The organism is Photobacterium makurazakiensis, from assembly GCF_050336715.1.
Lineage (GTDB): Bacteria > Pseudomonadota > Gammaproteobacteria > Enterobacterales > Vibrionaceae > Photobacterium > Photobacterium makurazakiensis.
Map to the genome: position 1 here is coordinate 1 of NZ_JAKJSJ010000038.1, position 57671 is coordinate 57671.

Annotated in this window: 52 protein-coding genes (1 of these 52 running past the window's edge); 18 read left to right on the forward strand and 34 right to left on the reverse strand. The window is 43.7% G+C overall.

Annotation, left to right across the window (positions count from 1 at the left end; translation table 11 throughout):
• The first annotated feature begins 235 nt into the window (after positions 1-235).
• Together L4D09_RS17180 and L4D09_RS17185 are read left to right on the forward strand one after the other, a co-directional pair.
• Entirely contained in the window at positions 236-679 is a 444-nt protein-coding gene (locus tag L4D09_RS17180) for a GrdX family protein (RefSeq protein WP_428458740.1), read from the forward strand.
• Between the two features lie 349 nt (positions 680-1028).
• Complete coding sequence (locus L4D09_RS17185; RefSeq protein ID WP_428458741.1) at positions 1029-1325, forward strand: hypothetical protein; 297 nt, start codon at positions 1029-1031, stop codon at positions 1323-1325.
• Between the two features lie 168 nt (positions 1326-1493).
• Here L4D09_RS17185 and L4D09_RS17190 read toward each other — a convergent pair whose 3' ends face one another.
• From L4D09_RS17190 to trxB, 10 genes are all read right to left on the reverse strand, one after another.
• Positions 1494-2210, reverse strand: coding sequence for a hypothetical protein (locus tag L4D09_RS17190; protein WP_428458742.1), 717 nt, complete (start codon positions 2208-2210; stop codon positions 1494-1496).
• A gap of 389 nt (positions 2211-2599) precedes the next feature.
• On the reverse strand, positions 2600-3898 hold the full coding sequence (gene grdB / locus L4D09_RS17195; RefSeq protein WP_428458743.1) for a glycine reductase complex selenoprotein B: 1299 nt from the start codon (positions 3896-3898) through the stop codon (positions 2600-2602).
• A 14-nt stretch (positions 3899-3912) separates the two neighbouring features.
• Complete coding sequence (locus tag L4D09_RS17200) at positions 3913-5205, reverse strand: glycine/sarcosine/betaine reductase component B subunit (protein ID WP_428458744.1); 1293 nt, start codon at positions 5203-5205, stop codon at positions 3913-3915.
• 50 nt (positions 5206-5255) lie between these two features.
• Positions 5256-6302: a selenide, water dikinase SelD gene (gene selD / locus L4D09_RS17205; protein WP_428458745.1), complete on the reverse strand. Its 1047-nt coding sequence runs from the start codon at positions 6300-6302 to the stop codon at positions 5256-5258.
• 115 nt (positions 6303-6417) lie between these two features.
• Positions 6418-7581, reverse strand: a complete 1164-nt coding sequence (gene grdD, locus L4D09_RS17210; protein ID WP_428458746.1) for a glycine/sarcosine/betaine reductase complex component C subunit alpha — start codon at positions 7579-7581, stop codon at positions 6418-6420.
• Positions 7582-7596: 15 nt separating this feature from the next.
• Entirely contained in the window at positions 7597-9138 is a 1542-nt protein-coding gene (gene grdC / locus L4D09_RS17215) for a glycine/sarcosine/betaine reductase complex component C subunit beta (protein WP_428458747.1), read from the reverse strand.
• Between the two features lie 80 nt (positions 9139-9218).
• Complete coding sequence (gene grdA / locus L4D09_RS17220; RefSeq protein ID WP_428458748.1) at positions 9219-9683, reverse strand: glycine/sarcosine/betaine reductase complex selenoprotein A; 465 nt, start codon at positions 9681-9683, stop codon at positions 9219-9221.
• 14 nt (positions 9684-9697) lie between these two features.
• Complete coding sequence (gene grdA, locus L4D09_RS17225; RefSeq protein ID WP_428458749.1) at positions 9698-10165, reverse strand: glycine/sarcosine/betaine reductase complex selenoprotein A; 468 nt, start codon at positions 10163-10165, stop codon at positions 9698-9700.
• Between the two features lie 214 nt (positions 10166-10379).
• Positions 10380-10706, reverse strand: a complete 327-nt coding sequence (gene trxA / locus L4D09_RS17230; RefSeq protein WP_428458750.1) for a thioredoxin TrxA — start codon at positions 10704-10706, stop codon at positions 10380-10382.
• Between the two features lie 10 nt (positions 10707-10716).
• A complete protein-coding gene (gene trxB, locus L4D09_RS17235) occupies positions 10717-11928 on the reverse strand; it encodes a thioredoxin-disulfide reductase (protein ID WP_428458751.1) in 1212 nt (403 codons plus the stop codon).
• A gap of 933 nt (positions 11929-12861) precedes the next feature.
• On the opposite strand from trxB, the gene L4D09_RS17240 reads away from it, so the two are divergent.
• From L4D09_RS17240 to L4D09_RS17255, 4 genes are all read left to right on the forward strand, one after another.
• Entirely contained in the window at positions 12862-14259 is a 1398-nt protein-coding gene (locus tag L4D09_RS17240; protein ID WP_428458752.1) for an aminopeptidase, read from the forward strand.
• Between the two features lie 25 nt (positions 14260-14284).
• A complete protein-coding gene (locus L4D09_RS17245; protein ID WP_428458753.1) occupies positions 14285-15763 on the forward strand; it encodes an oligopeptide:H+ symporter in 1479 nt (492 codons plus the stop codon).
• Between the two features lie 319 nt (positions 15764-16082).
• Positions 16083-16847: an efflux RND transporter periplasmic adaptor subunit gene (locus L4D09_RS17250; RefSeq protein WP_428458754.1), complete on the forward strand. Its 765-nt coding sequence runs from the start codon at positions 16083-16085 to the stop codon at positions 16845-16847.
• An 11-nt stretch (positions 16848-16858) separates the two neighbouring features.
• A complete protein-coding gene (locus L4D09_RS17255; RefSeq protein WP_428458755.1) occupies positions 16859-19909 on the forward strand; it encodes an efflux RND transporter permease subunit in 3051 nt (1016 codons plus the stop codon).
• 54 nt (positions 19910-19963) lie between these two features.
• Here the strand turns inward: L4D09_RS17255 and L4D09_RS17260 are convergent, their stop codons facing one another.
• Entirely contained in the window at positions 19964-20905 is a 942-nt protein-coding gene (locus L4D09_RS17260; RefSeq protein WP_428458756.1) for a DMT family transporter, read from the reverse strand.
• 277 nt (positions 20906-21182) lie between these two features.
• Positions 21183-21548 (reverse strand): DsrE/DsrF/TusD sulfur relay family protein, encoded by a 366-nt coding sequence (locus L4D09_RS17265; RefSeq protein ID WP_428458757.1) that lies wholly within the window; start codon positions 21546-21548, stop codon positions 21183-21185.
• A gap of 143 nt (positions 21549-21691) precedes the next feature.
• Here L4D09_RS17265 and L4D09_RS17270 point away from each other — a divergent pair, with 143 nt between their 5' ends.
• Positions 21692-22480, forward strand: a complete 789-nt coding sequence (locus tag L4D09_RS17270) for a TOBE domain-containing protein (protein ID WP_428458758.1) — start codon at positions 21692-21694, stop codon at positions 22478-22480.
• An 8-nt stretch (positions 22481-22488) separates the two neighbouring features.
• Here L4D09_RS17270 and L4D09_RS17275 read toward each other — a convergent pair whose 3' ends face one another.
• Positions 22489-22737, reverse strand: coding sequence for a hypothetical protein (locus tag L4D09_RS17275; protein WP_428458759.1), 249 nt, complete (start codon positions 22735-22737; stop codon positions 22489-22491).
• A 392-nt stretch (positions 22738-23129) separates the two neighbouring features.
• On the opposite strand from L4D09_RS17275, the gene rbsD reads away from it, so the two are divergent.
• The 6 genes from rbsD (at position 23130) to L4D09_RS17305 (ending at position 29160) form a co-directional block, all read left to right on the forward strand.
• A complete protein-coding gene (rbsD, locus tag L4D09_RS17280; protein WP_428458760.1) occupies positions 23130-23549 on the forward strand; it encodes a D-ribose pyranase in 420 nt (139 codons plus the stop codon).
• Positions 23550-23583: 34 nt separating this feature from the next.
• On the forward strand, positions 23584-25089 hold the full coding sequence (gene rbsA / locus L4D09_RS17285; RefSeq protein ID WP_428458761.1) for a ribose ABC transporter ATP-binding protein RbsA: 1506 nt from the start codon (positions 23584-23586) through the stop codon (positions 25087-25089).
• Entirely contained in the window at positions 25086-26066 is a 981-nt protein-coding gene (rbsC, locus tag L4D09_RS17290; RefSeq protein ID WP_428458762.1) for a ribose ABC transporter permease, read from the forward strand. The genes rbsA and rbsC overlap by 4 nt, the downstream gene beginning before the upstream one ends.
• A gap of 87 nt (positions 26067-26153) precedes the next feature.
• Complete coding sequence (gene rbsB / locus L4D09_RS17295) at positions 26154-27032, forward strand: ribose ABC transporter substrate-binding protein RbsB (RefSeq protein WP_428458763.1); 879 nt, start codon at positions 26154-26156, stop codon at positions 27030-27032.
• A 155-nt stretch (positions 27033-27187) separates the two neighbouring features.
• The gene (rbsK, locus tag L4D09_RS17300) at positions 27188-28108 is read left to right on the forward strand and encodes a ribokinase (protein WP_428458764.1); all 921 of its coding nucleotides are present in this window, start codon (positions 27188-27190) and stop codon (positions 28106-28108) included.
• A 47-nt stretch (positions 28109-28155) separates the two neighbouring features.
• A complete protein-coding gene (locus tag L4D09_RS17305) occupies positions 28156-29160 on the forward strand; it encodes a substrate-binding domain-containing protein (protein WP_428458765.1) in 1005 nt (334 codons plus the stop codon).
• A gap of 576 nt (positions 29161-29736) precedes the next feature.
• Here the strand turns inward: L4D09_RS17305 and L4D09_RS17310 are convergent.
• Positions 29737-31233, reverse strand: a complete 1497-nt coding sequence (locus L4D09_RS17310; protein ID WP_428458766.1) for an oligopeptide:H+ symporter — start codon at positions 31231-31233, stop codon at positions 29737-29739.
• 617 nt (positions 31234-31850) lie between these two features.
• Positions 31851-32585 carry a 3-oxoacyl-ACP reductase FabG gene (gene fabG, locus L4D09_RS17315; protein WP_428458800.1) on the reverse strand — a complete coding sequence of 245 codons (735 nt, stop codon included), beginning with the start codon at positions 32583-32585 and terminating at the stop codon, positions 31851-31853.
• A 270-nt stretch (positions 32586-32855) separates the two neighbouring features.
• On the opposite strand from fabG, the gene L4D09_RS17320 reads away from it, so the two are divergent.
• Positions 32856-33827 (forward strand): LysR family transcriptional regulator, encoded by a 972-nt coding sequence (locus L4D09_RS17320; protein WP_428458767.1) that lies wholly within the window; start codon positions 32856-32858, stop codon positions 33825-33827.
• Positions 33828-33871: 44 nt separating this feature from the next.
• Here the strand turns inward: L4D09_RS17320 and L4D09_RS17325 are convergent, their stop codons facing one another.
• The 5 genes from L4D09_RS17325 to L4D09_RS17345 all read right to left on the reverse strand — a co-directional run bounded on the left by L4D09_RS17325 (position 33872) and on the right by L4D09_RS17345 (position 38478).
• Positions 33872-34393: a DUF2058 domain-containing protein gene (locus L4D09_RS17325; RefSeq protein ID WP_428458768.1), complete on the reverse strand. Its 522-nt coding sequence runs from the start codon at positions 34391-34393 to the stop codon at positions 33872-33874.
• 127 nt (positions 34394-34520) lie between these two features.
• Positions 34521-35858 carry an N-succinylarginine dihydrolase gene (gene astB / locus L4D09_RS17330; protein WP_428458769.1) on the reverse strand — a complete coding sequence of 446 codons (1338 nt, stop codon included), beginning with the start codon at positions 35856-35858 and terminating at the stop codon, positions 34521-34523.
• A gap of 253 nt (positions 35859-36111) precedes the next feature.
• On the reverse strand, positions 36112-36498 hold the full coding sequence (locus L4D09_RS17335; RefSeq protein ID WP_428458770.1) for a hypothetical protein: 387 nt from the start codon (positions 36496-36498) through the stop codon (positions 36112-36114).
• A 240-nt stretch (positions 36499-36738) separates the two neighbouring features.
• Positions 36739-37662, reverse strand: coding sequence for a cation diffusion facilitator family transporter (locus tag L4D09_RS17340; RefSeq protein WP_428458771.1), 924 nt, complete (start codon positions 37660-37662; stop codon positions 36739-36741).
• A gap of 231 nt (positions 37663-37893) precedes the next feature.
• Positions 37894-38478 (reverse strand): DNA-3-methyladenine glycosylase I, encoded by a 585-nt coding sequence (locus tag L4D09_RS17345; RefSeq protein WP_428458772.1) that lies wholly within the window; start codon positions 38476-38478, stop codon positions 37894-37896.
• A gap of 419 nt (positions 38479-38897) precedes the next feature.
• On the opposite strand from L4D09_RS17345, the gene L4D09_RS17350 reads away from it, so the two are divergent.
• Entirely contained in the window at positions 38898-39179 is a 282-nt protein-coding gene (locus tag L4D09_RS17350) for a hypothetical protein (RefSeq protein WP_428458773.1), read from the forward strand.
• A 145-nt stretch (positions 39180-39324) separates the two neighbouring features.
• On the opposite strand, the gene L4D09_RS17355 is transcribed toward L4D09_RS17350, so the two are convergent.
• A complete protein-coding gene (locus tag L4D09_RS17355) occupies positions 39325-39654 on the reverse strand; it encodes a hypothetical protein (protein WP_428458774.1) in 330 nt (109 codons plus the stop codon).
• 65 nt (positions 39655-39719) lie between these two features.
• Between L4D09_RS17355 and L4D09_RS17360 the strand changes: the two genes are divergently transcribed.
• Complete coding sequence (locus L4D09_RS17360; RefSeq protein WP_428458775.1) at positions 39720-40370, forward strand: HD domain-containing protein; 651 nt, start codon at positions 39720-39722, stop codon at positions 40368-40370.
• A 57-nt stretch (positions 40371-40427) separates the two neighbouring features.
• Here the strand turns inward: L4D09_RS17360 and L4D09_RS17365 are convergent, their stop codons facing one another.
• From L4D09_RS17365 to L4D09_RS17385, 5 genes are all read right to left on the reverse strand, one after another.
• Positions 40428-41618: a cystathionine beta-lyase gene (locus L4D09_RS17365; RefSeq protein ID WP_428458776.1), complete on the reverse strand. Its 1191-nt coding sequence runs from the start codon at positions 41616-41618 to the stop codon at positions 40428-40430.
• Positions 41619-41738: 120 nt separating this feature from the next.
• Positions 41739-42467 carry a hypothetical protein gene (locus L4D09_RS17370; protein WP_428458777.1) on the reverse strand — a complete coding sequence of 243 codons (729 nt, stop codon included), beginning with the start codon at positions 42465-42467 and terminating at the stop codon, positions 41739-41741.
• Positions 42468-42774: 307 nt separating this feature from the next.
• On the reverse strand, positions 42775-43671 hold the full coding sequence (gene secF / locus L4D09_RS17375; protein WP_428458778.1) for a protein translocase subunit SecF: 897 nt from the start codon (positions 43669-43671) through the stop codon (positions 42775-42777).
• A gap of 2 nt (positions 43672-43673) precedes the next feature.
• Positions 43674-45497, reverse strand: coding sequence for a protein translocase subunit SecD (gene secD / locus L4D09_RS17380; protein WP_428458779.1), 1824 nt, complete (start codon positions 45495-45497; stop codon positions 43674-43676).
• Positions 45498-45710: 213 nt separating this feature from the next.
• Complete coding sequence (locus tag L4D09_RS17385) at positions 45711-46310, reverse strand: hypothetical protein (protein WP_428458780.1); 600 nt, start codon at positions 46308-46310, stop codon at positions 45711-45713.
• Between the two features lie 190 nt (positions 46311-46500).
• Between L4D09_RS17385 and L4D09_RS17390 the strand changes: the two genes are divergently transcribed.
• Complete coding sequence (locus L4D09_RS17390) at positions 46501-47403, forward strand: NAD(P)-dependent oxidoreductase (RefSeq protein WP_428458781.1); 903 nt, start codon at positions 46501-46503, stop codon at positions 47401-47403.
• Between the two features lie 72 nt (positions 47404-47475).
• Here the strand turns inward: L4D09_RS17390 and L4D09_RS17395 are convergent, their stop codons facing one another.
• Positions 47476-47958: a hypothetical protein gene (locus L4D09_RS17395; protein ID WP_428458782.1), complete on the reverse strand. Its 483-nt coding sequence runs from the start codon at positions 47956-47958 to the stop codon at positions 47476-47478.
• A gap of 180 nt (positions 47959-48138) precedes the next feature.
• On the opposite strand from L4D09_RS17395, the gene L4D09_RS17400 reads away from it, so the two are divergent.
• Positions 48139-49143: a LacI family DNA-binding transcriptional regulator gene (locus tag L4D09_RS17400; RefSeq protein ID WP_428458783.1), complete on the forward strand. Its 1005-nt coding sequence runs from the start codon at positions 48139-48141 to the stop codon at positions 49141-49143.
• A 115-nt stretch (positions 49144-49258) separates the two neighbouring features.
• Here the strand turns inward: L4D09_RS17400 and L4D09_RS17405 are convergent, their stop codons facing one another.
• From L4D09_RS17405 to L4D09_RS17435, 7 genes are all read right to left on the reverse strand, one after another.
• Positions 49259-49867 (reverse strand): dual specificity protein phosphatase family protein, encoded by a 609-nt coding sequence (locus tag L4D09_RS17405; protein ID WP_428458784.1) that lies wholly within the window; start codon positions 49865-49867, stop codon positions 49259-49261.
• Between the two features lie 26 nt (positions 49868-49893).
• Positions 49894-50700, reverse strand: coding sequence for an inositol monophosphatase family protein (locus L4D09_RS17410; RefSeq protein ID WP_428458785.1), 807 nt, complete (start codon positions 50698-50700; stop codon positions 49894-49896).
• A gap of 76 nt (positions 50701-50776) precedes the next feature.
• Positions 50777-51901, reverse strand: coding sequence for an ABC transporter substrate-binding protein (locus L4D09_RS17415; protein ID WP_428458786.1), 1125 nt, complete (start codon positions 51899-51901; stop codon positions 50777-50779).
• 23 nt (positions 51902-51924) lie between these two features.
• Positions 51925-53061 (reverse strand): ABC transporter ATP-binding protein, encoded by a 1137-nt coding sequence (locus tag L4D09_RS17420; RefSeq protein WP_428458787.1) that lies wholly within the window; start codon positions 53059-53061, stop codon positions 51925-51927.
• Positions 53061-54893 carry an ABC transporter permease gene (locus L4D09_RS17425; RefSeq protein ID WP_428458788.1) on the reverse strand — a complete coding sequence of 611 codons (1833 nt, stop codon included), beginning with the start codon at positions 54891-54893 and terminating at the stop codon, positions 53061-53063. Before L4D09_RS17425 ends, L4D09_RS17420 begins: the two co-directional genes overlap by 1 nt.
• A gap of 208 nt (positions 54894-55101) precedes the next feature.
• Positions 55102-56310, reverse strand: a complete 1209-nt coding sequence (locus L4D09_RS17430; protein WP_428458789.1) for a NupC/NupG family nucleoside CNT transporter — start codon at positions 56308-56310, stop codon at positions 55102-55104.
• 505 nt (positions 56311-56815) lie between these two features.
• A protein-coding gene (locus L4D09_RS17435; RefSeq protein WP_428458790.1) for a monovalent cation:proton antiporter-2 (CPA2) family protein crosses the window boundary here: on the reverse strand, positions 56816-57671 show its end. It continues 1067 nt past the right edge of the window; only the last 856 of its 1923 coding nucleotides appear in the window; its start codon lies beyond the right edge, outside the window; its stop codon occupies positions 56816-56818.

Sequence of the window (57671 nt, forward strand, 5' to 3'; positions counted from 1 at the left end):
ATATAACATTAATAAAGCATCATAAAGGCTAATAGCTAGATAAAAAACCATATTTAAAAACACTTATGGCACATTTATTTCACATTTAATTTAATTTATATAAAATGGAATATAAGATTTAATAACTTACACATAAGTAATGAATTATTAATTAATAAAACAAGAGCCAAAGCGCATTTATCATCTCGTAATAAAAATATAATTATGTTTTATACAAGGATAGACAGGCACAACTGTGAGATACGACAAATTAGAGATAATTAGCAATAACTTAAGTTTAGCGAATTTATCAACGCACATAAAAATCACTCACCGCGATCATATCGATGATGTGCTAAATTTTACTCGTGATAAAGTGCACCTTGGGGCAAAGCTTGTGTCTCATCCTCTTGCGGGCAGTGTAAAGCCCCACGAGACTCCTTATCGCAGCATTGTGATTTTCAATCAACAACAAGGGTTAGATCTGGAGTCGCTAAATACCATCGAGCAGGCGATCGAACGTTACCAAATCCTCTGTGCACCTAATCCAGAACACCTAACGCTGACAGCATCAAAAATACACCGTCAGTTTCCAGATAAGCAAAATAGCGATTTTCAATTTATTGACCTACAACTCATCAAATCAAGTCTTAGTGCGCTGGGAATTCGATTTGCGGAATATCAAGCAGCTGTCGTTTAATTTATTACTCTAATAAGAGGTTGTCACCCTTAAGCAAACAACCTCTTACTGCACCTACAGTTCCCAACTCCTGCTAATTTAGTAAATCATCTACTTATGCAACATAGCAATGCCTACCTTAATACAGAAAATCAATATTTTTCGACACCTGTATACCTTTTCGAGATGCTACTTGGATAGTCGCCAGCTGAAGATGGTAAGAGATCGTTCAAAAGACGCTCACTAAAGAGCAGTGAAGCGCTTTGAAATTAATTAATGCTCTTAACATCAAATGACAGAACTCTAACTTTAACTTATTAAAAAGACAGTAGAATAATTATACCCAAGTACACGATTTTTAAGGGATGGCATGTCTAATATTCAGCCTCAACATTCAATGCATAATGATACTTGCAAGGCAGAGCAGGTAGGCCGAGTGACAGTTGTTTGTTCAGAACATCAGCTGAATTKGATGCATGATATTGATATCGCCAGTGTAGAGGTCGTCATCACAACTGCTGCTGATTGTTACAAGTATAATTTGAAGCGTATCCCTTCAATACTGTTCCATGAGTATGGATTAATCACCAGCGGTATTAAGCTTTCAACAGCCATTCAAGATCTAGAAAAAATCTTGCTACGAAGAGCGAAGTACAAGAAAAAGTAGTGGTACATGAATTAATATCAGGAGTATGATTTGCAAACTGCGGGGCACACTCAACTATAAAAAAGCAGCCTAGTCGGCTGCTCTTAGCATCATGACAATCGAAACGTAAGTTATGGTTTTATAAGAAGAAAACACATTGACTTCGGCGATTATTTAAACCACTGCAAACTACTTAGCGAGTGCCTCTTCAATTTTCAACGTTCGCTCATTTGCAGCTCGGTTACTGATTTCGTGCATAACAAATGTCTTCGCATCACGAGTCCAAGCTTGGCCTGACTGTTCGTCGTACTGGTGCGGTAGCTCAATACCTGCAGGAGCATAAGCGTCAATACCCATACGCTGAGATGTCGTGATAGTACGCAGGCTGTGCTCGTAGAAACCAACTACAACTGTTTTACCTAAATCACCACCTGACATTTTTACCGCCTCAATGGCAACACCGTTAGTACTTAGGTAAGTCAATGAGCCATCTGCAGCAATATGAGGGTTAATTGAAGTCAGATGCTCTGCTGGAATACGGTCACCGATAGATTGCGCAATTTCCCATTGCGCGTACACAGGCTTACCCGTTTGTTCGTAAATTTCAACGACTGTATCTGCTAGCGCTTCGTTCATTGGTCCTGGGATTTGATTACCATTTTCTAGAACACGGTTACCAAATGCATAAGCTAAAATACTGTCTGCTTCATTCAATGGAAGCTCTTCGCCCTTCCAAGTCAAAATATTATCCATCAAGAATTCAGCGGCATAAGCAGCAACGGCTTTATCTTCTAACTGAACTTCTAACTTCTTGGTCATAGCATCTTGTAATTCAGCATCTGTTAATGCGAATGCTGGAGCGGCAACAACTGTTGATAATAAAACGGATAGCAGTAACTTTTTCATATTTATGGCTTCATCTTGATTAATAACTATTGAGCACCTTATCAAGATAGGTTGAGTCACACCTTTTCACAAGTCGCACAATTACACACACTAACAAGTTATTACCCAAGCGTAACGTGAAGTAACTTTACGTTACCTCGCCACAATGACGAGCTCTCATAATCTATATACATTCGAGAATCAAAATACATTCCCCGCAAAAATAACAGCCGTCAAAAAAAGCACATGTTTATAAAAATCTTATTCTTTTTCACTGTCCTCCAATAGAGGAAAGAGCTCATGGCACTAGTTAGTGATAGGGATATTGATATAATTTTATGCAATTAAAAAAGCCAGCCGTTTCCGGCTGGCTTGAACTTATGTAATGGTTAAACTACATAAGGCTCGACTTAGAATACCGTTTGCTCATCAATCTTGGTTTGAAGTGCTGCTAGCGCTTTTTCTACAAGCTGACGACGAGCGTACTTCTCTTCTTTCGGCTGCATCTTAGGATCACCCAGTGGATGAGGGATCGCAATTGCAGGGACGATACGGTTTGCACCAACGGTTTTAGAGATAGGCACGACAGTTAAAACGTGGACTACAGGCATTACTTTTTCGATTTCTTTTAGCATCGTTGCGCCGCAACGAGTACAAGTGCCTCAAGTGGAGGTGAATATAGCTGCTGTCACCCCTGCCTTCTGTAGTTTCATCGCAATTTCTGCACCATACGCTTTGGAGTTCGCTACCGAAGTACCGTTACCAACCGTGGTGTAGAACATGTCATGCAAGCTTCCAATAACACCTTCTCGTTCCATGTCACGCAGTACATCAACTGGAAGAACTCGGTTCGGGTTTTGGTTACAGGCTACAGGATCATAACCACCGTGGGCTGTTTCATGAGTCTCTTCAGTCAACGTTTCTAAACCTTGAATGCTGTACTCACCGTACTTTGACGCGCTTGATGATTCAATATGGTCAGGGTTACCCTTTGGCACCACACCACCAGAAGTAACCAATGCAATCTTCGCCGTGCTTAGCATTTCAATCGGTGGTTGAGGTTCAACACGGTCAAACGAAGGCATTGGGTATTCAGTGATGAACTCAGGGCCTGCCAATTTGGCAATCAACAAGTCAACTGCGCGCTCTGAACCACGCTTTTCTGCGAAGAAGTTAACGCGGATACCACGTGGCATATAGCCCGCTTCTTCTGGTGAGCCCATTTCCCCTTCGGTATCAATGAAGCGGTTCACCATATTCACCATCGCTGGAATGGCTTTGCGCATACTTGCTGCGCTATTACCCGTTTCAACCATGTAAGCATATTGGCGGAATAACTCGTAGCCTGGGTTTTCAGGGTACATACCCGAGATAGTCGTGATACCCATCTCATGCGCCACTTTCGCCACCGTACCACAAGCCATGCCATAACGGCCGGCGTTGAAGGCTGGGCCTGCAACCACTAAATCAGGTTTTAGCTGCGCTAAAATTTCCTGAAGGCCATGGCAACATAAGCTTTCGTTCTCGTTGAAGTACGAGTCACCACAAATAATAGTATGCGTGATCTCAGCCTTATCCTGTAGCATCGTATTCACTTGCGTGCCAACGCCAACTGTACCTTCTACCACTTCCATCGGAATGTGGGCCATCTCTTCGCCACCTTTTTGGGCGAAAAATTGGTTCAAGTAATAAACTACTTTCAATGTCATGTGAGTATCCTCGCTTAGCTTGCTTTCGTGGTGAGGTGATGGAAACCAAGTTCACTGGTTGCGCTAAGAATAGCTTGTAGTTCAACCGTGATAGAGCCATCTTCATGCAAGCTGCCTTGGAAACCACCGGCAACCATATCAGCGTAACGGTCATGACCGATCACTTTATCCATCGCTGGTAATGTCACAAGTTGGTTAGCATTACCGTTAGTGACAACCGCATCAGCGCTCTTATGAGAATCCGCTAAAGACTGGCTTTCACCATTCTGGCCAGCATACTCATCGGTTAGCAATACCGTTTGAATGCCTGCTGCTTCCAATTTTGCACAGTTCATCATCAAGTCGGCATCTGGGTTACCAAAGCCTTCTTCACTTACAATCGCCGCATCCCAGCCCATTTGCTTCGCAAGCTTCACTACAAAGTTTGAAGAACGTTCTTTGTCACGCAACGTAACGTTTTCGTTGGTCACGATAACGCCCATGAAGTTGTACTTCGAACCATGGTGACGGTAAAGATCGTATATAACCGGACTGTTCTGGTGAACAAAGCTGGTGTTCTTATCACACGCCGACACACAGTTACCGCTGATGATTGCACCGTCCATCACTTCTGTTGGGTACATCAGTGTAGGAAGAATACCTTTTACATCAACACCGTAATAGTAGCTATCGTGTAGTAGGCCTTGGCTTTGTAGCATGTAAACATAACCAACTTTTGGCAGGTTAGGATACTCAGCCGCCTGCTCTAGCAGCGGTTTTGTTTCGTAAGTCTGAATCTCGTCTGGCTCAATATCAGCCGCCAACTGACCAATCCAACGCCCAGCTTCAAGCCCAACGACACGAAGCACACCTTCGTGATCATACTGGTTACACGACTCATCCACTTCACACTGAATCACGAGGTTCATGGTTGAAGAGAATGGGGTGTAATCCGCACCAGGGCCGCTCATATCCAGGATACCTTCCTGGAAGCCAACAACCTCACCTGTAGTGATAACCGCCATGCCTTTTAAGACATGAGTACGGCCTTCACCCACCATCTCTTCTTCACCAAGGTGACGACCAGGGAAAATGCTCCCGCCACCGTTGACTTTCACACGAGGCTCAATTGCATCTTTAACAGGCATAATACGGATACTATCGCCAGGTTTTGCAATTGAGAGTTCAATTGAGGTGATACGGTGATCAAGTTCTGACAAGAAGCCGGTTAGGGCTTGCTGATCGATAATCACAGTGTTTTCTTTAACTTCGCTTACTGGCCCGAACGCCAGATCACGAACGTGAATATTGCCTAGTTCGAGTTTCATTTATTTCTCCAAACAAGCGTCAATTGGGTTTCTTTTCCGTTGAGCTAGGCTCAAGACACCTTAATGCCTTGGCCAGCTTCAGCGAATCCAACGACCCAACAGGGTTCTTTGCTATTACTAAATTCAGTTAATAAAGCGTCCAGACAATCTTGCGGGACAGCAGCGAGCAACCCTCCGGAGGTTTCCGGACAACAGAGTTTTTGCTGCCAACTTTCATCTAACTCGGGATCAAACGCCAAATCGTCACGGTATGCATCGAGGTTACGCTTGGCACCACCTGGGAATAAACCCTGTGCAGCGTAGTCTTCAGCTTCCGGTAAGAACGGCACCTGATTGGCATTAAAGTGCATACAAACGTCACTCTTCTCTGCCATTTCTAATGCATGGCCTAGCAGTGAATAACCTGTTACATCGGTACATGCTTTCACTGGGTAACGGACAAATATCTCGGCTGCTTTACGGTTAAGCTTCTTCATGCTGTCAGTTGAGGTTTGTATCGCCTCTTGACTCGCCTTACCCCGTTTTGCAGCGGTTGAAATCAACCCGGTACCAATCGGTTTGGTTAACACCAAGACATCGCCACTTTCAACTGCGGCCTTGGTTTGCACTTTTGAAGGATGAATTGTACCCATCACTGATAAACCGAATTTTGGCTCATCGTCTTCCACGGTATGACCGCCCACCAGCACCGCGCCAGCTTCACGGACTTTCTCCGCGCCACCTTTAAGGATTTGGCCAACAATGTCTTGTGGAAGATCTCGAGGAACACAAAAGATGTTCATCGCCAACGTAACCTGACCACCCATGGCATACACATCGCTTAATGCGTTGGCAGCAGCAATAGCGCCAAAGTCATATGGGTCATCGACAATAGGAGTAAAGAAATCCAATGTCTGAATTACAGCTACATCATCGGTGATTTTGTAAACGGCAGCATCGTCACTTACCGTCAACCCCACCATCAGATCGGGATACTCTTGTTCGGGAAAAAGGGGTGAAATGGACTGCAGAACCTGCGCCATGGCCTTAGGGCCTATTTTCGCAGCTCACCCAGCTTTTTTGGTCATCTGCGTCAGACGTACTACTGTATCTGTCATCGCTAATTCCTTATAAGGGACGGTAAGAGCACGACTCTCAAACATCGATTTTGTGCTCAATGAATATTTCGGTTTAAGTGTTGCAAAATTATCTAGCACTTTAAAATGCTTGGCATTAGCCGATATATTTGGTCTCAACCAATACCGCTTTTGCCTTATCTAAATCATCTCTTGCGACCAGAACAATCGGGCCTGTACAACCCATGCCGGTGCGCGCAAAAATGTTCGCTTTCCATAGCGCCTGGCAAGCGTCTTCTATCTCAAGGATATCAATGCCGCCGATCTCAGAATCTGTGACTTTTTCTGGTGGAGCTGCAATTTCTTCCTTCGCTTCAACCGCCTCTTTTGGCTGGCAATATTTCGCCAGTATGCTGTTCAAGCCTGATAGTGTTGCTGCTTCCCATTCTTCGTCAACTCGCTTCATCACCTCTCCTTTCGCAGCATCTGCACACAATCTGATGGCTCCTGCCACCACCGGTGCACCCGACGCTCTAGAGATGATATTCACCAGCTTGCCAGCAGCACCTTCACCTAAGCCAGGACCGTAGCCAAAACCAGATGCTTCGTAGCTGCCACCCGTGGTGAAAGAAGAGAACATTTTCATCAACAAGTTACCAGTTAGGCTATCAGTCACCATGATATCTGGTGTGCCTTGCAGTAAATCGTTACCGCGCATGGCAATACCGCCATCAGCACGACCAGACTCCGCAAAGTGAATGTCGTAACCGGCTTGTTGGAGCTCACGTAGACCGCGTTCACACAGCGCAGCACCATCAATATTAAGTACGCCAACCGTTGGCTTTTTAATACCAGAGGCTTTTGCAAGTGCTATCCCGTAAAGGGTATTCTTTAGCAATGCGGCCTGACGGTTGATGTCTGTCGTACCAGTGGTTGATGCAATGATCATCTCACTGCCATTGCCCGGTGTAACTACCTTGCCCATGGTGCTCACACCTAGAGGAAAGGCGTAGTGCAACGTAACACAGCCGTCAATTTTCTTAGATTCAAACAACGCTTCCATTACTTGGTGGCATTCATTCAAATCTGCAGCAGCGTGACATTCAAACCCGCACTCAGGATCATCACAGCCAATCAGTACTGGCTCGATATCGCTGTGCTGACGTGCGACTAGTTGTGCGCCACGAAGAAGCTCTTGAGTACCGTGCTCACTACCAAGCAAAGTCAAACCAATACGGATTTTTTTACCAAACTGCCCGCTTAGCAGACCGTCAGCCATGGCAGAAAACGTATCGGACAGTTGTTGATTGATATTCGCCATCGCAACCTCCGATTACTACTCGCCCTGTTTAGGGGTCAGTAAATTCTCAGCCACGTCGCGCATAGCTTGCGCCACAACCTGTTTAACTTGATGCTCGTCGAACACTTCTTCCTGCTTACCGCTGTTCTTCTGAACCACAAAGCTCAAACCATCGAACAGGTTGGTCATACGACCTAGGAACAAGCTGCCTTTACCGACCATCATGAAATTGTTAATTTCACCACTGGCTATCATTTCTCGGCCAAAGCCAAGGAATGGAACACCTGATGGAATATGACCCTGTGTGGGGGCAAACCCGGTCATACCATGCTTTTCAACAAAAGCGGGTAATTGGGTGCGCTCCATTTGGCCTTCTTTTACAGCCAGTGCAGCAATCATCTTGTAGTTGGATTCAGGAACATTACCTGCGCCAGCTGGCTTGGTGATCTCAGGGTTTTGCATTTCCACCGAATATTTGTCGATATCGGTCATCTTCATGCCAGCGGCTTTTAACGGCGCGGCAATCAATGCCGTCATTACTGCCTGCGGTGATGAGCCTGTACCAATTTGGTGACGGCCAATGATGTCAGTATTGATTTCAGGGCTAACACCGTCGTTTTCTGTCACCATGCAGGCAAAACCAGCTAAACAATCTTCCAGTACTGGCATGTTGTTTTTAACATGATCGCGGCCATTCATACCCAGTTTCGCAACTGCGCCGCCAGCGACAACCATTACATTCTTAAACACACCAGACTTCACCAATGCTGCAGCCAAAGTCATCGCATGGGCTGGTGCGGCACAGAAACCACGGACGTCAGAGCCTGTCGCACTATTACAGCCAACAGCTTCACCAATCGCTTTGGCAAAGTTACCGCCACCACGCTGGTTAATATCACCACACGCTTCTTCAGAGCATTCAATAAGATAATCGACTTTATCAAGTTCAATACCCTGTTGCTTCAGGTGTATTGCTGCCATCACACCTGATGCTTTCGCACATAGGTTTTCAAGCATGATATGAGCCGATAAGTTTTCATCTTCATCATGGGCGGCTTTCACACAACCAACCAGCTCACCGTTCATCATCAGCACTTCCGCCTGATGGTGTTCAACCAGTGCCAAGATCTCATCTTTAGTGATGATCAGGTGGCCTGCCAACAAGTCAACATCATCGCCATAAAGCGCATGGTGACTTACCGTTGATTGATAAGTGTCTATAAATTCTTGAGTCAGATGAACCAAATTGAACACATCGACATGGTTCAACAGGGCATAAAACTGAGGTTGGCTATAGATTTCACCAAACTTACCTTGGTGAGAGCTATGTTCTTTATTCTCATACCAGGGCTGGGGAATATCGGCCAATTGTTGTGGGGTTAAGTTACCGATATAGCACTGGTTAGCAGGGTATGACACCACATCTTCAAACGGACGAAGGTGGTCTTTTAACTGCTGCAAGTAGCTGTCTGACGGGTCTTTCGCCCGCGACTGAACTTGCACTGAACCGTGTTGAATCAACACATCTGGGGTATGGGCGAGTACATAACTCACGCCTTTAATTACTGCGTATCCCATTGTTACTCCTGCATCCGAGCCGGATAGTAGGTTCGAACCTGCCTGTTTATAAACAGATCCGAACCAGCATTGAGATATACTTATGCTAATGCAGTTTCGCTGCGGTATTGTTGCATTTCCGCTTTGATAGCATCGACATCAAGTACCATTTCCATCATTCCAACCTGTTCTTCATAAACAGCTGGATCGACAGCTTCTTTAACTTCGTCTTCAACCACGTGATAACAAGAAAGTCCTAACTGGACTCCCGCCAATGGTCCTGCAAAAGTCGGATCACCCATGGTGACGGTTTCACATGCTAGGCCAGAAGCTTCTGCTTCTGCGCCGCCAAGAATCACAACTAGATTCTCTGCGCCTTTTTCCTCTGCAAGTGTTTTAATCCGCTTTTGGTTCTCAAGATCCATTGCGCCAGCGCTTGTTCAGACGAAACATTCTGTAGTAGAGAAAGCAACGTGAGCACCTGTGGTTTTCATGCAAGCTTCGATTGCCTGCCCAGGTACGCCGTCGCGGTCTCCAAGAATGATCACTGTTTTATTAGCGAACACAATCTTTCTCCCGATTAAACATACATTCCAAATTGCTCACGATACTCTTTAACCTCTGCCACGATGGCATCGACATCAAGTACCATTTCCATCATGCTTATCTGTTCGTCATAGACGTCAGCATCCACATTGTCTTTAATTTCCGGCTCAACCACATGATAACAAGAGAGTCCCAACTGGACTCCGGCTAATGGTCCGGCAAAAGTAGGATCGCCGTTTGTTACGGTTTCACATGCTAGGCCAGAAGCTTCTGCTTCTGCGCCACCAAGTACGATAACCAGATTCTCTGGGCCGAACTCGTCAGCAAAACCTTTGATCCTCTTTTGATTTTCCAGATCCATAGCACCTGCGCTGGTTCAGACGAAACACTCAGTTGTAGAGAAAAGAACATGCGCACCAGCAGATTTGATACAAGCTTCAATTGCTTGTCCTGGTACACCGTCTCTGTCTCCCAAGATAATAACTTTCTTATCTTTGAGCATTGTTCACTCCAAGGGTACAGATTACTAAGATCATGCTCGTCAGTTCGTTAGCTTTGCCTTCTTACCGAGTCACATGGATTTTTATAAAGCACTTTCTTTAGTCATTACTTCAAAAAAGTAATTGCTAGAAAAAGCTTATATTTGTGCCAACAGGCTGTTGCCTATTAAAAACAAATTCAATTTGGCATCTTATTTAATGCCAGCCCAAACACGCTTACGCGGTTTCAGCAATAAAGCTTTCTACTGTGCTTGCAACGTCTTCCATTTCTAGCTCTTCACCAGAAAGATGTTCGACTTTCTCGCCATTTTTGTAGAAAACAAAAGAAGGTAAGCCCATCACTTTCTGCGCCATCGCCAAGCGACGGTTACCCTGAATATTCAGCTTGCAGAACTTGATTTCATTGCCGTATTTCTCAGCAAGCTCCATGACTTCTGGCATTAGTTCAATGCAGCGGCCACAGTTTTCGCTCCAGAAATCCACCAATACGATGCCATCAACTTTTACTTCAGCATCAAAGTTTTCTTTGGTTAGTTCGATCATTGCGTTTCCCTTAATACAGAGTTTCTAACTCGGTAATATCCTTAACATCTACTCGCTTGGCTTCCTGCCCAGCGTCAAATCGGATCACAACAGGCACTTCAGATACCGAGAATCGACTCGCAATATTCTGGCTCTTGTAAGTATCAATAGTCACAACACGCTGATCGGGGTTATCTTTGCAGTTCAACTCAAGCTGGTTAATCACCTCTAAACTTTCTTTGCTTAGCGGGTTCCAGAAAGCCACCATTGCTGTACCACCGAATTCAGATACTGATTTACGCCAGTTTTCTTCTTCTTCGATATAGCGGTCAGCAGCCACGGCTGCTACAGCACCATCACCTGCTGCGGTAACCACCTGACGAAGGAATTTGTCAGTAACATCACCAACCGCAAAAATACCCGGTACGTTTGTTTCTTGTTTTTCGTTGGTAAGCACATAACCTTGCGGGGTTAACGCCACTTGCTCTTTAATGAAGTCGGTCTTTGGTACTGTACCGACAAACATGAAGACCCCATCTGTTGCTAGCTCGGTTATCTCGCCTGTTTTCAGGTTCTTGAGCTTAACGCCGTTGACTAATTCATCACCGCAGATTTCTTCAACTACCGAATTCCAAACGAATTCAATCTTATCGTTGGCAAATGCTTGTTCCTGTGCGGTGCGATCCGCATCCAGAATGCCCTGATCATGCAGAACAACCATGGTGACTTTGTTTACAAACTTAGTCAGGAACACCGACTCTTCAACGGCTGTATTACCCGAGCCAACAACCACAACATCTAGCTCTTCATAAAAGTCAGCATCGCAAGTTGCACAATACGAAACGCCCTTACCACGGAATTCAGACTCACCAGTGATACCAAGAATACGAGGCGTAGCGCCCGTTGCGACAATAATGCTCTTCGCTTGGTATTCTTCGCCTTTATTGGTTTTAAGTGTTTTAATAAAGCCGTCATCAGCAATGGTTATTTCTGAAACTAATCCACGCGCAAACTCAACACCAAACTTAGTACAGTGCTCACGGAACATATCCATTAATTGTGGGCCTGTTGCTTCAACAATCCCTGGATAGTTTTCCATTTCACTGGTTGTTGCGGCTTGGCCGCCTGTATTACGCTTATCTTCTAAAATTAGAGTTTTCATTTTACCGCGTGCGGCATAAACTCCAGCTGACATACCACCAGCACCGCCACCAATAATGATGACATCGTATAGCTCTGACATATAATTCACCGATTGCTATTTCACGACCACATGCCCATCATTCCAATAAATAAAAGGGCACATCAAAAACAAATCAGTTTTTCGACAACTTCATTGGTTAGGTAATTAGTAACAGGCGACATCAACAACCATAAAAACAATAAACCTACATATAATGAGCTGCAATCAAAAACCCAGCCAGTTATTTAAATCTGTATTTTATTCCTAGCTAGGTAAATCTTCTTATCCACTCGACTTGTAGGTGATTATAATTAGTAATGTTTATTTTTTTGTGAGCAAAGCCCTATTCCAGCACAAAATTCTGCGCTGAATGAAATTATGATACTTGAATCATAAATAGACCACACAAAAAGCCATATAAGAATACCCAAACATAACTAAATGGAATATAAAAAGACAATAGACATGCTACTATTGGAAATATTTACGCATATAGTCACCACAAAGCGACATCTTTAAGCAGTCTGGAAATATTGAGGGATCTTAGCTTTACTTGTTGTTTTTATTTTTAACTACAATAGAGACCCGCACAAAACCATAAGAAAAACTAATGCAAAAGGTAAAGATAAGTATTGTATTCTTTTTCTGAGTAAAGACATGTATCACGACTTGTAATTACTCTTGTTTTTTATACTTTGTAATATTCAATTTCTATCAATCTTGTTCACTTTCTTTATTCAAAGGTGTATTCCGCTCCCCTTCATTTCCAGTAAGTGCTAATTACAAACCTCACTAAACAATCATTTAAACTGATTTTTCTTCCCAAGCACTCAATTACTAATTTTCCAGAACGTTTATTTACAAAATACTCATTAAATAAGTGTTTTATTTTGCATTTTTTATATCAATAAGCAGATCATACTCACAAACAAACCACCAAGCAGAATGATAACCTCCGCAACGAATAATCATTAACAGATGCGGAGTAAGGCAATGGAAACGCTTAAATTCACAAATGGTTGGCTAGATATAAATAAAAAAAGAGCTGATGAAATTAACCACTTCTGTGAAGACTACAAACACTTTTTAAATTTGGGAAAAACAGAAAGACAATGCGTCGCGGTTGCCATTGCTCAAGCAGAGCAGCACGGATTTCGCCCATTCACCGAGTTTGACCAATTAACTACCGGCGACAAAGTATATTTTATTAATCGCCAAAAGAATGTCGTGCTTGCTGTTATTGGCCAACGTCCAATCAGTGATGGTATCCGTTACGTTGTTTCCCACATAGATTCCCCACGATTAGATTTAAAGCCCAACCCTCTTCACGAAAAAAATGAGCTCGCGATGATGCGTACTCATTATTATGGCGGTATTAAAAAGTACCAATGGGCTTCTCGTCCGCTAGCATTACACGGTGTTGTGGTAACCAAATCAGGCCGTAAAGTAAATATTGCTATAGGCGAAGATGACTCTGATCCGGTTTTCACCATTCCAGATCTGCTTCCGCACCTTGACCGCAAAGTACAGCGTGAACGTAAAGCCGATGAAGTATTAAAAGGCGAAGAACTTCAAATCATTATCGGCTCTGTACCAATGTCTTTTGATGACGAAAAAATTAAAGAGACCGTCAAACGACACGTATTGATCAAGCTATTCGAAAAATACGAAATCAGCGAACCTGATTTCATTTCTGCCGAGCTAATGCTTGTCCCAGCAGGTAAAGCCCGTGATGTCGGCCTTGATCAGGGGCTAATTGGTGCTTACGGCCAAGACGATCGCATTTGTGCCTATACCTCATTGGAAGCAATATTCGATATCGATACGCCTGAGCAAACAGCAGTGTGCTTCTTGGTTGATAAAGAAGAAATTGGCTCATCCGGTGCTACTGGGCTTGAATCTCGTTATTTAGAATACTTCACTGGTGAGCTATTGATCCGTCAAGCCGGTGAGCAATATAACGATCAACTACTACGTCGGTGTCTGTGGCAATCGTACGCCTTATCTTCAGACGTGAATGCAGGACTGAATCCGTTATTCGAGTCAGTTCATGACGAACAAAATGCCTCTAAACTCGGCTACGGCCTTGTACTAACCAAATATACTGGCCATGGCGGTAAAGTCGCATCGAATGATGCAGATGCTGAATATGTAGCTTCCCTGCGCCGTATTTTCGATGACACAGAAATCAAATGGCAAACTGGCTTGCTTGGCAAAGTCGATGAAGGCGGTGGTGGTACTGTGGCTAAATACCTAGCTCATTATGGCATTAACACCATTGATGCAGGTGCTGCTTTGCTATCTATGCACTCTCCCTTCGAGCTGTCTTCTAAATTCGATATTCACGAGCTTTATCGCGCCTATAAAGCTTTCTATATCCAAGCACTGTAACGCTGACTAGCTGGAGAATCACAAAATGAAAAAGCGTCATCCGTTAACCTTTTACATTCTCTGTTCATGTCAGTTTTGGTGGGCACTGTCTTTCTATAGCCTATGGGCGATTTTACCTGTGTTCCTTGGGGAAGAGCTGGGGGTCGATCAGAAAACCTCATTTGCAACCTTCGGCGCTTTCGCAGCCCTCGGTGCGGCAATGCTATTTGTCGGTGGCTGGTTAGCCGATAAAATATTGGGGGCTAAACGTACCCTTGTCTGGGGCTTTACCTTCCAAGGTCTGGGCTATTTCATTATTGCCTACTCGGCTATCACCGCTCAGCCACACTTTGTGTTTGTCGGCTTAGGTACGGTAGCTGTCGGTCGTGGTATTGGTAGTGTCGCACCTCCAACCATTATTGCCTCTGCCTATGAGAAAGATGATCCTCGCCTCGATGCAGCCTATACCTTGTTTTACATGGTAAACAATATCGGTGCATTTGTTGCTCAGCTTGGCGCACCTATTATGGCGTACAGCATTGGCTGGACATCGGCGTTTATCTTGTCGGGTGTCGGCATGGCTGTGAATGTGATCACTTACTTATTGCTGAACAAGAAAATCAAGCAGGCAACTGAAGCCGACAAGCGAGCAATTCCGTTCAAAACGAACTCTTTGTTCCTATCAGGCGCACTGATCGCCGTTGCCACCGCTAGCTACTTGCTCACCAATCTGCCACTGGCACAATTTGTGTTGGCGCTAGCTGCACTGACTATTTTGTTCTTGATCACCAAAGAGATGAAAAAAGAGCAGCCAACTAGCCGTAAACGTATGATCGTCGGACTCGTCTTAATGGGGCAGGCACTGGCCTTCTTTATTCTGTATAACCAGATGCCAACCTCATTAAACTTCTTCGCGATTAATAACGTTGAAGCTGAGATTTTTGGTATTGCCATTAACCCTGTTTCTTATCAATCGTTTAACCCGATGTGGATCATATTCCTTAGCCCCATACTGGCCCATATTTATACGACACTGGGTGAAAAAGGCAAAGATCTCTCCATGCCGGGTAAATTTGCGCTGGGTATGCTGATATGTTCTGCGGCGTTTGCTTGTGCTGGTTTCTCGCAGTACTTTGGCGACGAAAACGGCATGCTGAATCCGTTCTGGATTGCCGCACCGCATTTCTTGTTTGCTATTGGTGAACTATTAATCTCGGCGCTAGGCTTGTCTGCGATTGCCAAGCTATTCCCAAGCCGTATCCGTGGCTTTATTTATGGCGCATGGAACATGACGCTCGCTATCGCCTCTGTTGCTGGAGCTTGGGTGGCTGGCTTGTCATCCAGCGGCGAAGTAGAAATGACGCCTGTAGAAAGCTTGGCTTCCTACGGTAGCTACTTCTACATGCTTGCCATTGCGTCAGCGATTGTCGGTGTTGTTTGTGTTTATCTTGCTCCTCGTCTCAACAAGCTCATTGAGACCGATGTTGAAGACGGTGGTGAAGGTAAAGAGACTCAAACGGCTTAATCACTTTATTTCCATTAACAAAGCGGGCAGCGAATGCCCGCTTTATATATTCACTTTCATGCTTCTAATTAATTTATATTATCGCTATAAACTGAATAAAATATRWATATTTCATCCAAAATATCCATCGTAAATAATAACTTCCCACGTTTTCGAATCAATTGAAGAACGCCCCACAACATTCTCATTAAAGTGTACTAACTCAATAACTTATAGCATTCACATTACGACAAAACAAAGCGATATTTTGAATGTGTCGACGATTTTTTCACATCTAGAGGAATAAGATAGTTTTATACTCATATTTCAAGGAACTAATATGAATAAGCTATCTTTCTTATCTCTTACCTTAATATCTTTCCTGCTTTCCAATCACGCTTATGCCGTTGATTTAATTGGTAACGCCAAGGCTAAACAAACATTAGAAATTGTTTCACAAGTAAGTGGAGTAATTGAAAATTACCCATTACAGCCCGGTACGACTGTCGCTAAAGGCGATACCCTTATAACCATATTGCCTGAAGATTTTGAATTAGATGTGCGTAAACAAAGGGCGAATCTAGCGTTAGTAAAGGCCGATTTAAAAATAAAGAAAAGCCTTTATCATCGCTATCAAGAACTCAAGCAGAAAAATAGCTTATCCCAGAATGAACTTGATGTTGCAGAAGCCGACTACCAAGCGGCATTAGCGACAGTGCAGCTGGCACAAATTGAGCTCGAGAAATCTCTCATTGATTTAGACAATACAAAAATCAATGCCGAAATTGACGGCTACGTCGTCAAAAAAACCGTCGAAAAAGGCTCTTGGGTTGAAAAAGGCACCACACTCTATTCTTTAGTTTCAACTAAGTTAATCATTATTCGCCTACATGCCAGCGAACATGACATTCAAAATCTAAGTGTTGGACAACCGATTCAGGTTTGGAGCGATGCTAACCCAACATTAAAAATTGACGCCAGAATTAAACGCATTGGTGTCGAGCTTGACGACGCCTCTCTGGCCTACCCTGTCGATATTGAAATTCCCAACAACCAAGAAATGTTCCGACCTGGAATGTCGCTTCACGCAACCACAGACGTATAAAGGAAGCCAGCATGCGATCTATCATTTCGTATTTTGCTCAGCGCGGCTTTCTTGCCCGCGTACTCACTATTATGGTGTTTGCTATAGGTTTATCCTCAATGAGCATCATAAAACTTCAAGAGTTGCCGGAAATAGCCTTCCCTGAAGTGGAGATCATTACCCACTATCCAGGAGCATCCCCACAAGATATTGAACTGAATATCACCAACAAAATCGAGAAGGAATTAAGGGGAGTACAAAACATCCGCGAGATGACCTCGGAGTCAAGTGAAGGGACATCATTAATCTTGCTGGAAGTGGATGAAAACGCCGATATTGCCGATGTCGTCAGAAAAATTCAGCAAGCGGTTGATAGGGTTAGCGGATTACCCAAAGACATTTCAGATCCTCCGCTGGTATTACAAGAAAGTACATCATCTTTCGAGGTATTACGTTTTGGTGTTACCACCGATGCCAATTATGCCGACTTACAACAATATACCCGTAATTTAGAGAAGAAGATCCGTGCCATACCAGGGATAGGTACAGCTACGATGTCTGGGTTCCGAGAACGTGAATTTTGGATTGAAGTCGACCCTAATAAAGTCAGGCGCTACCAACTTACCTTCAATGACGTGATTCAGGCAGTTGATAGTCGAAACCTGTCGGTCTCAGGTGGTGTTGTTGAGTCATGGCAATCAGAGCACCGAATTGTCACCCTAACCCAAGTTACCACCGTCGAAGAGCTCGAGCAGTCAATCATAAAGGTCTTACCGGGTGGAGGGATGATCCGGCTAAAAGATATTGCCACCGTCAGCGATGATTTCGAAAAAGCCACAGAATACGGGATGATCAACAATCAGCCTGCCATTTTATTCAATATTACCAAGAGTGCTAACGCAGACGTACGTGTCGCTATCGACAGTGTGTTAGGGCTGTTAGACGCTGAAAAGCAACGCATGAACGGTAAGTTTGACTTCCATACCTCAATCAACCTCGCCAAAGATATGGATGACAAGTTTTCTATCGTTACCACCAATGGCGGCATTGGTCTTATACTCGTTTTAGTGGTGTTGAGTCTGATCCTCAAGCGACAGATTGCTTTCTGGGTCGCCGTTTCTATTCCATTTTGTGTCTTCGGGGTTTTGGCGTTGCTACCAGCCCTTGGCATGACCCTAGACAGTATCACCTTTGCAGCCCTGCTATTGGTGATAGGGATAATCGTGGATGACTCGGTGATCATCGCTGAAAGTATATACCGAGAGAAAGAGCTCGGAGCCAGCCCACTTCAAGCCGCAATTGATGGCACGATGAAGGTTTACAAACCCATCATTGCCAGCCTGACAACAACAGTGCTGGTATTCATCCCTATGTTTTTTGTGCCGGGGGAATTCGGGATGCAAGTGGCAGTGATCCCAATGACCGTGATTTTAGCGCTGATTTTTTCATTATTTGAATGTACTTTCACCCTGCCCGCTCACCTCTCTGAATCGTTAGCGAAAGAGAAAAAAGAGAGCAAAAGCCTTATTTCGTTTGATGCTATCACGGCACGCTATTCCCTGTTGTTGACAACCGCAGTGGACAATAAGAAAAAAGTGTTGCTGGCATCTGGCGTGTTATTGCTTTTGGGAGGGGGAATACTTGTCAGCTTGAAAGTTGACTTTTTTCCTGCCCAAGCCGCGAAATATATAGAAGTGCATACCGAGGTAAAACCCGGTACACCGATGAACAAAGTTCGTGAAGCCCATGCAGAGCTCGAGCGGGAAATTACAGCCTTTCCCGCAGAAGAGTTGCTCAGCTATGAAATGACCTATTCAACACCAGTTAGTATTGGGCTGATTAATCTAACAAACTTCGAAGATAGGGCACGTAGTGCCGATCAAATCGCCGATGATTTATCGACGAAGCTCAGCAATTTAGACAGTGTTCCCTTCATTAAATTCACGGTAGATGCTGGTGGTCCTCCTCCAGGAGAGCCCGTTGAAGTCAGGGTCATTGGTCATAACCAAACAGCACGAAACAAAGCTGTCGCTATGATATCGGAGTGGTTAACGGCTCATCCAGCCTTGGATAAAGTCAGCCATAATGAAGCCTTGCAAGATCAGCAGCTACAAATCATTCCGCAATATGAATGGTTAGCCCGCTACGGTCTTACCGTAAATGATTTAGCTTCCACATTACGCATTGCATTTGATGGTGAAAGCATTTCAACAACTTGGATAGGTGATGAAGAAGTCGGTTTACGCGTGATTTTGCTAGAACAATACCGAAACTTGGATGAGTTGCGTAATACAAAAATATATACCGCTGACGGTAGCCAAGTGCCGCTGAGCCGATTAGCGAATGTAGAATACGTCGAGACCCCACGGTTACTATTGCACTTTAATGGCGATCGCCAAGTACTTGTCACCGCACAAATTATCGATGATGCATTAACTCCCGATGACATTACGGAAGAGCTTGGCGCGGCACTCGAAGGAAAAATCGACCCAAGTATTACCCTCGATATTGGCGGTGAAGCCGAAGCAACAGATGAAACGTTAGGGGGAATTGTGGTTGCATTCCCATCAGCAATACTGGGCATTTACTTTGTACTGGCGATCATGTTTGGCTCTTTGGTTCAACCGTTACTGGTTATTGCAGTGATCCCGTTTGCCATGGTCGCATCACTAACAGCCCTATTCCTGCACATGCAACCCCTCTCTTTGTTCGCGCTAATCGGGGTATTAGGGATGTGCGGGGTTGTTGTTAATAATGCCTTGGTATTGATCAGTCGGATAAATCAACTAAGAGAAGAAGGCATGGCTATTTTCGATGCTGTTATCACCGCATCGATTAGTCGCCTCCGCCCTATATTATTAACCTCGGTCACCACTGTCGTCGGGCTACTACCGCTGGCTTATGGCATTGGAGGTACCGATGTCTTCATGGGGCCAATGGCACTCACACTCAGTTATGGCCTACTGTTCTCAGTACCTATTGTGCTGTTTATTGTGCCTTGCTTATATTTGTGCATTGTTCGCGAACATGCCATGTCGACATCGGAGAAAAACGAGAACCCTGAGGCTGCTACCCCACAGTAACTATATAAAGCATAAGCGCTACCCTTTTGGCGCTTATGCTTATTTTACGGTTCGTTAAGCCAACTCTTCAGCCATACAAGCCGCACATTTCTTTGGCTTCCTCATGACATAACGCTGCCAAAATGCGACATCTGTTTTCGACAACAAAATACCGAGAAACAGCGGCAACAATAAAGCCATTGATTGGTAAGAAACAGCGCTATTGTTGACGACAGCAGAAATCACCAACGCGACGATAGGGAAGATTAAAAAACAGATCGAAGCGGTAAATGGCGACGAAACTTGATTTAACTTGAAGTAAGCAACAATACCGCCCACGCTGGCGATTAATCCAAGGAACGCCACCGCCCAAATGGATTCCAGAGAAAACGTATTAACATTTGCCCGCTCGAAAAATATCGAAGTGATCACTAATACAATTGAAGCAATAAAACAGGGCACCGCATTATATGTAAGCACCGGTATCTCTTTACAATACTTTTGAACCATCACATACATTAAGGCATGGATGATCACCGCCAATGCTAACGCACTCATGCCAATGGCATAGCTCGATCCCCCTATTGTCATTTCATTCACCAAAATGACACTCAGGCTCATCACAGCCACCAGCAACCCTAGCAACTGGTGTTTTGCTAAGTTTAATCCAAGAAAAATGCTCGAGACAGTTAACACAGCAATTGGCATATTGGCGAAAATGACGGCAGCAAGACCCGATGATATATACTGCTCACCAAAAATCATTAAGGTAAACGGAATCGCAAAATAGAATATCGCCACCACGAACATCCAATGCTGCTTCCCTTTAGGAAACACTAAAGGCTGCTTAAAATAATATGCTAATGCCACAAGAACGGGTGCCGCAATGAAGAACCGCAGCCCTGTTGCCATTATGGGTGGTATGGTTTGCACCGCAACTTCCATCGCAAACCACGTTGTGCCCCAAATTAAACATACCGAAATAAATAGCATCGGCACTAGTTGTTTAGTTTTCATTTTCAACCCTAAGGTATTCATGTCACCAAGATGCATTCACTTGCCTCTTAGTACGCCCTATACATGCCTTCTCTTGATGAGAAGTTTATTCATCCTTGGAAAGAATTTTTACTTTACGGGGAAAAGTGTAAAAAAATGTATAGGAAAGTAAGTCAGCGTAAAACCATGTCGTAGGGTGTAAATTCTAGAGTAAGATCAACAAAATAGATTGGTAAGGGGAATGGTTAAACCAACCTAGAATAAGTCAGTTCAATGCATCCCCAGCAGAATTAATGTATTAGAAAGTGACTACCTTATCAGCAAATAATGTCCACATTGAGAGATCATCAAGCGTGCCAATCTTCGTCCCTTCAATCAAAGGTAAGTCAGCTAGGCCACGGGCGTTGCAGCACGTTTTACATAGCTTAACTTCAGCCCCTTGCGCTAATAAAATCTCGAGCATTTGCTGAATGTCATATCCTTCACCAGGGTGCTGTTTTGGCAAAGCACAACTGACAGCATCAGACATCAAGAAGATTTTAACCGACGCTTCTATGCCTTCTTGCTCATTGAGGTTAATCGCTAGTCTTAAGCCATTAAAAGAGCGCTCGGAACCATAAGGTGCATCATTCAAAATAAATAACAGTGTTTGTTTTTTGTTCATTTTTATCAATATCCTATCGAATGCTCAGGAATATTCGACGATGGGTATAATCATCGAACCTGTAAAAAAATCAGGTATACTCTACGACAATTATGAAAGTGTATTCATGATCTGAACCACATCGCTTAATAGGAGCATATTTGATGGATTTTGACGCCCTGCTCACGCTCTCTCAAGATGGCAAAGTTTTTGCTAACCCTCGCAGGGTCGCTCTGCTAAAAGCCATTGAAGCAACAGGATCCATCAGCCAAGGCGCAAAAGCGGCGGGTATTAGTTATAAAGCGGCTTATGATGCCATTAAAGATATGAACAACCGTGCTGACAGCCCTATCATCGACAGTGAAAAAGGGGGTAAAGGTGGAGGTGGTGCGGTATTAACTCACCAAGGTAAGCGCTTAGTACAAATGTATGACTTGCTTGATCACATTCAAAGCATGGGACTGCAAGCCCTTAATGACGATAATGTACCACTTCACAGCTTACTCGGTGTAATGAGCAAGCTCTCTTTACAAACCAGTGCGCGAAACCAGTTATTTGGCAGTATTATTGCTATTGAAAACCATGACCTTCATGATCTTGTTAAAATTGAATTGCCTAGTGGTGAAATCATACACGCCACAATTACTCACGGCAGTACAGTACGATTAAAACTTCATGTAGGAAAAGATGTTGTTGCCTTATTCAAAGGTCCGGCTATTAGCGTAACAACTCAACAACCAAATAAAAACGATGCTTTGAACCAGCTGAAGGGCACGCTGACATCGATTAAATCAGATGGCCATTCCACTGAGGTATTTTTAAAAATCAGTGCCGAAAATGAAATCTGTGCACTTGTAGAAAATACGGACAACACTGAATCACCCCTCACTGTTGGTATGGAGGTATATGCAGCCTTCCCACATTCTCAGGTGATTATTGCCACAATGACTTAGTCATTACGCTAATCAGAGCGTTTGATGCATTTGCTGTAGAAATTGTTATAGCTTTCCCCTTGCAGCAAGCAATTTTCAAAGTGCTTGTAATCTAAATATTGGAATACTGCTAAAAAAATTACCGCGATAACCATTCCGACCAATGACAACCTTGCTAGCCACATCTTTTTTCTGTTGAGAGCAAACAGTAGCATTACCACTGAGCTCGGGGCTAGGCTAATAAATAGCAATTTAAAATCGAGCAAAGATAAACTCATAGACCTTCCATGTAATATTACATAACAGCGTGAAAAAGCATTTTCCGCGAATTCTACAAGTACTAAAACGAATCGCATAAGGGATAATACGCTTTTATCATGGTTTGTTTCAAAATATTCCGTCTCCTTAAAGGCTCCCTGACCAAAAACTGACAGTGGATCAGGCCTTCAACGCCCTTCAGCTCACATTGTATTCACTAGAAGCATAAATCTTCTGATCTGAATCACAAAAATTAGCCATACTTAGTGCGCATCGAAACGTTTGCTTTTACATTTACAGCCATCGAAACGTTTGCGTAATCGTTTCGATGACAAAAAAAGAGAACGGAAAAATAAACCACGGCTGGTTATAACGTTAAAGCATCACCACCATCAATAACTAAGGTTTAAGCATGAAAAAAAGTGCACTCATCAATTCTGAGCTGTCTTATTTGGTCGCCACATTAGGCCACACTGATGAAGTAACTGTGTGCGATGCAGGTCTACCAATCCCAGACGACACTCAACGCATCGACCTTGCACTCATTCCGGGCGTACCAACTTTTATCCAAACGGTAAAAGCGTTGCTGGGTGAAATGCAGATTGAAGGGGTTGTGATGGCAGAAGAGTTCAAGCAAATCAGCCCAGAGCACCATGAAGCGCTTATCACCTTAATCCGTGATGAAGAAGAAATGTGTGGTAAAGCAATTAGCATTACCTACGTGACTCACGAAGCATTCAAAGTGCATACCCAAAACAGCAAAGCCGTTATCCGTACCGGGGAGTGTACCCCGTATGCCAATGTGATTTTCCAAGCCGGCGTTGTGTTTTAACCACACATCATTGAGTTAGTTGCAAGGAATTGACATGAAACAGCCAATTTTAGAACTAAAAGACATCGAAAAAGCCTTTCCAGGCGTTAAAGCACTGGATAAGGCTAGCCTAAATGTCTATCCCGGTAAGGTAATGGCCTTGATGGGAGAAAACGGGGCTGGAAAATCAACCCTGATGAAATCCCTGACAGGAATTTATGCCATGGATGCGGGCGAAATCCGCTATGAAGGCAAAACTGTTAACTTTAACGGTCCTCGTCATTCACAAGAAGCGGGTATCAGTATTATTCACCAAGAATTGAACCTGATCCCTGAACTAACCATTGCAGAAAACATTTTCCTTGGGCGTGAGAAAACCAATGCCTTTGGCGGAATCAAATGGTCTGCCATGTATGCCGAAGCCGATGCGCTATTAAAACGCCTAAACGTTAAACACAGCTCTCGCCAACTCCTTGGTGAACTGAGTTTAGGTGAACAGCAGATGGTTGAAATTGCCAAAGCTCTGTCGTTCAAATCTAAGGTTATCATCATGGATGAACCGACTGATGCTTTGACTGATAAAGAAACCGAATCACTATTCAAAGTGATCAATGAGCTACGCGATGAAAACTGTGGCATTGTTTATATTTCACACCGTCTAAAAGAAATTTTTGAAATTTGCGACGACATCACGGTGCTGCGTGATGGCAAATTTATAGGCCAACGTGCAGTTGCTGATACCAATGAAGACGGTCTGATTGAAATGATGGTTGGTCGTCGTCTTGAGGAGCAATATCCACGCATTGACGTCAAACACGGTACAACTTGCCTTGAAGTAAAAAACCTCTGTGGTGATGGCGTCAATGATGTCAGCTTTACCTTAGATAGAGGTGAAATCTTAGGGGTATCTGGCTTAATGGGCGCAGGTCGTACCGAGCTAATGAAAGTGATCTTCGGTGCGCTGTCTCGTGATTCTGGCGATATTGTGTTAGATGGTAAAACCATTAACCCGCTCACCCCGCAAGATGGTTTGGCGAACGGCATTGCCTATATCTCTGAAGACCGTAAAGGCGATGGCCTTGTACTAGGCTTATCCGTAAAAGAAAACATGTCTATTTGTGCATTAGAGCAGCTATCGACAGGTATACAGCTTAAGCACTACGACGAAGTAACAGCGGTTGAAGACTTCATTCGCCTGTTCAACATCAAGACACCAACTCGAGACCAAATCATTGGTAACTTGTCGGGTGGTAATCAACAAAAAGTGGCAATAGCCAAAGGCTTGATGACCAAACCGAAAGTCCTGATCCTTGATGAGCCAACCCGTGGTGTCGATGTCGGTGCCAAGAAAGAAATCTATCAGCTTATTAACCAATTTAAAGCAGAGGGAATGAGCATCATCCTTGTTTCATCTGAAATGCCTGAAGTACTCGGCATGAGCGACCGCATTCTGGTTATGCATGAAGGCAAGATCAGCGGTGAATTCATGGCCGAAGACGCCGACCAAGAAAAACTCCTAGCCTGCGCTGTGGGTAAACAAATCAACGAGGTAGCAGCATGAGCAGCAACGTCATCACCAAAGAACAAAACTCAGGTAGCACTAAGCTATTTAGCAAAGAATGGTTAATTGAACAGAAGTCTTTAATCGCTCTGATTTTATTAATCGTGGTGGTTTCATTTCTGAATCCAAATTTTTTCACCGTCGATAACATCCTGAACATTCTTCGTCAAACATCAATTAATGCCATTATTGCTGTAGGCATGACATTGGTTATTTTGACTGCAGGTATCGACTTGAGTGTGGGCTCAGTACTTGCCTTGTGTGGTGCTTTTGCCGCAACCATGATTGGCCTTGAAGTCCCTGTAATGGTTGCTGTACCGACCGCCCTAGTTGCTGGTACTGCACTGGGTGCTATTAGCGGTATCATTATCGCTAAAGGTAAAGTACAGGCTTTCATCGCAACACTAGTGACCATGACACTACTACGTGGTGTGACGATGGTTTACACCGATGGCCGCCCTATTTCGACAGGTTTCACCGATGTTGCCGATAGCTTTGCTTGGTTTGGTACAGGTTACGCTCTAGGTATCCCAGTACCAATCTGGATGATGGTTATTGTGTTTGCTGCTGTTTGGTACCTACTAAACCACACTCGCTTTGGTCGCTACATCTATGCTGTTGGCGGCAACGAATCAGCGGCACGTCTATCAGGTATCAATGTTGATCGCGTTAAGATTGGCGTTTACGCAATCTGCGGTTTATTAGCCGCTCTTGCTGGCATTATCGTCGCTTCTCGTCTTTCATCAGCTCAGCCTACTGCAGGCATGGGATATGAATTGGATGCGATTGCAGCCGTTGTCCTTGGTGGCACAAGTCTAGCAGGTGGTAAAGGTCGTATTATGGGTACCCTAATTGGTGCCTTGATTATCGGCTTCTTGAATAATGCACTTAACCTACTAGACGTGTCCTCATACTACCAAATGATTGCAAAAGCAGTGGTCATTCTGCTGGCAGTCCTTGTAGATAATAAAAAATAAATATACCTCTGACACTAGATTTTCTAGCAAAGCGGGTAGTTCCCCCTGCCCGCACACTAACCCGACATATGTAGAAAGGAAAACAGAATGAAAAAGTTAGCAACCCTGATCTCTGCCGCTGTTATTTCCGCGTCATTCAGCTCGACAGCTGCAGCGCAAGACACAATGGCAATGGTGGTTTCGACTCTAAACAACCCATTCTTCGTTACCATGAAGGAAGGTGCAGAGGCTAAAGCCCAAGAGCTTGGCTATAACCTAATTGTTCTTGATTCACAGAATGACCCAAGCAAAGAACTTTCTAATGTAGAAGACCTTACGGTACGTGGTGTAAAAGCAATTCTAATCAACCCAACCGATTCTGATGCAGTTTCAAATGCGATTCGCATCGCAAACCGTTCTAACATCCCAGTACTAACCCTAGACCGTGGCGCAAGCCGTGGTGAGGTGGTTAGCCACATCGCTTCTGATAACGTTTCTGGTGGTGAAATGGCTGGTAAATTCATCATGGAAAAAGTAGGCGAGAAAGCCCGCGTTATCCAACTAGAAGGTATTGCCGGTACTTCAGCAGCACGTGAACGAGGCCAAGGCTTCATGAACGCTGTAGACGCACATGGTATGGATCTATTGGCTAGCCAGCCTGCAGATTTTGACCGTACTAAAGGTCTAAACGTCATGGAGAACATGCTGGCTGCAAACCCAGATGTTCAAGCTGTATTTGCTCAGAACGATGAAATGGCACTTGGCGCACTACGTGCTGTTCAAGCATCAGGTAAAGACGTACTTATTGTTGGCTTCGACGGTACTGACGACGGTATTGCTGCCGTTAAACGCGGTATTTTAGGTGCAACAATCGCCCAGCAGCCAGATCTTATCGGTTCACTTGGCGTAGAAACTGCTGACAAGATGCTAAAAGGTGAGCAAGTGGAAACCAATATTCCTGTGCCACTAAAAGTAGTTTCAGAGTAATCCTATCTGAACTTTGCCAATTTAAGCTTCTTGGTTATTCAAGAAGCTTAAATTTCAACATAACAAGTCAAACAAAATTTATCGCTTAGCACTTGTATCTTCATCACCATGCTAACCCATACATTTTGGCCAAAATAAATGAGAAAGGTCCCTCTATGAATAAATTAGTCGTTCTTGGCAGTGTGAACGCCGATCATGTTCTTCAAGTTGCTTCTTTCCCTCGCCCAGGGGAAACACTGCACGGCCATAGCTACTGTGTGATCCCTGGTGGTAAAGGGGCAAACCAAGCGGTTGCTGCCGCCCGTTTAGGCGCTGATATAGCTTTCATTGCCTCAGTTGGCGATGACAGCTTTGGTCATAACATTCGTAATGACTTTGAAAAAGAAGGCATGAACATTGAAGGCGTTATGATTGAGCAAAACATGCCAACTGGCATTGCGATGATCCAAGTTGCAGCTACTGGCGAAAATAGCATCGCGATTTCTGCCGAAGCTAATGGCTGTCTTAGTCCTGAGCGCTTAGCACCGCACCACCACCTGATAAAATCTGCTGATACTTTGCTGATGCAACTCGAAACACCGCTTGCAACCATTGAAGCTGCCGCAAAAGTAGCGAAGCTCGCTGGTACTCGTGTCGTGTTAAATCCTGCCCCTGCACAAACATTATCAGATGACTTATTACAACTTGTTGATATGATTACGCCAAATGAAACAGAAGCAGAGCTTCTGACAGGTGTAAAAGTGGATGATGTTACATCTGCACAGCTGGCTGCTGACAAGCTTCATGCCAAAGGCATTAAGCAGGTTATGATCACTTTGGGGAGCCAGGGTGTTTGGATCAGTGAAAACGGCAAAGGCCAGCAAATCCCTGGCTTCCGTGTGGATGCCAAAGATACCACGGCTGCTGGCGACACCTTCAATGGCGCTCTATTAACGGGGCTTCAAGAAGGACGTGCTATGGATAACGCCATTCGCTTTGCTCATGCTGCAGCTGCCATTTCTGTTACTCGAATGGGTGCTCAAACCTCAATTCCGCACCGTAGAGAAGTGGAACGCTTTCTTATTGAGCACCAATAAGCAAATTCTGCCGTACCCTTCATAAGGGTACGGCTCAGGGAGAATTTATGGCGACTATAAAAGATGTAGCAAAGCATGCAGGGGTTTCAACCTCAACTGTTAGCCATGTCCTCAACAAAACCCGCTTTGTCAGTGAAGACATCTCGACTCGCGTCCTTGCTGCCGTTGACGAGCTTAACTACGCCCCTTCTGCCTTAGCACGTAGCTTGAAAGTTAACCATACCCGTACTTTCGGTATGTTGGTCACCACCTCAACCAATCCGTTTTTTGGTGAAGTGGTAAAAGGGGTTGAACGTCGCTGCTACCAGCAAGGTTATAACCTGATCCTGTGTAACACCGAAGGCGATCTTGAACGTATGCACTCTAACCTAGATACATTGCTGCAAAAGCGTGTTGATGGGCTACTACTCATGTGCAGCGAAGTAGAAGGCAAAGCTTTTGACTTATTCACCCGCCACCAGCCAGTGCCAACTGTGGTCATGGATTGGGGGCCAATCGACTTCCCGAGTGATAAGATCCAAGATAACTCCCATCATGGTGGCTATCTAGCAACCCGTCACCTTATCGAACAAGGCCATAAACAAATTGGCTGTTTAACAGGTCCGCTGGACAAGTTGCCAGCTCAACAGCGACTTTCTGGCTTTATCCAAGCAATGGAAGAAGCTGGCTTAGAAATCAACAAACAGTGGATTGCTTCTGGCAACTTTGAATGTGAGGGCGGCGAAATCGCCTTTAATGATGTTTTCGCTCGTGGAGAGTTACCGACCGCTTTCTTTGTCTGTAACGATATGATGGCAATGGGTGTGATTAATACCGCCCATAAAAAAGGGATTTCTGTTCCTGAAGATCTATCGCTTGTTGGCTATGACGACATAAAACTGGCTAAATATATCACGCCATCATTAACGACTATTCATCAGTCTAAACACCGTTTAGGTCAACAAGCCGTTGATACTTTATTAGATAAAATTCAGAATAAACGCGATACCAATAAAATTATCCAACTCGAACCAACCTTAATCGAGCGTGACAGCGTTAAACCTCTTGTCTAATACACAGCTTTAAATTTAAGCCCAACGACTGCTTGGGCTTAAATATCAATCTTCTTCGTATCACCCACCACCTCCCAACTCATTGTTACAATTAGAAATACATCCCAGCATCATCAACTCAACCAGCCATAACTTAAACTGCGCTAGATCGTATTTTCGATGTAAAATCCGTCGAAAATCGACAATCCAAGAATTAGAAATTGACCTGCAATGAAACTCAGCGTACAACTGTAAGCTTAACTCAGCGAACACTTGTACGCTGAATATTTTTTGTATAGTCATTCACAATAAATGGCTAATTGTCATCCATCATGCAAAGTGTCAATGCCTGCAACTATTCAGGCTAAAGGATAACCATGCTTAACATCATCATGAATTGGTTCCGGCTACAGTCCCTAAAACCCAACAATGAGTGGGAGGCTAATTTTTTCAACTCACATTTCTAAACAATTGCTCTATAGCGTGAAAGAACTAACGTAAAAAGCCCCGACTTGTTAAGAAGGGGCTTTATTAGAGCGTTTTTACTCGTTAATCAACACAATGGTAATGATGGCCTAGTCAAGAAGCCGTTGATCATTACTGACTTGTTTCAGTTTGGGCCTTCTCTGCGTTATTCCTATCATTAATTAAGTTATCCAGCTTTTTGGCGGTTAATAGCATAATGACCGCCATAACAGTCGCTCCAATCCCAATTTTAAAGAAGTAACTAGCATACACAGGTAATGTTTGAAGCGATTCAACAGAGTCTGAAGACTCCGGAACAGCAATGTATACCGCTAGATTAGCCGCAATAATGGATGAAATGCCCAGCGTTAGTGTTCTGAAGCCCAAGGTGAAACCAATCATATGGTTTGGTACTAATTGAGCTAGAACAGATATGCCAAGCGCACTGATCAGTAGCTCCCCCAACCCTTGGAATAAGTGGGTTAAAATAAGCCAAAAAGCAGATACTCGCCCTGTGTCATCCGCCATAAAGCTAGCCCCATAGGCTAAGCTAAGAAAAGCCAGCGAACAAAAGAACATTCCCATTGCAAACTTCAAAGGCAACGATGCACCATTGCCTTTGGCATTATTTTTTTCATAGAAAATCGCTAATAAAGGACTGAGAATAATTATCCAGAATGGATTCAATGCTTGTGTTGAAACCGGATCAAATGGAATACCTAGAAACTCATGGCGAGTATTATGGATAGCAAAAAATGTTAACGAGGTTGGCATTTGTTTATATAGGATGAAAAATATCACAGAGAATCCCAATAAGATTAAGCTCGCAATCATCTTTTTTTGTTGAACTGCATTTTCTTTCCGTAAATACAGAGTAAAAAGAAAAAGTGCGACAGAAAGTGCGATAACTAATAAGACTTGCATAAGCTTGTAGTTGGTTATTAACCAACTACCCAATAATGTAAGTCCAATCAGTCCTAAAGTGATCAACAGATAAGTTTTAACATTAATTTTTTCGAAATCAGGTTTTGCACCAATATTTTCAACCCAACTTCTTTTTGATAGGTAGATAAATATAGTGAGTATATTCCAAAGACCGGCAATCGCAAACCCAGCAGAATAAGAGTACTTGTGAGCAATTATAGGGGTAATAACCAGTGAGATACATGAACCCACATTTATCATCATATAATAGACTGTAAATGCACTATCTACCCTAACATCATCGCTTTTATAGGCTTTTGAAATAATATTTGAAGGACAGTTATTGGCTAATGCCCTACTTACCCCACCACCAGCTAAACCAATCATTGCCAATGAGACGCTACCAATAGCAGCGGCGTAACTAAGTAAAAACAATGAGATAATAATGCCAATATTACCCATTATAAGTGAACGCTTAACACCGAGTATTTTATCCGCTAAATATCCACCCAATGCATAAATTATGGTAGAAAAAGCAGAGGCCGCCCCGTTAATTAAAAACGCATCACTTTCTGACATGCCTAATTCATTAACCATAAACACAGTGACAATGGCAACTAAGCCATACATAGATAACATAGCGGGTAATATAATAAAGCACATCAGCCTAAATGCGGAAGGCTGACGGGAAAATGCAATTGACATATAACTATCCTCGAAAATCAGGTACAGAAGCCTGAAACTCATAAAAGAGAAAAACCAAGACGCACAGAATTTGTTCGATTTAAATTCAATAATTAGAGAGAAGCATGAATTTAACTAAGCTTTGTTTCACTTCACAATAAATCCATAATCATCCTTGAATATTATATAGCAGCAATATTTGGCATATATGTTATCGTTGTTCGCATCGTCTATTAGTGACACGCGTCTTAAATATTTACATTTAAGTAATATATCGATTTGATATTATTATTGATCTCACTTCTATCGATATTTATTACATCTTTAAATACAGTACCGAATACTGTATTTATCCATATTAATTAGAACTTATAAAGCACCATGAATTATAAAGAATAAATATTCAACGAAAATCACTTAAAGAAATAAGACGACTAGGGGGATAGTTTTGACATATATTCAAATAGATCTATATAGCCTGAATAATGATAGGTGGACACATTTTTCGGAAAGTTGATGACTGCGAAGTAGAATGAACGTTGGAAGTATACGCGACATTCTCCCTCCCCAAGGTGGCCTTTACCACCGAAGGAAGGGAGTTAGCATGCTTACTTGGGTTTATACCAAACTGGGTTGGCTTAAATCACTAATCCCCCATCAATTTTAAGTGTTTGCCCTGTAATGAATGAAGCATTGTCACTGGCAAGAAACAGTACGCCATTGGCAATATCTTCTGGTTTCCCCATACGGCCTAGTGGGGTTTTCGTGCGCATATAGCTCAACACTTTTTCTGGTAAATCAACTGTCATTGGGGTTTCAACAAAACCTGGGGCAATACAGTTAGCACGCACTTGGGCACCTTTACGTGAGAACTCTTTCGCCCACCCTTTAGTCATAGCAATCACACCGCCTTTAGTTGCGGCATAGTTACTCTGCCCGATGTTACCATCTGTCCCTACCACCGATGACATTGTAACAATTGAGCCCGAGCCGCTTTCAACCATGACTGGTGCAACCGCTTGAGTCATATTAAAGACACCTTTGAGATTAACATCTGAAACAAAGTCCCAGTCTTCTTCAGTCATTTTTTCAATCAAATTATCGCGTGTTACTCCAGCGTTATTTACCAACACATCAATTTTGCCAAAGTCGGCTTTTACTCGCTCAACAAAAGCAGCAATTGAGGCTCGATCACAAACATTCAATTCAATTGCGGTAACATTAGGATACTTTGTCTCAAGATCGGCCATCGCGGCAGCATTCATATCACAAGCGTAGACTTGTAGCGCATCGCGATTTGCAAAGGTTTCTACAATACAGCGCCCAATTCCCTGAGCACCTCCAGTCACGATACAAACCTTATTATTTAGCATCATTCTTTCCCCTTAAATATAAATACCAAAAATACAGAGCTTCAAAGATGGTACTGGCGTGAACTTCGATATTAGTGCGGGTCACACTCGCCATCATTACTCACGTTATAACTCCCTAGTTTAGAATAATCATGCAAGATGATTACCAACATTGATGCAAATCACCTTTGCAGAATGATCATGCTCTATTACTGTGATTTTTCTTTCTTGGATATCAATGACTTTGTTTGCTATAACTGGGAAAGGGTAATGGTTTAATCAGGGTAGATAATGTTAGACAAGGTCGTCTTCTTTCTGCATGTTGTACGTACCGGCTCAATCAGTGAAGCCGCGAAGCAAAACAATATGTCAGCTTCAGCTGCTAGCCGCTGGCTTAATGAGCTAGAAGAAAATATGGGAGTTAGTTTACTTAAACGTACCACCCGCAAAATTACTCCAACCCAAGCTGGCAGGCGTCTATTTGAGCAATTCAGTCTTATCCATGCTCAAATTGATGATACATTCAATGAAATCCAAAACATGAGCAGTGAAGATAAGGGTACGATCAAAATAGCCAGTACCCCGTTGTTTGCTAAGCACTATTTAAGCCAAATTATTGGTGAGTATATTCAGCTCCACCCATCCATTAATTTCGTAGTACTTGAAACCGCTTTTGAAGTTGATCATGTCCATGATGTCGATTTTTCCATCAGGGCAAATGCGACATACCGCGGCTTTCAAGACAAAGACAGCTTGCTGGTGAAGCGCCCTTTGCTAAAAGAACCATTAATGGCCTGCTGCTCACCTAGCTATATTCAAGATTACAGTAAACCCCTGGTTCCTGACGATCTTAAAAATCATTTATGCCTTTACGCCACAACATTAGTGGGAGGGAATCGGTGGATTTTTGAGCTCAATGGTGAACATAGCTCTGTGGAAATCGCGCAAACGGTAGAGGCTGATGATAGTGAAATACTCAAAAATATCGCGATAGCTGGCGGTGGCATTGCTTATTTGCCCATAAGCTTGATCGCCAATGAAATTCGAAAAGGAACACTCGTGCCTGTACTTGAAAACTACATCAGCAGTGAGTTTGAGTTAAACCTGTATTTTAAGCCTCGAAAATACATGCCCGCGCGATGTGTTAACTTCAAAGACTACCTGATATCACGCGTGCCTGAGATTGAACATGCTAAGCAGCTAAAAAGAGAATGCCGTGCAAATAGACCATTCACCTGTGAATCAACAGTGCCCGATAAATAAAAAAGCCGAAGCTAGGCTTCGGCTTTTTGTATATGGTCGATGACTTACCACATTAGATCATCAGGGATCTGGAATTCTGCATACGGGTCGTCTTCATCAATTTCTTCAGCAGAAACCGTATTATTAACGACAATGCTTTCTTCATCACGCTGGCTAATTTTATCGGCCACCACACCCGGAACAACCGCGTACCCTTCAAGGAGACGTACAATCGCTAGTCGACCACTGACTAGTTGATCCTGAGTTTGCTTATTAACATACAGCTTCTTCACTAGCGTTCCATCAGTAAAGTTGTAGCCAATATCACCATCTTTGGTGTCAATCTTGTTCATTTCAATCAATTGCTTAACCTGAGAAGCAATTGCTTTTTTATCAGCTTCAGCTTGCTTTTGGCGATTTAACTCTTGATCTTGGGCAAGCTGTGCTGCTTTATTCTCTTCAACAGCGGCTTGCGCTTCTTTTCTTAAAGTACGGGATTTTTTAGATGACTTCCCCGCTTTTTTCAGTTTCTTTTTATCAATAAGACCAGCTTTTAGCATCTGCTCTTGTAGTGATAGCTTCGCCATGTTGTCTCCGTCACGGGCACAGTTCGGTAAAATCAGTTGACAAAATTATACCAAATTCCACGCCCGCATCGAAAGTAATCACGGACTTCTTCAATAATTTAACGGCGTTATCTTCATATTTATCACTTTAAACTCGCTGAAATGGGTATACCGCACCTAAAGATAGAATTTGTGTCAGCTCATCTAGTGCTGTTCTTGATTCTGTTAGCAATGCCGGATCAGCTAAATCGGCTTCAGCCATACGATCACGGTAATGGCTCTCAACCCAGTTATTCAGCTGTTTAAACAAAGTGTCTGACATTAACGTTTTTGGATTAACTGCCGCATGTTCGGCTTCTGTTAGTACAACACGTAAACGTAAACACGCTGGCCCACCGCCGTTCGCCATGCTCTGCTTTAAATCAAAAACCTTAACGCTGTCTATTCCTTGCTTATTGGCTAACAGTTGCTCGATATAGGCCCAGACACGTGGGTTATCTCGACATTCATCCGGCAACACCAGCACATGCTCTCCATTAGGCATGGCTAACAATTGTGAATTAAATAAGTAGCTGGTTATTGCATCATCGACAGACACGGCACTGCTCGGCACTTCAATAACCTTAAAGCCGCCTCCCATTTTGAGCGACAATTCATCATAAACGGCATGCTGGTTTAAGAAAGCTTGCTCATGACAAAATAAGATATTCTTATTACCAACGGCAATCACATCATTGTGAAAAACGCCCTGATCGATAACTGCAGGGTTTTGTTGTGCAATCACCAGCTTATCCTTATCTAGCTGATGCAATCGAGCCACGGCCTCACAGGCTTCATAGGTATGGCGCGCAGGGTATTTACTTGGTGCAGGTAAACGACTATCAAAAGCATGTCGGCCAAAAACAAAAAACTCGACGCCTTGGTCGCTATACTCGTGGCAGAAGCGGGTATGATTAGCAGCACCTTCATCACCAAAATGTTCAACGCTGGGTAATGCTTGATGGTGGACAAAATGGTTAGTATCGGCAAACGTGGCTTGTAGAATACGTCCCGTCACTTCATGTTCAATCGAACGATGAAATTTATTGGTTAAATTCGCTGGCGTAAAATGCACTTTTTTATCAGCAGTATCCGCAGAGGGAGAGACTGTGGCTGCATTGGCGGTCCACATACTTGATGCAGAGCAACATGCCGCTAACACTTTCGGGGCTTGTTTAGCTGCAGCCGTAATAACCGTTTGATCACTGCCTGTGAAGCCTAATTGTCGTAACGTGGCAATATCGGGACGCTCTTGCGGGGCTAACACACCTTGCACAAGCCCCATATCGGATAACGCCTTCATTTTCGCTAAACCCTGCTTGGCAGCGAGCTTGGGATTTGAAGGATCAGCTTGATTTTTTTCTGAGGCGACATTACCAAATGATAGCCCGCTATAATTATGCGTCGGTCCAACTAAGCCATCAAAGTTTGCTTCATATGCTTTCATAGACATTCCATGTTTAATTACCACCGACAAACAATAACAAAGTCTTTACAAAAACAACAAGCGCAACACATCTGACTATTCTAAGCGAATATCAAGATATAAATTACTCTTGGTCGCATGATTATTCATCTCTACTCGATTAGGCCATAGTACTGCACATAATTACTCATCCATAACCAACAAAAAACCAACGAAAAGAACGTTGGCTAATTTTAATTTTGTGTTGTTGATCGGCTTATCGCTTGGCCAGAGGCTACATATCCCACTCAACAACATGCCCTTCATCATATACACCGTCGCTGTATGCTGGTGAGTAATTGATGAAGATATTACTTTTTGCTATAGGCAATTGCTTTGCAATGGTGTCAGCGATGAGTTCAAGCATATGAGCAATTTGATCTTCCGTATTAAAATTTGGTGCAACAAGATGAACAAGCAAAGGGTGTGAGTTTGCTGGTTGGCAATCGACTACATGGCCATTGTGCGCATAATGATGTGGTGTTAGATAATCCCATGTCGCCATCACATGATTAAGCTCAATATCACTGGATTCAGAGATCACTTTTGATAGCACATTAAGTACAGTTGGAATGTGGACTTCTTGCGCAAATGGCAGTGATTTAATTCTAACTAAAGGCATGGCTCTCTCCTTTGTACCCACAATGGCTCAAGGTACGTATTCAATGCCATCACAGAAAGAAGATATTCTCAGTTTCCTGACTTCGATAGCAAGCAGTTCAATGTATATCTGATTAATTGAAGATAGTTAAAAGGGACTGGCTTCAGCTATCTCATGATTGAGACATTCACAAAAAAGTACCATAAAAAAAGAGGAGTGATAGCTTAGCTACTACTCCTCTCTTTGTTTGCGTAATTTTATTTAGTCACAGCTTTTATCTTCACAACAAGGGTTAACGACCCGCTCAGCGCAAGTGTAAGGTTCAATGTGAATGATCACATCAACAACCTCATCAATTTGAGCCAAAATATGCGCCTTGAAATTTTCACTGATGGTATGGGCCTCATCAACGCTCATCTCAGGGTCAACCAAGAGGTGAAAGTCGAGTAAAACCGTACTGCCTGTCCGACGACTACGAATAGCATGCACTTCTCTGATGAGTGGCATGTCGTTTGCGTATTGCAATATTTGAGTTTCTACATCTGTGTCTGCTTCTGCTTCTGTCAGCTCTAAAATAGCAGGCCATAGTATTTCAAAGGCTGCCTTTAAGATCATTGCTGTCACCAATAAAGCGGCTATTTGATCAAGGTAGTGCAGATCAGGTACAAAATAGTTAGCAATAACCGCAATCGCAACGGGTAATGAACTTAAAGCATCTGAACGATGATGCCATGCGTTAGCATGAAGGGAGCGGCTATTAATTTTTTTCGCCTGAATCACCGTCCAACGATACAAGACTTCTTTCACTACAATAGAAGCTATCGCGGCCCAAAATGCAAGCATACCTGGCTGTGTTGTGGTTTCATGACCAATTTGACTGATTGAATCCCAACCAATGCCGATCCCCACCAGCGCTAATATTACCCCGATAAAAATATTAGTCAGGGTTTCAAAGCGACCATGACCATATGGGTGGCCTTTATCGGCTGGTGCCGTCCAGTAGCGAGAGCCAATCAAAATAGCCGTATCGGTAACTAGATCGGAAAAACTATGGACACCATCAGCGACCAACGCCTGACTGCCTGTAAATTTACCGACTGTTATTTTCACAATGGCCAAGGCCACGTTGGCGATTGACCCAACCCATGTCGCTTTTTGTATAACTTTTACTGGTGTTTCTGTCATGTTTTCTATTTAAATCCACTACATAGCACTAAGCGTTGAAACGCATAGTAAAGCTAAAACCATCGAGAGGTTACCTCTAAGAGCAAGTTACAGCATATAAAGGCAGCTCGTTACAGTTGAAATAATACGCGTCCAACGGCTATCAAACCAGCGACTTTAATCAATTACTGCAATCGGAAATACCCATCAAACTGGAATCATCGTCAAGAAGGCACACACACTTAAGAGCGGTTAAGTATTATCACCATTACATAAGACAGCTTGATGACATGGACACGACACAAGGTGATCATTCACCATACCAACCGCTTGCATGAAAGCATAACAAATAGTTTCACCAACAAATTTGAAACCTTTTTTCTTTAGAAATTGACTCATCGCTTTAGAAGCCTCGGTTGATGTCGGTATTTCATCCGGTGAGTGCCAATGATTGATCACAACTTGGTGGTCAACAAACTGCCAGAGTGCCCTCTCCAAGCTACCATGCTCCTCAATAAGCTGCTTCGCTGCCCGAGCATTGTTGAATACGGAACAGATCTTACCGCGGTGTTTAACTACGTCGTACCCGCTAATCACTTCATCAGCATAATTGTCATCTCGAGCAGCAAGCATATCTAAATCATAATGATCAAATGCCATTCGATATGCCTCACGTCGCTTTAGAATGGTGTACCAACTTAACCCCGCTTGCGCGCCTTCAAGTGTTAAGAACTCAAATAGGTAGACATCCGATTTCTGTACTCGCCCCCACTCACGGTCATGATATTCACGCTCTAGCGGCTTCTTCATCGCCCACGCGCATTCACTCTTTTCCATCTATTTCACCCTTTATTTAATATTATGGGCACCCAATAGCAACCACAACACATAGCAACCTCATTCATATTGAAGCTTTATAATGGAATCACCCTAAATCATGGAATTATATAATGAAATTTCACGATCAGCCTCTCATAATATACTCTTAACACGTACCTATACTTGAATTTATTCCTCAGACAAATTAGTGTGCTGTTAACGCTATTATGAGTCGTTTGTACAAATGGAATTGATAACGAACGCTACTTTTCCTTTGCCTACTTTTTTAGGCAAATTTTCGTCTTTAAATTGCAAGTTTTTGCAACACATGTCACATTACTAACAGAGGGAACGGTGATTCAAATTGAAAATTATCGTCTTCCTTCCATAATGGATTAATCAATACAAAGATATTGATTTTACATAAAAGGACTTTTATGAGACACATAGCCGATTTTATCGAGCAATTAGAAAATGGAGGCGACCCGTTCAAGGTTTGGGTTTACTCCAGTAAAGGTCAATATAGTCAGTTTGGCAAACAAGGTAAGAAAGTTCGTACACCAAGCCTTAAAAAAGCGCTCGGTGATTATCTTCAAGTTGTTGTTGAAATGGACAGTAGCCAAGATGATGCTTTTCTCTTGCTACCTGAAGTTCACGCCGTTGTACCTGTTTCATTTCAGGATGGAAAAGTACATTCTCTGACTAAACCAAATGCGTAAATTGCAGCAAATATAGAACGCTAACAAGAACGATTAAGAAACAATCTAGGCTAGGTTATTTTTTATCAGCATTCAAATTTGCCAAACAAAAACAGACCTCAGGGTCTGTTTTTTTATAGGTAAACAATGCTAGTTCAACGATACTTCAATTTTGTTGTGATGCGAGTATTTTCGAGGTTGGCATAATCGTTCGTTCAGATGTACAAGCTTGATTGCCCGCATCCCACCCTTCATTAAAGCGTGTATCGCTCATATCTAATGTATCGTCTTTACGATAATCCATATCCGCAAGACCCAGAAGGTTTAAAGCACTCTCGCAACCTTGGTTATAACCATAATGATAGATACTGTCATATTTAACATCGCTGACGTATTCGTCAGGAAATAGCTGATAATTTTCAATATCACTACTTGTACAGCCCGTTAAAGCTATAGGAAAAATAATCATTCCAGCCCAATACCATGTCTTTCTCATCGTATACCCTTTAGTATTGTTTACCTAAAGAATAGTCAATGACGTGATTTCATACGAAGCAAATGATGACAGAGTTAGTATTATCTCAATTAGAAAACCAACTACAGACGTTTATCACTAAACTGTCTATTACCGATCCAGCTCATGACCTCTCACATATCAAGCGGGTTGTTACCGCCGCTAAGCAGTTCGCTCGTCATGAAAAAGCAGAATTAGCAGTTATCATTCCGGCAGCATGGTTGCATGATTGCGTCACACTGGCTAAGAACCACCCAAACCGGCATAAAGCGTCTTCGCTCGCGGCAGAAAAAGCATTGGCATTTCTTTCATCAATCGATTATCCGGAGCAATACTATGCTGGTATTGCCCACGCCATTGAAGCCCACAGCTTCAGCGCAAATATTCCGGTACGTACCCTCGAAGCCGCCATAGTTCAAGATGCCGACCGTATAGATGCTTTAGGTGCTATTGGCATTGCGCGCTGTATTCAAGTCAGCACCAGTTTTAACTCCGCGCTATACAGCACAGACGACCCTTTTGGTCATTCTCGGGAGCGTAATGACAAAGCATTTTGCCTCGATCACTTCTATATCAAATTATTTCAACTAGAGAAAACCATGAATACAGAAGCGGCAAAGCAAGAGGCTCGTCAACGTACCGAGTATATGAAAGGGTTCTTGAGTCAACTAGGGCATGAAATAGGTGAAGTGAACTAAGCGTAGCCATTGTTAGTTATAAAAAAGGGCAACCATTATTGATTGCCCTGACTATCTCTAACTACTGGCAAGCACTGCATTAAAGCGGGCAAAGCCTTGTTCTAAGTCACGGATCAAATCATCGGTATCTTCTAACCCAATATGCAAACGGAGCAAGGGCCCAGCAAAATCTTTCTTTTTCGCTGTTCGTATTGAGTTAATATTTTCATTCGCAAGGATCAAGCTTTCAAAGCCGCCCCATGAATACCCCATGCTGAAATGCTCCATACCGTCAAGTAACGCTGTTAGTGCTTCGGTATTTCCGCAATTTAAAACAACTGAAAATAAACCATTACACCCTTTAAAATCACGTTTATAGAATTCATGTCCTTCGCACGTTTCAAACGCAGGGTGGCGAACATGATCGACTTCTTCTCGACCCATTAACCATTCAGCTACTTTTAGACTATTTTTTTCATGCTGTTTCAGACGAACACCTAACGTGCGAAGACCACGCATCGCAAGGAAAATATCATCTGGCGACGTACATTGCCCCATAAGGTAGCTGTTTTCACGCAGCTGATCCCAGCAGCGTTCATTGGCAACGGCTGTACCAAGCATGACATCAGAGTGGCCTACGATATATTTCGTCGCGGCTTGAATAGAGATATCAACGCCGTGCTCAAAAGGTTGGAAATTAACCGGGGAAGCCCAAGTATTATCTAGCATCACCACAAGATCGTGCTCATGGGCAATACGAGATAACGTCGGAACGTCTTGTACTTCCATGGTAATTGAGCATGGTGACTCTAAAAACAGTACGGTTGTATTTGGACGAATAAGATCGCGAATACCTTCACCGATCATTGGATCATAATAGGTAGTTTCAACGCCCATATTAACAAGGATTTTGTCACAAAAGTCACGGGTTGGCTCATAAGCTGCGTCTACCATTAAGACGTGGTCGCCTGTTTTAACAAATGACAAAATCGCATTGCTAATAGCTGCCGTACCACAAGGATACAATGCACAGCCCACACCGCCTTCTAGCTCAACCATGGCGTCTTGGAATGCAAAATGTGTATTGGTACCACGACGCCCATAAAATAGTGCCTTGTTGGCACGATTGGCGGTGGCGTGTTTCATCTCTTCAACCGAATCAAATACAATGGTAGACGCCCTACTCACTGGCGGGTTAACCAATGATTGAGTCCATTTTTTTCCACGACCTGCGGTGACTATTTTAGTATCTAGTGCTTTCTTGCCCATGCTCGTCCTAACATCCTTTTGAACTAACGTGCTGATCGATAAGAAAAGCACGTCTGTTAGATTTGGTTGGTTTTCTTAGACGTTAACACAGTTATTCAAAACTGAAAATGGACGATATCATTAAAGTGATACAGCAACTTTTGTGGCAATATTTGGATGGTTTTTAATTCGGCTATGCTGAGAAGATAGCAAATGTGAAGATTCTGCCGCAGTAGGGTCAATCATTTCTAAATGAGCTCGGTAATTCAAACACGCACGCATTATGCTTTCTTTCTGTGCCACTTTCGCTGTCAGCACGGTAAGCAAGATGGCTTTATGGGCGAAGTGTTTATGCAGTTCAATAACCACTTCAATCGAGCATGGTTTACCACCGTGTGGACGCAAGACTTGCAACGCCTGTTTTTTTGGAAAGAGCTGAAAGACATTATGATTAATGTGTTTCGCATTTCTGATCATACTGCGCATTTCACAGCGTGACAATGGGCTATAACAAGTCGGGCACTCTCCTGTTTGGCTATCAGCCAAGTAATTACGGTGTAAGGTACTCATTTTACCATCTTCCATAGGCAGACTAAGAAAAATGATGTCTTCGTAATCATCGCCTAATGTTTGGAAAAGCCCACGAGTCTGAGAAACAAAACCACGCTGTAATAAACAGTTTATCGCCTTCAAACCTGAAAGGTACTGGTTGAGAGACGTCAGCATAGCGAGCAATAATGCAGAACGATTACTCACATCGGATAATACAGACCGCTCTTCAGGCACTATTTCAGACGGCGTAAGTGCGTGAAGTTGATTATCGATAAATTGTACAATTTGTTGGTTTAGCTTCATTTCTGTGTCATACATAATGCCGCCTCTTTTATTGGTCAATGAGTTAACCAGATGCATGGCCAACCTATGACTAATAAAAGCAATATCAATGCCCAAACCTACAAACAAAAAAGAACATAAATAAAACTGTCCTATTTTCGATAACTTATCTATCAATAACAAATGCACTTGCTAGCATAGCAACTGATTTATCATCTAAACACTTACCTTTATGCTTTATTATTCGCATTTCGCAAACTATTCTGCACTTGTTGCAAAACTCAAATCTAAGCTCAGAAGCAAAAAAGGCCGCCTAAGCGACCTTTCCTTTCTCACATTTCAATTATGGCTCGTCGGTAACGGGTGCTTTCATATAGTGCTCTGCTCTTAATCCAAACAATTCAGGCAGAGCCGTTCCCACTGACACAGATGACCAAGTACCAGCTAAAATACCGATGAATAGAGCAATCGCGAACCCGGCCAATGCGCCACCACCTAACCACCATAAAGCGCCAACAGTCATTAGCGTTGTGCCTGATGTTACTAGCGTACGCGAGATAGTCGCCGCAATGGCTTCATTGTTAACTTGTTGAATCGGCTTATTCGGGTTTGATATTAGTACCTCTCGAATACGGTCGGCGATAATGATTGAGTCATTCAACGAATAGCCCAAAACAGCCATAACCGCGGCAAGTACTGTCAGATTAAACTCCATCTGTGTCGCGGCAAAGAACCCCAACACAAAAATGACGTCATGCGCTAAAGCAAATACCGAGCCAGAGGCCAGTCGCCATTCAAATCGAAAGCTGAGATAACCCAAAATACACAGAATAGCGATAAGTAGCGCCAAGCCACCTTGCTCTGCTAACTCTTGACCGACTTGCGGCCCGACAATGCTGGTATTTAATACCTGTACATCAGTATTCAGTGTCTGCAAAATAGCACCAACATCAGGTGCTTCACCTTGCTCTGGAATGGCATAACGTAATACCCAGCGCCCTGACTCACCTGCTGCAATGACACTGACATCTTGTCCCATCGCATTATCAAGTGCATGATTGATAGATTGCGAGCTTATCGTATTTTCTAGCTGAACTTCTGTAACAATACCACCGGTGAAATCAAGCCCCCAGTTTAGGCCCTTAAAGCCAATGGTAAAAATTGAAAGCAATAACACAATCACTGAAATAATGCTGGTGCCGTGACGCCATTTAGTCGCGTTTTTCATTGTAATCAACATACTTAAATCCTCACTTCACGTCGTGCATCACGTCCCCACACCAAATTGATAATGGCGCGAGAGGCAAAAATACCGGTAAACATACTCGTTAACAGCCCTAATCCTAATGTCATAGCAAACCCTTGGATCGGGCCGTTACCAATGGCATAAAGAACAACAGCGGTGATCATGGTGGTGAAGTTCGCATCAAAAATAGTACTAAATGCACTGCTAAAACCGCGATCAATGGCCTGAGCTAAGCTTCGTCCTTCTTTAAGTTTGTCGCGGATACGTTCAAAAATTAGTACATTCGTATCAACAGCCATACCGACCGTCAAAACCAATCCGGCAATACCTGGCAGGGTTAGTACCGCTCCAGGGATCATCGCTAATAAGCCAAACAGCATGACCATATTGGTCACCAAAGCGATGTTTGCAACCCAGCCTAAGCGGCGATACCACAGTGCCATAAAGACCAGCGTCATACCTAAGCCCAGCGCCAATGCCGCAAAGCCATTTTGAATATTCTCAGCCCCTAACGTTGGACCAATCGTTCGCTCTTCAACTATCGTCACTGGCGCGGTCAATGAACCTGCGCGTAGTAACAGTGCTAATTCTTGGGCATCCTGAAGCGATCCCGCCCCAGTGATCCTAAAGCGATTACCCAACTGGCTCTGAATAGTGGCAACACTGATAATTTTACTGTCTTGAACTGAATTACCTTGTTCATCTCGGCTATATTCGCTGAAAGCCGTTGCCATTGGCTTACCAATATTCTGGCGAGAGAAATCTGACATTACTCGGCCACCAGCACTGTCGAGTGTAATGTTGACCTCTGGAGTTCCCATTTCACCAAAGCTAGCACGGGCATCGACAATATGATCGCCCCCAAGAATCGCCTTGCGAGCAACGCGTACTTCTCGTCCATTTTCATCTGGCAAGGTCATGGTGCTACCAGTACCCAGCTCTTTTACGGGGTAGAACGCTAGGCTCGCCGTAGCACCAATTACATTCTTTGCTGCCGCGGGGTCTTGAACACCTGGCAACTCAATACGAATTCGATGCTCACCCTGACGCTGTACTAATGCCTCGGTGATCCCAAGCTCTTCAATACGGCTGCGCATAGTCTGCAGGTTTTGCTGAACCGTCAGGTTACGTAGTGTTGTTTTTTCATCTTGCTTTAAGGTAATCGCTAACCCGTTGCCGCTCGCATTCGTTGCCTGCCATTGCGGGTATTGGGTACGTATATATTTGCGGGCAATGCTATTGGCCTCTGCACTAGGCAAGCGTACCAATACTTCACCGGCATCCGAAGTGCTAAAACGAACACTTCGTACGCCTTGCTCTCGGAAATGCTGACGCAGCCCTTCTTGCAGTTGATCACCTTGCGCTTTGTATACCTGATTAACATCGACATCCAGTAAGAATTGCACGCCACCTCGTAAATCCAAACCAAGTTTTATCGGTTCAAATCCCATACGAGTTAACCACTCGGGTGCTGCTGGGGAAAGTGACAATGCTATCTGAGCATCTGAGATATTGGCATTTTCTAGGTTAGCGAGTACTGACTTAGCCTTTGCTTGTTGATCTTCATCTTGCAGTACGACAATGGTGTTATTTTCAGACTGGTCGATACGCTTTACTGCAATATCCTGCTTAACTAACGCTCTTTGAATAGCAACGACATCAGGCTGATTTGATGATTTTGAGGAAATTTGTACCGCAGCATTTTCACCGTACCAAGTCGGGATTGCACTGAGCATCATTACAATAACAGTGACCGCAAGTACCACATATTTCCATGTAGGATAGTGGTTTATTAAACGTTGATTAGTTTGTCTTTTCATATCTTTCGCCATTTATTCACTCGCAAATCGCAAGTGAGGGCACACTAACTAACAGCTTTGATTATCAATTATTAATCAATAGGTTAAGTTGTATGCTCAGTAATTCGGCCATAGCTTGCACAAACCAAAAAATCGGCTCGGTACAACCTACAGGAATTTAATATGCCAAAACGCATTCATGCGCTGACTAAAATCGTGAATTACCCGAATGGGTTATGCGAAAGATAAACGGTGATGATAGATGGTGTAAATGAGGTTACTTTCTTTCCAACCGCTAATTCGGCTAGAGGATGCAGGCGTTTGCAAGGTCCAGTCATGGCTTTGTGCAAAGTCGATACGATAGCCTTTCACCAGACTTGGTGCTGGCTCTATCGGCAACTCTATCGCCAACTGATACAACGGCTCACGTTCATCAGAACCTGTACGAGCAAAATATGCCATACGTGAAGACGTCGTTAGACCGAGATCTAAGTGGCGACCATCACTGGAGTGCTGTTTCGTGTTCTTTTCAACCAGAGAAAGACTGTCCAGCTCAAGAGAGCTCTCAAAGAGCGCCCGCTGCAATTCTTCATCGGTATTATGACGTTCTAGTGCACCATTATGGGAAGCACTAAAGAACCGATCAAACGATGACGACTCAGCAATATGCTGTGAAACCACGGAAGGAGAAAACTGAGTATACGCAGCGGCTTTTATATCTGTGTGAGGATTATTATGGGCGAGAGCAGTCGCAGCGTGGCTCGACCACACCATTCCGACACTCAACACCAACAGTAAAACCCGAAGAAATGAAAGCAATATAATCTCAGCCAATTAGTGATAACCTGAGCATAATAATGCTGAAAATATTCATAGACAAGAGATTATTGTCACCAATCAATATCAACCCAATCAAATACACTTTTGATAACAACCTATAAACATGAAATCTATTCATATTCACATTTGTAGATTTTCCGTTGTATATCATCAGCGTGGTCGATATAGTCCCCTATTCAGCAAAATGACACAGGGAAGCAACAAAATGACTACTACAAACATCGCATTTATTGGACTTGGCACTATGGGCTTCCCTATGGCTGGGCACCTTGCCAATGCAGGGCATCAGGTCACCGTTTATAACCGTACGACCGCAAAAGCAGAGCTATGGGCAGAGACATACACCGGTAAAGTAGCCCTGACACCGGCTGAAGCTGCAAAAGACGCTGACTTTATTTTTAGCTGTGTGGGTAATGATGACGACCTTCGCCAAGTGTACTGCGGTGATAATGGAATTCTTACAACCGCCAAATCTGGTGCCACCCTCATCGATAACACCACCGCTTCTGCCGAGGTTGCGCGAGAAATCGCAGCTATAGCTGCTGAAAAAAACATTCATTTTCTTGATGCCCCAGTATCTGGTGGAGAAGCAGGTGCTGTAAATGGTTGCTTAACCGTTATGGTGGGTGGCGAGCAGACCGTATTTGACCACGCAAAACCTGTCATTGACTGCTTTGCTAAGGCGACAACCCTAATGGGTGATGTCGGCTATGGACAAGTTACCAAGATGGCAAACCAAGTTTGTATTGCCGGTATCTTGCAAGGTCTCTCAGAGGCGATCACATTAGCGCAGTCATCAGGTCTTGATATCGAAAAAATGACAGAGGTACTTAAGCACGGTGCTGCTGGATCATGGCAGCTGGAAAACCGCGCTACAACGATGGCGAAAAACGAATTTGATTTCGGTTTTGCTATTGACTGGATGCGTAAAGATTTAGGTATTTGTTTTGATGCAGCCGATAAGCTAGGTGTTGATTTACAACTGGCTAAACAAGTCGATGCGAAATACGCCGAGCTGCAAAAACGCGGCTATCAGCGTGCTGACACATCGGTACTGATCAAGCAGTTTGATGATGAATCGCGCTAACCAATAAGTTTTCAACAAAGAACAATGAGGCCTTAGAGCTTCATTGTTCTATTTATCAAACCGCTAATTATGCTACAGCTTATAATCAAGCACGATATAGAATGAGTCTAGCTGTGACATACTACGCTCTTGCCAGTTATCCCATGTATCCATGACTCGGTAACCAACCTCCCCCGTAAAACGCTCATTAAAGCCATAACGCATTCCTGTCTGAACACCCAAAGTCCAGTCGTTATCACCATGACTAATAAATTCATGGCCACCACTGGCACCAATTAACAACTGCCAGTTACTAGTATCTGATAGCTTCACCATATAGTCATAAGACACAAAGAAATTCGTTACTCTTGAGTCGGTTGCATAAGCATAAGTCCCTGTGACTCGGTGATTATCATTTATCACCGCACCAGCACGGAAGTTAGGCTCGAATTGAAAATCGGCATTATGGCTCATACCGTCACTGGTACCAAAGCCAACGAAATGTTCAATGTCATTCGCATAAGCTGTGGTTGCTAACATTAATCCCATCGTTATTGCTAAGCACTTTTTAATCATCTTGCTGCTCCATTAAAAACACCGTTCATTTGTAGATGACAAGATACTCAAAAAATGGGCTGGTTAAAGTGAAAACGCGTTAATTTACATTAATTAATTTACCCATTTTCTGGGTTTTAAATTTATCGCACCGATAGATTGAATGGCATATAATTGCCTATCAATTAGTTTGATTTTTGCATGGATACTCAAGCCGTTATGACAGCTTCGGACAAGCGTTTTGTCAGTGCTCAACAGGTCGCCGATCTTGCCGGAGTTTCTCGCTCTGCGGTTTCACGTACCTTCACAGAAGGCGCAAGTGTCTCACCCAAAACTCGCGAAAAGGTAATGGCTGCTGCCAAGCAGCTCGGTTATCACGTTAACCATCTCGCACGTGGATTACATGACACCAGTAATATTGTCAGCTTGATCACAACGGATATCAGCACCCCGTTCCAAGCGAGTTTTATCGACACCCTAACTCGCCAACTCCAACAGATAAACAAGGTCGCCATGGTGATAAACACCAAAGGCGATAAAAACAGTGTCACTGCCGCCTTAAATCAAACGCTAAACTTCCGCGCCGAAGCCTCTATTATCCTGTCAGGCCAACCACCGAAAGAGTTGATAGACAAATGCATTACTAATGGACAGCGGGTAATATTGGTCAACCGCCACGATGCCCACCCCAACGCCGACAACATTCGACTTGATAACTTCACCGCAGCGCAACAGGCACTGCATATATTGGTCGAGCAAGGCTGCCAACATGTCGCTGTCGTGAACTCTAATATTGGTTCATCGGGTTTGATGGCACGAGAACAAGGCTTTATTGCGGCGGCTAATAAGGCTGGTCTCCGTGTTGATGTAATCCGTCATGGTGATACTTCCTACCAATCAGGTAGCCATATGGCAGGGCAATTACAAAATCAGCCTGACGGGGTATTTTGTGTCACTGACCTGTTGGCATGCGGTTTTGTCGATGGGCTTAAAAAGCGCAACATCCATATTCCAGACGATATGGTGGTTATTGGTTTTGATGATATTGAACAGGCAAGCTGGAGTAGTTATCAACTTACAACATTTAAACAGCCGATAACCCAAATCACTGAGCACATTATCGGACGGCTGCAAGCAGCGACTTCAGCATCTAAATCTGACTACCTCTACACCCTAGAGCCTATTTTACGAGCAACAACACGCTAACTCTCTACTTAATGTTAATGTGCAAAAAAAGCCAGCATGGGTGGCATGCTGACTTAAAAATAAATCGTTAACGTATTTTAGGACGGGACTAATCTATTTTGTACGAGGTAGTAGCTTAAGCAAAACCGTGCTCTTCAAGCAAATCTAACATGGTGTTGGCCTTCTCAATGGCTTCAATCAAACTGGGTTTAGGCGTTTCAAACCATTCATCTTCCCTTAAATCTCGACGTTCACGTACCGCTTCAATCGCTGATTGTAAGGTTGGGTATTGATCTGGTTGCTGACGGTGCATGTACAACGAGGCGATCGCGACAGAGCGGCTACGACCACCACGGCAATGAATCAGTACATTACCTCGCTCACGATTTGGGTAACTTGGTTTCTCTGGCAGTTGTTGAGTAAATGCGCCGTGCAGCAAATAATACCCAGCAAGGATCATTTGATGTGGATTACCTGGACCATCAATTAAGCCCATTTTATAGGTACGAATTACACCGCTTCCGCCTGCTAGTTTCTCGCCCTCTTCTTCTAGGTAAGGGTCATTGACATAATTAATATCGAGGTTGACCGCACAATTCACGAGAGTGGTGATCCCAAATTCACGATGAAGTCCGCGGTCTCGCGCTGATTCATACCCACCAAGGTACAGGCTCTGGCCTTCAGGGCCAATATTAGTGGCAACCAAGTGTGCTGGGGCGCGTTCGTATATTGGCGCTATTTTCATTTTAAATCCTTGTACTATAGACGATATTAATCAATTGAAATGGATGCATTTCTTGCAATGGCTATCGATAATGCTGGCGTCGCTGCCAAGACTGGCCCACCGTTATGCCAATCATCCATAGCCGTAAAATTATTCACCACGCCACCAGCTTCATTAACCAGTAACAAACCCGCTAAGCAATCCCATGGGTTCATATGTAATTCAACATAACCGTCGGTTCGCCCAATGGCGACATACGCTAATGCCAATGCTCCGCATGCGCTTCTACGAACATTACCGCCAAGCTCAATTAACCCTTGCAGTGTTGAAAAATACTTATCCTGAGAAGCTCGTTGATTCCAACCAAGCTCTAAATTGGCGGCCTCGAATGAATCGGTTTTTGCCACAGCAATGGCGCTGCCGTTCATTGTTGCCCCTTGCCCTTTCTGGGCAACAAACAGTTCATTATGAATCGGGTCGAAAATCAGACCGAGCTGAGTCTCTCCCTCACTAACAAACGCAATGACAATACAGAAATGAGGGATCCCTCTGGCAAAATTAGCGGTGCCATCAATCGGATCTAGAATCCATGTGTTGGCTTTGATCTCGCCCCCTGCTTCTTCTCCATATACAGCGTCATCAGGGAAAGCCTGATTTAGCCGTTCTCGCAGTAATGCTTCGACGGTAATATCAGTTTCGGTTAAAAAGTCTTGCGGGCCTTTAAACGCAATTTTTTCCGGCGTCATTGCAATAAATGCTTCACGTGCCATTGCGCCAGCTTCTTTAATAATGGCGGTCCCGACTTCGAGACGCTCACTAAGGTTTAATGGTGATAATTTTAATTCTTGGGACATACCATTCTTCAATAAAGGTGATCTAACACCAGCAATGGCTGGTATTAGTAAATAAATATGACTTTGGCAGACTTTATTAGCGCGTGAAGTGGATGCGCCATAGATCAGCCCAATCTTGACGATTGTCAAAATCGTCTAAGCCTGTTGATGCATCGTACTGCAATACCTGCTTGTAGATTTTCTGTACGCCAGAGGCTTCTTTCGGGTGTGGGGCAATAGCTAGGTTGCCAGAGACTTTACCATCGATAGTTTGGTTACTGATCCCTTCTTCAGTCATCAAGAAGTGCAGGAACAACTTCGCAGCATTCGGGCTTTTCGTTTTGGTCGATATCACGCCGTAACTTGGTGTTGACCAACCCGCAAACGGTACCATGCCTTCACAAATACCTAAGTGTACTTTGCCACTTGCTACGTCACGGTATTTCGCCGTCGACATTAAACCCATGAATGGGTCTGTTTGTCCCGGAGCACCAACTGCGTCTCCTGCTGCTGAACCTGAGTCCGTTGGTAGCGGTGAATTTTGTGCCAATGCCTTCACCCAAGCGTGAGTTGCAGAGCGTTCTTCACTTACAAGTGGCTTACCATAATGGGCTTCATAAGCAGCCGCCATTGCATCATCATGGTGGGCTTCAATCTGGTTGAACCAATCTAAGAATCTCGCATTATTGAGCGGATCAGGAAGGGCGACTTTTCGCTTCCAGTTATCATCGGTTAGCTGCCAAATGTTCGACACCGGGCATGTGTCATAAACTTCAGAGTTGTAAGTCCATACCGCTGGATCGCCATATACAACCAGTGGATCTTTTGCAATCTCAGGTATGTCATTAGCAATGACTGGCGATACCCAAGTTTCGACAACATTCATCGGCATTAGCTGCGCCATGGTTGCGGAAGCATCCCCGGTGATCACAACATCACCACGAATATTGCTTGCACGATATTCACGGATCATCATTTCGACTTGAGCTGAGCCACTTACCTTGTTACCAACAGCTTCAACACCGTATTTTTCAGTGAAGTTCTCAGCAGTTTGTACAATTTTTCCTGAAGGGGCATACACCGTAATTGGTGCTTCGTTACGCGCGGCTTCAATTAGCGCATCTAAATCAAATGCATCCGTCGTTGACGCCATTGCGGCTCCTGATAACGTTAACGCCATAACGGCTGCCAACGTTGTTGTCTTCAACATATTCCTTTTCACAATATTGCTCCTAACGAATCAGATTAAAGATGTTGTGTTTGACTATGTATGGTGTTGTTTAATGTTGCGGAATCAACGCGCAGCCCTTCACCGTTAAAGATATGTAGATCTTCTGGCTTAATCACTAACGATAAAGACTGACCTTCGGTGAAGCATGGTGGCACTTGGGTATTTACGTGGAAACGCTGATCAGCAACACTGAATTCCAAAATCCAGCTACCACCCGTCGGCAAAATGCTTTCCAGTCTTGAGTGCAAGGTCAAGCAAGCGCCTGTACCGTTTTCTGGTGTTTCTGCAACCTTCATTCGCTCTGGTCGTATTCCAATAGACCAGCCTTGTTTAACGGTACCCAGCACGTTATCGACATATTGCTTTACAATCTCGCTGCAGAGAGAGGGGTCATCCAATTCAATGATATTAATCGGTGGTGTGCCGACAAACTCAGCGACAAAACGGTTCGCTGGCCGCTCATAAATATCATTCGGCGTGCCGACCTGCTGTAGTTCGCCATCTTTCATTACTGCTATCTTGGTCGCCAGTGCCATAGCTTCCCATTGATCATGAGTAACAAATACAATGGTGGTGTTATACGTACTATGGATACGCTTAAGTTCAGTACGCATTTCCAAGCGCAAACGCGCATCAAGGTTCGATAGCGGCTCATCCATCAGTAATATGTCTGGTTGCACAGCTAGCATACGTGCCAGAGCGACCCGCTGCTGTTGACCACCAGAAAGCTGTGATGGGTAGCGAGAGCGATATTTATCAATCCCTAATGTTTCCATCACCGACTGGATCGTTTTCGTACGCTCGGCTTTACTTATCTTTCGTAGCTTCAAGCCAAAATCGATGTTCTTTTCAACCGTTAGGTGCGGCCACAATGCATAGCTTTGGAATACTAAACCCAAGTTACGTTTTTCAGGCGGAAGAAACACACCGTCTTGCTGGGAGTCAACCACGGTATCGCCCAACATGATCTTGCCATCAGAAACATTCTCTAATCCGGCAATCATGCGCAATGTCGTGGTTTTACCGCAACCAGATGGCCCAAGCAGGCACATGAACTCCCCTTCATTAATTTCCAAATCTAGGCTGCTAACCGCCTGCCCTTCACTTTTTTCGTATTGTTTGCAGACATTGTTTAGTTGAATATTTGGCATTAGCTTCCTAGTCCTTCTGCGAGGTTAGTCTTAGTCAGTTTTTGGGTGACATATGTGCCGACAAAGGCAATCAAACAGATAATGAGTACGACGGCATTGGCCGCTTGTGTGTAGTTGTAATCAATCAACCTTAACGCGTACGTCGTCAATACATCGGTTGATGGCACAGCAAGGATAACGAACAGGCTTAAACCGTTAATGCCAGATATAAAAGGCAGTAGTATCCCCGTCACCAGCGATCCTTTCTGGATTGGCATCACCACATAACGCATACGAGTAAACCACCCCGCACCAGCCATTTGTGCTGCTTCTTCCGGGTCTTTACCCAACTGCATCATGGCTGATATCCCAGCACGAGAGGCATAGGGCATTTCATCGGCAATCAACGCTAGTATCAGCAAAGTGACGGTGCCATATAGAGCAGGCATAGGGCCGCGCGGAATGGCAAATAACGAGAGGTAAGCCGCAGCAAACGCGACTCCCGGAACAAGGTATGGGAAGAAAGTAATATGGCGTAGCATCGAGCCCAGTGATTTCAATGGACTACGTACGACAACATAGCCAACCACCAAGCCAAGTAAACCAGAGCACACTGAGGCAATACCGACAATCCATAACGTATTCCACATCGCACTCCACAGGTTGCTACTCAGCAATACACCGTTGCTTTCAGCAATGGTTGCCAAACCAGAACCAATCCAGAAATCGAACGTAAAGTTATTCAAAGAGAAATCGCCCGGAATACGCATCACCGTTGATAGGGCGAGAACCAAAATCGGCATCGCGACAGAGACGATAAATACAACAGCAGCAAGCGACGAGGCAGGTAAACGCCACTTTCCTAGCGGGCTGCTTCGATGCATAACGCCTTTGCTGCCCACTGTGACAAACTTTTTTGCTTCTTTAAGCAGTAATGCATCGATAAGTAGCGAGATAACGCCAAAGAACATAATGGCACCTGCTAATACTGCAGCAACACCCGATTGGCGTGATTCAAGGCTTCGATAGAGCGATGTCGAAAGTACTTCGTAATTCACGGGTAAACCGAGAATATAAGACACACCAAACTCACCCAGCACCTTGGCAAAAATCAACACGCACGCAGACACTAGAGCGGGTAGCATAAGTGGCAAAATGATTTTGAAAGTAATCGTCCGGCTTTTCGCACCCAAGATGCGGGCAGAATCTTCAAGCTGGGAATCGAACGAACGCAGTGCGTTACCCAGTAGCAAGATAACAAACGGAATGTAGTTCAGGGATAGAATAATGATGATTGGAATTTCGCCATAGGCAAGCCAATCTGGCGGTTGAATACCAAGGTTTTCCAACCAACCTTGCTGACCACCTGTTGAGCGGTTTTTAAAGATGGTTGTCCACGCCATAGCAAACGTCCAGGCTGGTAACATGTAAGGAACAATCAATGCGGTGGCAAACCATTTTTTGCCAAACATATCACTGCGACTGACCAACCAAGCAAGAACACTACCAAGGGTTAGAGAGATAACAATAACGCCCATTGCGACACGTAATGTATGGGATAACGGCTGCCAAAAAAGAGATTGTGAAATTGGCGACAGCAGCGTGCGATTCAGGTAGTAATCCGTCCATTCACCCGTCATTTCACCAATACGGCGTTCATCACCAAACTGTACCTGCACAGCATCAAGCAGTAGCGATAAAACGGGTACAGCAATGAAATAGGCGAAGATAGCAGCTAACACCAACCCTATCAGTGTGGTTGGCGTTTGGATGACTAACTGGATCCTATATCTCAAAGCTAACCAGCGTGATGATGGCGAAGAGCCGATGGCTCCATTGGACAAAGAGTTCAAAATACACCTCGTAATATTCTTTTGCACAGCTGTGCAACTCAAGGTGAATCATAAATATTGTTTATGTAACTTTCATAGGATATAGATGACGAAATAGTGACAGGATACGAACGAAAGGACGATTCAAACTAAAAAGGCCTCAACTAAGTTGAGGCCTTTTTATCGCTAGCTACCATAGGAATAGGAAGCTATCTGTTCGGGTCTATGCTTATAGACTAATAAAGATGCCCGCTAGAGCCGCACTCATAAGATTAGCAAGGGTGGCACCCAATACTGCCTTAAGGCCAAGGCTTGCAACATCACCACGGCGTTCTGGTGCCATAACACCAATTGAACCAATCTGAATCGCGATAGAACCAATGTTGGCAAAACCACACAGTGCAAAAGTAATAATAATTTGGCTGTGCTGAGATAGTGTTTCTTTAATGCTGACAAAATCTAGGAAGGCAACAAATTCATTCAAGATCATCTTCTGACCGATGAACGCACCAGCTTGAAGCATCTCACTCGCAGGTACACCAATGATAAAAGCAAGTGGTGAGAATAAGTAACCTAATACACCCTGCAGTGTTAGGTTTTGCATACCAAACCATTCACCAACCATTTCAAGGCCAGCATTCGCCATCGCAATAACACTCACAAAAGCAATCAGCATAGTACCGATAGCAACAGCTACCCGCATACCGTTCATTGCACCAGCCGCTAATGCATCAATGGCATTACTGTGTTCACTTTTCGCCATTTCGATATCAGACTGCTCAACGGCAACGCTCTGCTCTGGTACCAAAATCTTAGCCATTAACAAGCTACCCGGAGCAGCCATGAAGCTAGCTGCAATCAAGTACTTAAGCTCAACACCTAACCCCGCATAACCACCAAGTACACTGCCTGCTACCGATGCCATGCCGCCCGTCATAACAGCAAACAGTTCTGAACGTGTCATTTGTGGAAGGAAAGGTTTAACCAATAATGGTGACTCACCTTGAGATAAGAAGATATTCCCCGTTGCAACCATGGATTCAGCACGGCTCGTACCTAGTGCTTTTTGAACACCACCACCGATTACTTTGATGAACCACTGCATCACACCAAGATAATAAAGAAGAGAGATAAGCGCACTAATGAAGATAACAAGAGGGAGAACACGAACCGCGAAGATAAAACCAGAAGTAGCAAGATCACCAAATAGGAATTTTATGCCTTCATCAGCAAAGCCCAATATGCTGGCTACCCCGTTACTCATTGCCCCAAGCATTGATTGACCAACAGGTAAATACAATACTAAAGCGGCAAAACCAGCCTGCAATGCTAGTGCACCACCAACCGTACGCCAGTTAATTGCTTTACGGTTTTCAGAAAGCGCACATGCGCATAATACCAGTACAAGAATACCGGCCAAACTAATTAACAACTGCATTATTTCGTCCTGCTTTGACTATTTTTTGGAATGTCGAAAAATGAAGGTGTAACTGCTTGTTGTAACAAAGGGGAAATCACTTTCGGGGAGAAAGTAAAATAGGAGGGAGCCAAACGCATACGCGTTAGCAATAAGATGGTATCCGCCCAAATGTACAACATACGAGTCACCTAAATTAACAAGCTAAAGTAATGCCGGTCCAACTCCGTGGGTCATTCACATGTCCGTGGTGACAGCTTGTAACTAAGGTGGCTGAACTCTAGGTTCTGGCCGGATGTGGAGTATATAGAGATGTAGATCACATTAACAATCAAGATTGGGGTATTTTTTGTGATCTTGATTCGATCGAACAAACTTTGAACAAATGTAAGTAAATATGTCTACCTCTTGGCTTTATGAACAAATACGAATAACTAAAATCGCCGTAATTATGTACAGATCCAATAAAAACTCAGCCATGAGGCTGAGTTAATTAATGCTTAGACTATCCATCACTCAACAAAGCTTATGGTTCATGATCCTGCTGTTTTGCAACAGTATCACTGTAGCCCTTCGGTGGCGGCATCCAGCCACGCTCGGATGCTGCATGCTTATCATGGCGTTCCGACTTCATGACATCGCCGAGTGCATCTTCCAACTGCATGAACAATTCCTTGTAATCAGCGTTAAATTTGTTTTCTTCGGTACTATCTCTCCATGCTTGGTATAACACCTTTTTACTTTTAGATTCAGTATCAATAAATGCCTGCCTGAGCTGTTCAGCTCTAAAAGGATGAAAGCCTAAATCTTTTAGCGCTTCCGTTCCTAGCGTTAATGCTGAATGGTATGTTTCACTGATAACGTAATCCGCGCCAGCGTGCCGTAATGCATAATGATGCCCCCGATCATAAGCTCGCGCTAAAATTCTTACACTCGGGTATGTATGCTTAATATACTCCACCAGCTCAACAGCTCGCTCGGTATCGTCAATAGCCACGATCAACAGCTTGGCTTCGTCTATCCCTGCCGTATGTAGAAGATCTGGTCGGGTGGCGTCGCCAAAATAGCTTTTGATCCGAATGGATCGCATATTTTCTATTTGACCGACCTCATGATCAAGCACCACTGTTTTGATTCCATTTGCGACCAATAAACGATTTACAATCTGACCAAAACGCCCAATACCAGCAATAATCACGGTCCCTTTTTCATCAATAATATCTGCTTCACGTTCATTGGTTTGTTCTTCAAAGCGCGGCAGAATAACCTTGTCGAAAAAAATAAATAACCCAGGGGTCAAAAACATCGAAATCGCAACAACCAATGATAATAGCTGTGTAAGCTCAGCAGGAAGAACATGGTTTTGCGCAGAATAGCTCAAT

Bases quoted from the DNA above. Each gene is read 5' to 3' on its own strand.
- L4D09_RS17190 (WP_428458742.1), bottom strand. From the start codon at position 2,210: ATGAAAAAGTTACTGCTATCCGTTTTATTATCAACAGTTGTTGCCGCT.
- L4D09_RS17200 (WP_428458744.1), bottom strand. From the start codon at position 5,205: ATGAAACTCGAACTAGGCAATATTCACGTTCGTGATCTGGCGTTCGGG.
- grdD (WP_428458746.1), bottom strand. From the start codon at position 7,581: ATGGCGAATATCAATCAACAACTGTCCGATACGTTTTCTGCCATGGCT.
- grdC (WP_428458747.1), bottom strand. From the start codon at position 9,138: ATGGGATACGCAGTAATTAAAGGCGTGAGTTATGTACTCGCCCATACC.
- trxA (WP_428458750.1), bottom strand. From the start codon at position 10,706: ATGATCGAACTAACCAAAGAAAACTTTGATGCTGAAGTAAAAGTTGAT.
- trxB (WP_428458751.1), bottom strand. From the start codon at position 11,928: ATGTCAGAGCTATACGATGTCATCATTATTGGTGGCGGTGCTGGTGGT.
- L4D09_RS17240 (WP_428458752.1), top strand. From the start codon at position 12,862: ATGGAAACGCTTAAATTCACAAATGGTTGGCTAGATATAAATAAAAAA.
- L4D09_RS17245 (WP_428458753.1), top strand. From the start codon at position 14,285: ATGAAAAAGCGTCATCCGTTAACCTTTTACATTCTCTGTTCATGTCAG.
- L4D09_RS17250 (WP_428458754.1), top strand. From the start codon at position 16,083: ATGAATAAGCTATCTTTCTTATCTCTTACCTTAATATCTTTCCTGCTT.
- L4D09_RS17255 (WP_428458755.1), top strand. From the start codon at position 16,859: ATGCGATCTATCATTTCGTATTTTGCTCAGCGCGGCTTTCTTGCCCGC.
- L4D09_RS17260 (WP_428458756.1), bottom strand. From the start codon at position 20,905: ATGAAAACTAAACAACTAGTGCCGATGCTATTTATTTCGGTATGTTTA.
- L4D09_RS17265 (WP_428458757.1), bottom strand. From the start codon at position 21,548: ATGAACAAAAAACAAACACTGTTATTTATTTTGAATGATGCACCTTAT.
- L4D09_RS17270 (WP_428458758.1), top strand. From the start codon at position 21,692: ATGGATTTTGACGCCCTGCTCACGCTCTCTCAAGATGGCAAAGTTTTT.
- L4D09_RS17275 (WP_428458759.1), bottom strand. From the start codon at position 22,737: ATGAGTTTATCTTTGCTCGATTTTAAATTGCTATTTATTAGCCTAGCC.
- rbsD (WP_428458760.1), top strand. From the start codon at position 23,130: ATGAAAAAAAGTGCACTCATCAATTCTGAGCTGTCTTATTTGGTCGCC.
- rbsA (WP_428458761.1), top strand. From the start codon at position 23,584: ATGAAACAGCCAATTTTAGAACTAAAAGACATCGAAAAAGCCTTTCCA.
- rbsC (WP_428458762.1), top strand. From the start codon at position 25,086: ATGAGCAGCAACGTCATCACCAAAGAACAAAACTCAGGTAGCACTAAG.
- rbsB (WP_428458763.1), top strand. From the start codon at position 26,154: ATGAAAAAGTTAGCAACCCTGATCTCTGCCGCTGTTATTTCCGCGTCA.
- rbsK (WP_428458764.1), top strand. From the start codon at position 27,188: ATGAATAAATTAGTCGTTCTTGGCAGTGTGAACGCCGATCATGTTCTT.
- L4D09_RS17305 (WP_428458765.1), top strand. From the start codon at position 28,156: ATGGCGACTATAAAAGATGTAGCAAAGCATGCAGGGGTTTCAACCTCA.
- L4D09_RS17310 (WP_428458766.1), bottom strand. From the start codon at position 31,233: ATGTCAATTGCATTTTCCCGTCAGCCTTCCGCATTTAGGCTGATGTGC.
- fabG (WP_428458800.1), bottom strand. From the start codon at position 32,585: ATGCTAAATAATAAGGTTTGTATCGTGACTGGAGGTGCTCAGGGAATT.
- L4D09_RS17320 (WP_428458767.1), top strand. From the start codon at position 32,856: ATGTTAGACAAGGTCGTCTTCTTTCTGCATGTTGTACGTACCGGCTCA.
- L4D09_RS17325 (WP_428458768.1), bottom strand. From the start codon at position 34,393: ATGGCGAAGCTATCACTACAAGAGCAGATGCTAAAAGCTGGTCTTATT.
- astB (WP_428458769.1), bottom strand. From the start codon at position 35,858: ATGAAAGCATATGAAGCAAACTTTGATGGCTTAGTTGGACCGACGCAT.
- L4D09_RS17335 (WP_428458770.1), bottom strand. From the start codon at position 36,498: ATGCCTTTAGTTAGAATTAAATCACTGCCATTTGCGCAAGAAGTCCAC.
- L4D09_RS17340 (WP_428458771.1), bottom strand. From the start codon at position 37,662: ATGACAGAAACACCAGTAAAAGTTATACAAAAAGCGACATGGGTTGGG.
- L4D09_RS17345 (WP_428458772.1), bottom strand. From the start codon at position 38,478: ATGGAAAAGAGTGAATGCGCGTGGGCGATGAAGAAGCCGCTAGAGCGT.
- L4D09_RS17350 (WP_428458773.1), top strand. From the start codon at position 38,898: ATGAGACACATAGCCGATTTTATCGAGCAATTAGAAAATGGAGGCGAC.
- L4D09_RS17355 (WP_428458774.1), bottom strand. From the start codon at position 39,654: ATGAGAAAGACATGGTATTGGGCTGGAATGATTATTTTTCCTATAGCT.
- L4D09_RS17360 (WP_428458775.1), top strand. From the start codon at position 39,720: ATGACAGAGTTAGTATTATCTCAATTAGAAAACCAACTACAGACGTTT.
- L4D09_RS17365 (WP_428458776.1), bottom strand. From the start codon at position 41,618: ATGGGCAAGAAAGCACTAGATACTAAAATAGTCACCGCAGGTCGTGGA.
- L4D09_RS17370 (WP_428458777.1), bottom strand. From the start codon at position 42,467: ATGTATGACACAGAAATGAAGCTAAACCAACAAATTGTACAATTTATC.
- secF (WP_428458778.1), bottom strand. From the start codon at position 43,671: ATGTTGATTACAATGAAAAACGCGACTAAATGGCGTCACGGCACCAGC.
- secD (WP_428458779.1), bottom strand. From the start codon at position 45,497: ATGAAAAGACAAACTAATCAACGTTTAATAAACCACTATCCTACATGG.
- L4D09_RS17390 (WP_428458781.1), top strand. From the start codon at position 46,501: ATGACACAGGGAAGCAACAAAATGACTACTACAAACATCGCATTTATT.
- L4D09_RS17395 (WP_428458782.1), bottom strand. From the start codon at position 47,958: ATGATTAAAAAGTGCTTAGCAATAACGATGGGATTAATGTTAGCAACC.
- L4D09_RS17400 (WP_428458783.1), top strand. From the start codon at position 48,139: ATGGATACTCAAGCCGTTATGACAGCTTCGGACAAGCGTTTTGTCAGT.
- L4D09_RS17405 (WP_428458784.1), bottom strand. From the start codon at position 49,867: ATGAAAATAGCGCCAATATACGAACGCGCCCCAGCACACTTGGTTGCC.
- L4D09_RS17410 (WP_428458785.1), bottom strand. From the start codon at position 50,700: ATGTCCCAAGAATTAAAATTATCACCATTAAACCTTAGTGAGCGTCTC.
- L4D09_RS17420 (WP_428458787.1), bottom strand. From the start codon at position 53,061: ATGCCAAATATTCAACTAAACAATGTCTGCAAACAATACGAAAAAAGT.
- L4D09_RS17430 (WP_428458789.1), bottom strand. From the start codon at position 56,310: ATGCAGTTGTTAATTAGTTTGGCCGGTATTCTTGTACTGGTATTATGC.